The sequence below is a fragment of the Salinibacterium sp. GXW1014 genome (assembly GCF_044769865.1).
In the GTDB taxonomy this organism is placed as follows: Bacteria; Actinomycetota; Actinomycetes; order Actinomycetales; family Microbacteriaceae; genus Homoserinimonas.
On the sequence record NZ_JBIZWA010000001.1, the window covers coordinates 54,992 to 111,877 of the forward strand.

At 69.0% G+C, this 56,886-nt stretch carries 51 protein-coding genes (1 of these 51 running past the window's edge); 14 read left to right on the plus strand and 37 right to left on the minus strand.

All coding sequences use genetic code 11. From position 1 onward, the window contains the following. Positions 1–200 precede the first annotated feature (200 nt). Positions 201–872 carry a TetR/AcrR family transcriptional regulator gene (locus ACIQK7_RS00295; protein WP_403020053.1) on the plus strand — a complete coding sequence of 224 codons (672 nt, stop codon included), beginning with the start codon at positions 201–203 and terminating at the stop codon, positions 870–872. Between the two features lie 9 nt (positions 873–881). Here the strand turns inward: ACIQK7_RS00295 and ACIQK7_RS00300 are convergent, their stop codons facing one another. After that, a complete protein-coding gene (locus ACIQK7_RS00300; protein ID WP_403020055.1) occupies positions 882–1,793 on the minus strand; it encodes an aldo/keto reductase in 912 nt (303 codons plus the stop codon). 121 nt (positions 1,794–1,914) lie between these two features. Here ACIQK7_RS00300 and ACIQK7_RS00305 point away from each other — a divergent pair, with 121 nt between their 5' ends. After that, entirely contained in the window at positions 1,915–2,220 is a 306-nt protein-coding gene (locus ACIQK7_RS00305) for a hypothetical protein (protein ID WP_403020057.1), read from the plus strand. 68 nt (positions 2,221–2,288) lie between these two features. On the opposite strand, the gene ACIQK7_RS00310 is transcribed toward ACIQK7_RS00305, so the two are convergent. Beyond that, positions 2,289–4,544 (minus strand): polyribonucleotide nucleotidyltransferase, encoded by a 2,256-nt coding sequence (locus ACIQK7_RS00310; RefSeq protein ID WP_403020060.1) that lies wholly within the window; start codon positions 4,542–4,544, stop codon positions 2,289–2,291. A gap of 334 nt (positions 4,545–4,878) precedes the next feature. Between ACIQK7_RS00310 and ACIQK7_RS00315 the strand changes: the two genes are divergently transcribed. Then, a complete protein-coding gene (locus ACIQK7_RS00315; RefSeq protein ID WP_403020062.1) occupies positions 4,879–6,000 on the plus strand; it encodes a hypothetical protein in 1,122 nt (373 codons plus the stop codon). Between the two features lie 15 nt (positions 6,001–6,015). Here ACIQK7_RS00315 and ACIQK7_RS00320 read toward each other — a convergent pair whose 3' ends face one another. Continuing rightward, positions 6,016–6,639 carry an FMN reductase gene (locus ACIQK7_RS00320; protein WP_403020063.1) on the minus strand — a complete coding sequence of 208 codons (624 nt, stop codon included), beginning with the start codon at positions 6,637–6,639 and terminating at the stop codon, positions 6,016–6,018. Further along, entirely contained in the window at positions 6,636–7,745 is a 1,110-nt protein-coding gene (locus tag ACIQK7_RS00325; protein ID WP_403023885.1) for an LLM class flavin-dependent oxidoreductase, read from the minus strand. Before ACIQK7_RS00325 ends, ACIQK7_RS00320 begins: the two co-directional genes overlap by 4 nt. 123 nt (positions 7,746–7,868) lie before the next feature. Between ACIQK7_RS00325 and ACIQK7_RS00330 the strand changes: the two genes are divergently transcribed. Next, entirely contained in the window at positions 7,869–9,077 is a 1,209-nt protein-coding gene (locus ACIQK7_RS00330; RefSeq protein WP_403020065.1) for a M4 family metallopeptidase, read from the plus strand. Continuing rightward, on the plus strand, positions 8,995–9,246 hold the full coding sequence (locus ACIQK7_RS00335) for a hypothetical protein (RefSeq protein ID WP_403023888.1): 252 nt from the start codon (positions 8,995–8,997) through the stop codon (positions 9,244–9,246). The genes ACIQK7_RS00330 and ACIQK7_RS00335 overlap by 83 nt, the downstream gene beginning before the upstream one ends. 69 nt (positions 9,247–9,315) lie before the next feature. Here the strand turns inward: ACIQK7_RS00335 and rpsO are convergent, their stop codons facing one another. Next, complete coding sequence (gene rpsO / locus ACIQK7_RS00340; RefSeq protein ID WP_403020067.1) at positions 9,316–9,585, minus strand: 30S ribosomal protein S15; 270 nt, start codon at positions 9,583–9,585, stop codon at positions 9,316–9,318. A 158-nt stretch (positions 9,586–9,743) separates the two neighbouring features. Here rpsO and ACIQK7_RS00345 point away from each other — a divergent pair, with 158 nt between their 5' ends. Further along, the gene (locus ACIQK7_RS00345; RefSeq protein ID WP_403020068.1) at positions 9,744–10,517 is read left to right on the plus strand and encodes a lysophospholipid acyltransferase family protein; all 774 of its coding nucleotides are present in this window, start codon (positions 9,744–9,746) and stop codon (positions 10,515–10,517) included. 12 nt (positions 10,518–10,529) lie between these two features. Here ACIQK7_RS00345 and ACIQK7_RS00350 read toward each other — a convergent pair whose 3' ends face one another. Beyond that, entirely contained in the window at positions 10,530–11,264 is a 735-nt protein-coding gene (locus tag ACIQK7_RS00350) for a lysoplasmalogenase (RefSeq protein ID WP_403020070.1), read from the minus strand. A 78-nt stretch (positions 11,265–11,342) separates the two neighbouring features. On the opposite strand from ACIQK7_RS00350, the gene ACIQK7_RS00355 reads away from it, so the two are divergent. Further along, positions 11,343–12,134, plus strand: a complete 792-nt coding sequence (locus ACIQK7_RS00355; protein WP_403020071.1) for an SDR family NAD(P)-dependent oxidoreductase — start codon at positions 11,343–11,345, stop codon at positions 12,132–12,134. Positions 12,135–12,149: 15 nt separating this feature from the next. On the opposite strand, the gene ACIQK7_RS00360 is transcribed toward ACIQK7_RS00355, so the two are convergent. The 6 genes from ACIQK7_RS00360 to ACIQK7_RS00385 form a co-directional block, all read right to left on the minus strand. Then, the gene (locus ACIQK7_RS00360) at positions 12,150–12,947 is read right to left on the minus strand and encodes a nuclease-related domain-containing protein (protein WP_403020072.1); all 798 of its coding nucleotides are present in this window, start codon (positions 12,945–12,947) and stop codon (positions 12,150–12,152) included. A gap of 254 nt (positions 12,948–13,201) precedes the next feature. Continuing rightward, positions 13,202–13,861, minus strand: coding sequence for an alpha/beta hydrolase (locus tag ACIQK7_RS00365; RefSeq protein WP_403020074.1), 660 nt, complete (start codon positions 13,859–13,861; stop codon positions 13,202–13,204). Continuing rightward, positions 13,861–15,024 (minus strand): acyl-CoA dehydrogenase family protein, encoded by a 1,164-nt coding sequence (locus ACIQK7_RS00370; RefSeq protein WP_325210166.1) that lies wholly within the window; start codon positions 15,022–15,024, stop codon positions 13,861–13,863. The genes ACIQK7_RS00365 and ACIQK7_RS00370 overlap by 1 nt, the downstream gene beginning before the upstream one ends. A gap of 43 nt (positions 15,025–15,067) precedes the next feature. Next, positions 15,068–17,290, minus strand: a complete 2,223-nt coding sequence (locus ACIQK7_RS00375; protein ID WP_403020076.1) for a HelD family protein — start codon at positions 17,288–17,290, stop codon at positions 15,068–15,070. Between the two features lie 55 nt (positions 17,291–17,345). After that, positions 17,346–18,536, minus strand: a complete 1,191-nt coding sequence (locus tag ACIQK7_RS00380; protein ID WP_403020078.1) for a PrsW family intramembrane metalloprotease — start codon at positions 18,534–18,536, stop codon at positions 17,346–17,348. Beyond that, positions 18,533–19,348 carry a hypothetical protein gene (locus ACIQK7_RS00385; protein WP_403020080.1) on the minus strand — a complete coding sequence of 272 codons (816 nt, stop codon included), beginning with the start codon at positions 19,346–19,348 and terminating at the stop codon, positions 18,533–18,535. Before ACIQK7_RS00385 ends, ACIQK7_RS00380 begins: the two co-directional genes overlap by 4 nt. Positions 19,349–19,449: 101 nt before the next feature. Here ACIQK7_RS00385 and ACIQK7_RS00390 point away from each other — a divergent pair, with 101 nt between their 5' ends. Continuing rightward, positions 19,450–19,914: a DUF6328 family protein gene (locus ACIQK7_RS00390; protein ID WP_403020082.1), complete on the plus strand. Its 465-nt coding sequence runs from the start codon at positions 19,450–19,452 to the stop codon at positions 19,912–19,914. On the opposite strand, the gene ACIQK7_RS00395 is transcribed toward ACIQK7_RS00390, so the two are convergent. Continuing rightward, positions 19,865–21,331 carry an aspartate ammonia-lyase gene (locus ACIQK7_RS00395; RefSeq protein ID WP_403023891.1) on the minus strand — a complete coding sequence of 489 codons (1,467 nt, stop codon included), beginning with the start codon at positions 21,329–21,331 and terminating at the stop codon, positions 19,865–19,867. The two genes, ACIQK7_RS00390 and ACIQK7_RS00395, sit on opposite strands and share 50 nt — an antisense overlap. A 461-nt stretch (positions 21,332–21,792) precedes the next feature. Between ACIQK7_RS00395 and ACIQK7_RS00400 the strand changes: the two genes are divergently transcribed. Beyond that, entirely contained in the window at positions 21,793–23,262 is a 1,470-nt protein-coding gene (locus tag ACIQK7_RS00400) for a DUF2510 domain-containing protein (RefSeq protein ID WP_403020083.1), read from the plus strand. A gap of 470 nt (positions 23,263–23,732) precedes the next feature. Here ACIQK7_RS00400 and ACIQK7_RS00405 read toward each other — a convergent pair whose 3' ends face one another. Both ACIQK7_RS00405 and ACIQK7_RS00410 read right to left on the minus strand, forming a co-directional pair. Beyond that, positions 23,733–25,892, minus strand: coding sequence for a DEAD/DEAH box helicase (locus ACIQK7_RS00405; protein ID WP_403020084.1), 2,160 nt, complete (start codon positions 25,890–25,892; stop codon positions 23,733–23,735). Positions 25,893–26,086: 194 nt separating this feature from the next. Continuing rightward, the gene (locus ACIQK7_RS00410) at positions 26,087–27,574 is read right to left on the minus strand and encodes an FAD-dependent oxidoreductase (protein ID WP_403020085.1); all 1,488 of its coding nucleotides are present in this window, start codon (positions 27,572–27,574) and stop codon (positions 26,087–26,089) included. A gap of 95 nt (positions 27,575–27,669) precedes the next feature. Here ACIQK7_RS00410 and ACIQK7_RS00415 point away from each other — a divergent pair, with 95 nt between their 5' ends. Further along, a complete protein-coding gene (locus tag ACIQK7_RS00415; protein ID WP_403020088.1) occupies positions 27,670–29,019 on the plus strand; it encodes a M20/M25/M40 family metallo-hydrolase in 1,350 nt (449 codons plus the stop codon). A 21-nt stretch (positions 29,020–29,040) separates the two neighbouring features. Here the strand turns inward: ACIQK7_RS00415 and ACIQK7_RS00420 are convergent, their stop codons facing one another. The 7 genes from ACIQK7_RS00420 to ACIQK7_RS00450 form a co-directional block, all read right to left on the minus strand. Continuing rightward, positions 29,041–29,631 carry a GDSL-type esterase/lipase family protein gene (locus ACIQK7_RS00420; RefSeq protein ID WP_403020090.1) on the minus strand — a complete coding sequence of 197 codons (591 nt, stop codon included), beginning with the start codon at positions 29,629–29,631 and terminating at the stop codon, positions 29,041–29,043. Between the two features lie 80 nt (positions 29,632–29,711). Beyond that, positions 29,712–30,599: a glycerophosphodiester phosphodiesterase gene (locus ACIQK7_RS00425; protein ID WP_403020092.1), complete on the minus strand. Its 888-nt coding sequence runs from the start codon at positions 30,597–30,599 to the stop codon at positions 29,712–29,714. Between the two features lie 77 nt (positions 30,600–30,676). After that, the gene (locus ACIQK7_RS00430) at positions 30,677–31,546 is read right to left on the minus strand and encodes a CAP domain-containing protein (protein ID WP_403020094.1); all 870 of its coding nucleotides are present in this window, start codon (positions 31,544–31,546) and stop codon (positions 30,677–30,679) included. 98 nt (positions 31,547–31,644) lie between these two features. Then, entirely contained in the window at positions 31,645–32,499 is an 855-nt protein-coding gene (locus ACIQK7_RS00435) for an aldehyde dehydrogenase family protein (RefSeq protein WP_403020096.1), read from the minus strand. Next, the gene (locus ACIQK7_RS00440; RefSeq protein ID WP_403020099.1) at positions 32,499–34,004 is read right to left on the minus strand and encodes an aldehyde dehydrogenase family protein; all 1,506 of its coding nucleotides are present in this window, start codon (positions 34,002–34,004) and stop codon (positions 32,499–32,501) included. The genes ACIQK7_RS00435 and ACIQK7_RS00440 overlap by 1 nt, the downstream gene beginning before the upstream one ends. A gap of 9 nt (positions 34,005–34,013) precedes the next feature. Then, complete coding sequence (gene deoC, locus ACIQK7_RS00445) at positions 34,014–35,030, minus strand: deoxyribose-phosphate aldolase (protein WP_403020102.1); 1,017 nt, start codon at positions 35,028–35,030, stop codon at positions 34,014–34,016. Continuing rightward, positions 35,020–36,012: a sugar-binding transcriptional regulator gene (locus ACIQK7_RS00450; RefSeq protein ID WP_403020103.1), complete on the minus strand. Its 993-nt coding sequence runs from the start codon at positions 36,010–36,012 to the stop codon at positions 35,020–35,022. Before ACIQK7_RS00450 ends, deoC begins: the two co-directional genes overlap by 11 nt. Before the next feature lie 131 nt (positions 36,013–36,143). On the opposite strand from ACIQK7_RS00450, the gene ACIQK7_RS00455 reads away from it, so the two are divergent. Further along, the gene (locus tag ACIQK7_RS00455; protein WP_403020106.1) at positions 36,144–37,055 is read left to right on the plus strand and encodes an ROK family protein; all 912 of its coding nucleotides are present in this window, start codon (positions 36,144–36,146) and stop codon (positions 37,053–37,055) included. Here ACIQK7_RS00455 and ACIQK7_RS00460 read toward each other — a convergent pair. From ACIQK7_RS00460 to truB, 5 genes are read right to left on the minus strand one after another with little or no spacing between them, the layout of a single operon-like run. Next, positions 37,005–38,297 carry an MFS transporter gene (locus ACIQK7_RS00460; RefSeq protein WP_403020109.1) on the minus strand — a complete coding sequence of 431 codons (1,293 nt, stop codon included), beginning with the start codon at positions 38,295–38,297 and terminating at the stop codon, positions 37,005–37,007. The genes ACIQK7_RS00455 and ACIQK7_RS00460 overlap by 51 nt on opposite strands. Further along, on the minus strand, positions 38,294–39,235 hold the full coding sequence (locus ACIQK7_RS00465) for a bifunctional riboflavin kinase/FAD synthetase (RefSeq protein WP_403020111.1): 942 nt from the start codon (positions 39,233–39,235) through the stop codon (positions 38,294–38,296). Before ACIQK7_RS00465 ends, ACIQK7_RS00460 begins: the two co-directional genes overlap by 4 nt. Before the next feature lie 2 nt (positions 39,236–39,237). Continuing rightward, complete coding sequence (locus tag ACIQK7_RS00470) at positions 39,238–39,687, minus strand: hypothetical protein (RefSeq protein WP_403020113.1); 450 nt, start codon at positions 39,685–39,687, stop codon at positions 39,238–39,240. Positions 39,688–39,710: 23 nt separating this feature from the next. After that, complete coding sequence (locus ACIQK7_RS00475; RefSeq protein ID WP_403020115.1) at positions 39,711–40,079, minus strand: hypothetical protein; 369 nt, start codon at positions 40,077–40,079, stop codon at positions 39,711–39,713. A gap of 38 nt (positions 40,080–40,117) precedes the next feature. Further along, positions 40,118–41,035 carry a tRNA pseudouridine(55) synthase TruB gene (gene truB / locus ACIQK7_RS00480; RefSeq protein ID WP_403020117.1) on the minus strand — a complete coding sequence of 306 codons (918 nt, stop codon included), beginning with the start codon at positions 41,033–41,035 and terminating at the stop codon, positions 40,118–40,120. Between the two features lie 57 nt (positions 41,036–41,092). Between truB and ACIQK7_RS00485 the strand changes: the two genes are divergently transcribed. Next, positions 41,093–42,085, plus strand: a complete 993-nt coding sequence (locus ACIQK7_RS00485) for a ketopantoate reductase family protein (protein ID WP_403020119.1) — start codon at positions 41,093–41,095, stop codon at positions 42,083–42,085. Here ACIQK7_RS00485 and glsA read toward each other — a convergent pair whose 3' ends face one another. Further along, complete coding sequence (glsA, locus tag ACIQK7_RS00490; RefSeq protein WP_403020121.1) at positions 42,086–43,036, minus strand: glutaminase A; 951 nt, start codon at positions 43,034–43,036, stop codon at positions 42,086–42,088. It abuts the gene before it with no gap. Positions 43,037–43,082: 46 nt separating this feature from the next. Here glsA and ACIQK7_RS00495 point away from each other — a divergent pair, with 46 nt between their 5' ends. Continuing rightward, entirely contained in the window at positions 43,083–43,946 is an 864-nt protein-coding gene (locus ACIQK7_RS00495) for an A/G-specific adenine glycosylase (protein WP_403020122.1), read from the plus strand. Between the two features lie 3 nt (positions 43,947–43,949). Here the strand turns inward: ACIQK7_RS00495 and rbfA are convergent, their stop codons facing one another. The 4 genes from rbfA to nusA all read right to left on the minus strand — a co-directional run bounded on the left by rbfA (position 43,950) and on the right by nusA (position 48,595). Continuing rightward, on the minus strand, positions 43,950–44,399 hold the full coding sequence (rbfA, locus tag ACIQK7_RS00500; protein ID WP_403020124.1) for a 30S ribosome-binding factor RbfA: 450 nt from the start codon (positions 44,397–44,399) through the stop codon (positions 43,950–43,952). 69 nt (positions 44,400–44,468) lie between these two features. Beyond that, entirely contained in the window at positions 44,469–47,168 is a 2,700-nt protein-coding gene (infB, locus tag ACIQK7_RS00505; RefSeq protein WP_403020125.1) for a translation initiation factor IF-2, read from the minus strand. A 120-nt stretch (positions 47,169–47,288) separates the two neighbouring features. Further along, the gene (locus ACIQK7_RS00510; protein WP_403020127.1) at positions 47,289–47,567 is read right to left on the minus strand and encodes a YlxR family protein; all 279 of its coding nucleotides are present in this window, start codon (positions 47,565–47,567) and stop codon (positions 47,289–47,291) included. Positions 47,568–47,599: 32 nt separating this feature from the next. Next, entirely contained in the window at positions 47,600–48,595 is a 996-nt protein-coding gene (gene nusA, locus ACIQK7_RS00515; RefSeq protein ID WP_403020129.1) for a transcription termination factor NusA, read from the minus strand. Between the two features lie 130 nt (positions 48,596–48,725). On the opposite strand from nusA, the gene ACIQK7_RS00520 reads away from it, so the two are divergent. After that, on the plus strand, positions 48,726–50,192 hold the full coding sequence (locus ACIQK7_RS00520; RefSeq protein WP_403020130.1) for an alanine/glycine:cation symporter family protein: 1,467 nt from the start codon (positions 48,726–48,728) through the stop codon (positions 50,190–50,192). Between the two features lie 139 nt (positions 50,193–50,331). On the opposite strand, the gene ACIQK7_RS00525 is transcribed toward ACIQK7_RS00520, so the two are convergent. The 5 genes from ACIQK7_RS00525 to ACIQK7_RS00545 form a co-directional block, all read right to left on the minus strand. Next, positions 50,332–50,820 carry a hypothetical protein gene (locus ACIQK7_RS00525; RefSeq protein ID WP_403020132.1) on the minus strand — a complete coding sequence of 163 codons (489 nt, stop codon included), beginning with the start codon at positions 50,818–50,820 and terminating at the stop codon, positions 50,332–50,334. Positions 50,821–50,981: 161 nt separating this feature from the next. Continuing rightward, complete coding sequence (locus ACIQK7_RS00530; protein WP_403020134.1) at positions 50,982–52,751, minus strand: proline--tRNA ligase; 1,770 nt, start codon at positions 52,749–52,751, stop codon at positions 50,982–50,984. A 130-nt stretch (positions 52,752–52,881) separates the two neighbouring features. Next, the gene (locus tag ACIQK7_RS00535; protein ID WP_403020136.1) at positions 52,882–53,850 is read right to left on the minus strand and encodes an NAD-dependent epimerase/dehydratase family protein; all 969 of its coding nucleotides are present in this window, start codon (positions 53,848–53,850) and stop codon (positions 52,882–52,884) included. After that, positions 53,847–56,516 (minus strand): alpha/beta fold hydrolase, encoded by a 2,670-nt coding sequence (locus tag ACIQK7_RS00540; protein WP_403020139.1) that lies wholly within the window; start codon positions 56,514–56,516, stop codon positions 53,847–53,849. The genes ACIQK7_RS00535 and ACIQK7_RS00540 overlap by 4 nt, the downstream gene beginning before the upstream one ends. Further along, positions 56,513–56,886: the end of a 3-oxoacyl-ACP synthase III gene (locus ACIQK7_RS00545; RefSeq protein ID WP_403023894.1), read on the minus strand. Its footprint extends 649 nt past the window's final position; the window shows 374 of its 1,023 coding nt (coding positions 650–1,023); its start codon lies off the right edge, out of view — the gene reads right to left on this strand; it ends in the stop codon at positions 56,513–56,515. The genes ACIQK7_RS00540 and ACIQK7_RS00545 overlap by 4 nt, the downstream gene beginning before the upstream one ends.

Sequence of the window (56,886 nt, forward strand, 5' to 3'; positions counted from 1 at the left end):
CTCATCAGGAACACGGGGCACGCCCCGGGAACCGGCTCCACCAAACCCGAGGTGGGGGGGGCCTGCACCAAGGCCTGCAATAGTCGAGAATCACACCCGCGAACCCGAATCGCGACGTGCTCCGGCGGAAGACCCGAGATTCCGCCGGAGCCCGCTCTCGCACCAGTGATCATCTAGCCAAACCCCGAGGGAGTCAGGTCGTGGCTGTAGACGAAGCGGGCGGCGCAATGCAGCGCGGCTCCTCGAGTGCCCTTTCGACCGACCCTCCACGCACGGGGCTGAGCATTCCCTCCGACGCGACCGCGCCGGTCTTCGCCTCCGGCCCAGGAGCCAGGGGACGCATCCTCGCGACAGCCATGCGCCTCTTCTACTACGAGGGCATCCGCTCGGTCGGGATCGATCGGCTCATCGCCGAATCCAGCGTGACGAAGGCGACCTTCTACAAGCACTTCGGCTCCAAGGACGCCCTCATTCTCACCTACATGCAGTGTGTGCACGAGGAGGCCGTCGCGACCGTCAATGCGCTCGCCGCCGACGCCGGAGATGGCGCCTCGACGCTGCACGCACTGGTTGCACACCTGCAGCGCGACGCGCAGCGCGACGACTTCCGCGGCTGCCCCTTCATCAACGCGGCTGGTGAGTTCCCCGACGCCTCGCATCCCGTGCGCACGATCGTCACGACCCATCGTGACTGGTACACGGCCTTCATCTCAGAGCAGTTCCGCCTCGCGAGGCATCCGCTGCCCGGCGACGCAGCGGACGAGTTCATCCTCGTGCGCGACGGAGCGATGGTTGGTGGCTATGTCGGCGACTCCGTCGCCACGACCGCCGCCCTCTCCCGGCTCGGCGATCACTGCCTCGCCGGCCTCTGACGACGAGGATCAATCCGAGGCTGCGTCGAGCGCTGCCATTTGCTGTCGAGTCAGCGCCATCTGCCGCGACTGCATGACGTCGAGGAGCTCCTCGGTCGAATGTGCCGCGACGACAGCGGCAGTCACGCCCGGCTTCGAGATCGCCCAGGCAGCCGCGACACGGGCTGGAGAGGCGTCATGTTCCTTCGCGATGATCTCGAGCCTGTCAAGCACACGGAGGCCCCTTCGGTCGATGTGAGCGAGCGCCTTCGACCAGATCGGTGAATCCACCGCGGCGCTCTTGTCGCGGTACAGCCCCGTGAGGAACCCGTGCGCGAGCGGACGACGAGCGAAGAACGCCGTGCCGGTCGTCGCGACATACGGCGCCAGCTCCCGCTCGAACGCGCCCCTCGTGACGAGTGAGTACTCGTTGAAGATCGCCGCGACCCGCGGGTACCTCGCCTCCTCGGAGCGCGTATCAATCGCCCGGATGCGGGCGGCCGCATGGTCAAGCACCGCGACGTGCCCCACCTTGCCAGCGCGGCAGAGCATGTCGAGCGCCTCGAGGGTGTCGTCCAGCGGCACGGTCGGGTCGTCCCCGTCGAGCGTGAGGAGGTCGATACGGTCGACGCCGAGGCGCCGCAGGGAGGCCTCGGTCGCCCGGGCGACGATGCGGGGCGCGAGGCCGCGGGCATCCGGATGTCGCCCGATCGTTGTCGCCACGACCATGCCTGCCGAGCCGCGCGAGCGCAGCCACGAGCCGATCATGACCTCGCTGCGCCCACCCGCGAAATGGTCGGCGGTGTAGATGAGATTGCCGCCCGCGTCACGGAAGGCGTCGAGCATCGACGCGGTCTCCTTCTGCCCCGAGACCCAACCGAATACTCCGCCATCGACGCCGACGGGAGCGACCGACAGACCTGTGCCGGTGATCGCTCGCATGAGACCAAACCTATTGGCGATATACGGTTCCATACACCCCCGGCCGGGCGCGAATGGCGCATGGGTCGAACGCCCGGGCACCCAACAGGCTTCGGTGGCAAGCTGGGATGAGGAGGTCACCATGTCTGAATCACAGAAGGTCACCCGACAGGAGGCGCTGACAAGCGACTCGGGGCGCACCTGGCTCATCGTCGCCGGCGTGATCGCCGCACTCTGCCTCGTGATGCTCTGGTTCATGCGCGAATTACCGCCGCTCGGCGCCGCGACAACAGGCATGGTCTCGATCGTCATCGCCTACCTCGCGATGGTCGCCATCCGATTCGGCGTGGCCCGCAGCCGTCTCAAGCTCGGGCTGCTCGCGGTGCTGACCATCGCCATCGTGCTCATCTTCATGACGGTCGGCTGGATCACGGTCTTCGCCGCTTAAGACGACGGATGCCCGCCGCGCGTTCCTGGGGAACGCGAGACGGGCATCCGCTGGGCTGTGCCGGAGGACTAGCCCTCCTGCGACTCGCCCTCTGCAGCCTCTGCAGTCTCGGCCTCGTCGATGACGGGGGCGAGGGAGAGCTTTCCGCGGTCGTCGATCTTGGTGATCTCGACCTGGATCTTCTGGCCGACGCCGAGCACGTCTTCGACGTTCTCGACACGCTTGCCACCGGCGAGCTTGCGCACCTCCGAGATGTGGAGGAGGCCGTCGCGGCCCGGCATGAGCGAGACAAAGGCGCCGAAGGTCGCGATCTTCACGACCGTGCCCAGGAAGCGCTCGCCGACCTCAGGGTTGAGGGGGTTCGCGATGGCGTTGACCGCCATGCGGGCCGCCTCGGCCGAGGGGCCGTCGACCGCACCGATGTAGACCGTGCCGTCGTCTTCGATTGAGATGTCGGCGCCCGTGTCGTCCTGGATCTGGTTGATCGTCTTGCCCTTCGGGCCGATCAGCTCACCGATCTTGTCGACGGGGATCTGCACCGAGATGACGCGAGGCGCGGTGGGCGCCATCTCGTCGGGGGTGTCGATCGCCGAGTTCAGCACGTTGAGGATGGCCGTGCGGGCCTCCTTCGCCTGCTTGAGCGCACCATCGAGCACCGACGACGGGATGCCGTCGAGCTTGGTGTCGAGCTGGATGGCCGTGATGAACTCGCTCGTGCCGGCGACCTTGAAGTCCATGTCGCCGAGCGCGTCTTCAGCACCCAGGATGTCGGTCAGCGCCGCATAGCGCGTCTCGCCATCGACCTCGTCGGAGACGAGGCCCATCGCGATGCCCGCGACGGGAGCGCGCAGCGGCACACCCGCGTTGAGCAGCGACAGGGTCGATGCACACACGGAACCCATCGAGGTCGAACCGTTGGAGCCGAGAGCCTCGGACACCTGGCGGATCGCGTAGGGGAACTCCTCGCGGCTCGGCAGCACCGGCACGAGGGCGCGCTCGGCGAGGAAGCCGTGCCCGATCTCGCGACGCTTCGGCGAACCAACGCGGCCGGTCTCACCGGTCGAGTAGGGCGGGAAGTTGTAGTGGTGCATGTAGCGCTTCTTGGTGACCGGGCTCAGCGAATCGATCTGCTGCTCCATCTTCAGCATGTTGAGCGTCGTGACGCCCATGATCTGCGTCTCGCCGCGCTGGAAGATCGCGGAGCCGTGCACGCGCGGGATGACCTGCACCTCGGCGTCGAGCGGACGGATGTCAGCGAGGCCGCGGCCGTCCATGCGCACGCCCTCGGTGAGGATGCGGTCGCGCACGATCTTCTTGGTGACCGACTTGTAGGCGGCAGACACCTGGCCGTTGGCCTCGGCGGGAAGCTCCCCTGCCTCAACCTTGGCGGCGATGGCCTGCTTGACCTCGGCCTTGAGCGCGTCATCCGCGTCCTGGCGCTCGACCTTGCCGGCGATCTGGTAGATCGAGGCGAGGCGCTCCTGCGCGAGCTCGGCGACCGCGTCGTAGGTGCCCTGGTCGTAGGCGGTGAAGACCGGGTAGTCCTGGATCTCCTTGGCCGACTGCGCGGCCAGCTCAGACTGTGCCTTGACGAGCTGCATGAGGAACGGCTTGGCCGCCTCGAGGCCCTGTGCCACAACGGTCTCGTCGGGCTTGATGGCGCCGCCCTGGATGAGGTTCCACGAACCCTCCGTGGCTTCGGCCTCGACCATCATGATGGCGATGTCTTCGTTGCCCTGCGCGTCGACGACGCGACGGCCGGCGACCGTGAGGTCGAAGACGGCACCCTCGAGCTGCTCGACGGTTGGGAATGCAACCCACTGGCCGTCGATGAGCGCGAGACGGATGCCACCGATCGGGCCGCTGAAGGGCAGGCCCGAGATCTGCGTCGACGCCGAAGCGGCGTTGATCGCGAGGGCGTCGTAGAACTCGCCCGGAGCGATGCTCAGGACGGTGATGACGATCTGCACCTCGTTGCGGAGGCCGTCGACGAAGGACGGGCGCAGCGGCCGGTCGATCAGGCGGCAGACGAGGATGGCCTCGGTCGAGGGGCGACCCTCGCGGCGGAAGAACGAGCCGGGAATCTTGCCCGCGGCGTAGGAACGCTCTTCGACGTCGACCGTGAGCGGGAAGAAGTCAAAGCCTTCGCGCGGCTGCTTGCCGGCGCTCGTCGCGCTCAGCAGCATGGTGTCTTCATCGAGGTATGCAGCAACGGCACCCTGTGCCTGCTGCGCGAGACGACCGGTCTCGAAGCGGATGGTGCGCTTGCCGAACTTGCCGTTGTCGAGAACGGCCTCGGCGAACTTGATCTCTGGACCCTCCATTAAGGGCTTCTCCTTTGTTTACCGTCGCCCCCCGTGTGGGCGCGACTCATACATCGGAGCAGGAGCGGGCAGTCAGGGGCACACGCGTTTGCGCGGGCGCCGGGCTCTGGCCAACAGTAGAAAACCACCGTGCCCCTGTGCGGGAAACGGGAACTCACCACCGGTGACCAGCCTCGTGCCGGCCTGCTCCGTTTTGTTTTCTTGCTCTGGTCGCATGACTGCAACCTCGGGGAGTCTATCAGCGACTCCCCGGGCGGGACAGGGGCGCGCGGCATCCCTCTTAATCACATGAGCATCACAGGACGGGCAGGCGAGCCGCGCCTACCGTGGAGGCATGATGGCCACACCGACACTTGAAGACATCACCGAACTGGCCGACCGCCGCTCGATTGCGAGCGTCATGATCTCGATGCCGACGTCTCCTGTCGCCTCGGAGGTCGAGCGGTTGCGCCTCGACTACAAGAACTCGGTCCGCGAGGCCGAGCGGCAACTAGAGGCCGCAGGGGTGGGCACGGATGCCCGCGCCGCCGTGCGCCGCAACCTCGACGACCTCGTCGAGGGCGACTTCTGGACCCATCTCGCCCAGGGCGCCGTCGTCTTCGCGTCGCCGGACTTCGCCCGCGAGTACAGGGTGCGAACGGCCGTCCCCGCACGAGTCGCGGTCGCCGACCGCTTCGACGTCGGCCCCGTACTGCGCTCCATCGCGCTCGCGCGCACCGGCTACGTGCTCGCGATCACGGAGGGCTCAGTGCGACTCGCCTCCATCGCTGCAGACACCGGCCCGACCGAGGTGCCACTCGAACTGCCCGCTGACCTCGGCAGCGTGCTCGAGCACGCCGAGAACGATGGGGGCGCCGACCGGCAGAGGGCCAAGGGGGCGATGGGCGACAAGATCGAGCTCCGCAAGTACTGCCGCATCGTGCAGGACGCCGTGACACGCGCGATCGATGGGCGCGAGCCCCGCCTCGTGCTCGCCGCGAGCAACGAGCTCGCGACCGCATATCGGGAAGCCAACACGTACCCACGCCTGCTCGCTGAGGGCATCGACTCGAACCCGTCATCCCTCAGCCTGCAGGACCTCGACACGGCGGCACGAGAGGTGCTCGTGAACGACTACGAGCGCTCACTCGCCACCTGGCGCGAGACCTTCGGCACGCGACTGAACCACGGCCGCGCGAGCGTCGACCTGCAGGAGATCGCGCGGGCCGCCACCGTCGGCGCTGTCGAGGAACTGCTCTTCGACATGGCCGACGACACCCAGGGCCTCATCGCCGAGGACGGCAAGGTCAGCGACCCTCCCCTCACGGAGGCCTCGACCTTCGGCATCTTCGATGAGATCGCCATGCGCGTCATCCGCACGGGCGGCACGGTGCACGCGGTGCGCCGAAGCGACCTGCCGGGGTCGACGGGAATCGCCGCCATGCTGCGTTTCGAGCAGGAGGGCGCGAACGCCTGAGCGCCGATGCGCCCGTCAGCTGGGCTGGAATCCACCCAGCCCGGCTGCCGCGTTCGCGAAGCCCCATGGGTCGTCATTCGCACCCGCGCGGTCGCTCGCCTCGACCCTGCTCGCGAGCTGACGTGCGGCCCGCTCGATGCGGGCCGCGAGTTCGCCGCCGGCCTCCGAGCCCCAGTCGTCCGTCGCCGCGAACACACCGGTCGCGACCGGTTCGGCGCGCAGGTAGGCGAAGAGCGGACGCAGGGCGTGCTCGATCACGAGCGAGTGGCGCGGGGTGCCGGCCGTGGCCCCCAGCAGCACGGGCATCTGCTCCAGGGAGGCAGGGTCGATCACGTCGAAGAACGACTTGAAGAGCCCGCTATAGGAGGCGCTGAAGACGGGGCTGACGACGATGAGTCCGTCGGCACCCGTGACGGCGTCGATCGTGGCCTCGAGTGCCGGCGATGCGAAGCCCGTGAGCATCATGCTCGTGAGGTCCCGCGCGTGGTCGCGCAGCTCGACGGTCGTGACATCGACCTCGATGCTGCGCTCCCCCAGCGCTTCGACGGTCGCCTTGGCGAGCCGGTCCGCGAGCATGCGCGTCGACGAGGGCTGACTGAGCCCGCCGGAGACGACGGCGAGACGGCGTGTGGCGGTCATGAGGCGACCTCCGCCTTCTCTGCGGCGGCCTGAACCGCGGCCTCTGCCTTGCGAGCATCGTGAGTCGGGGCATCCGGAACCTCGGCGGGACGGTTCTTGGCGAACTCCTCGCGCAGCACCGGCACGACCTCGCCGCCCAGGATGTCGAGCTGCTCGAGCACGGTCTTGAGAGGAAGGCCAGCGTGGTCCATGAGCCAGAGCTGGCGCTGGTAGTCGCCCACGTAGTCGCGGAAGCCCAGCGTGCGGTCGATGACCTCCTGGGGGCTGCCGACCGTGAGCGGGGTCTGCGAGGTGAACTCCTCGAGGCTCGGGCCGTGGCCATAGACGGGCGCGTTGTCGAAGTAGGGGCGGAACTCCGTGACGGCGTCCTGCGAGTTCTTGCGCATGAAGACCTGCCCGCCGAGGCCGACGATCGCCTGCGCGGCCGTGCCGTGGCCGTGGTGCTCGAAGCGCTGGCGGTAGAAGTTCACCATCTTCGCCGTGTGCGAGCCTGGCCAGAAGATGTGGTTGGCGAAGAAGCCATCACCGTAATACGCCGCCTGCTCGGCGATCTCAGGGCTGCGGATGCTGCCGTGCCAGACAAAGGGGGCGACCCCGTCGAGCGGCCGCGGCGTGGACTGGAAGCCCTGCAACGGGGTGCGGAACTGGCCGCTCCAGTCGACGAAGTCCTCCCGCCAGAGCCGACGCAGGAGGGCGTACTTCTCGAGTGCGAGCGGGATGCCCTGGCGGATGTCCTCGCCGAACCACGGGTAGACCGGGCCGGTATTGCCGCGGCCGAGCGTGAGGTCCATGCGACCGTCGGAGAGGTGCTGGAGCATCGCGTAGTCCTCCGCGAGCCGCACGGGGTCGTTCGTCGTGATGAGCGTCGTGGCGGTCGAGAGGATGAGCTTCTCGGTCTTCGCGGCGAGCCAGCTATTGATCGCGACGGGGCTCGACGGGAAGAACGGCGGGTTGTGGTGCTCCCCCATCGCGAAGACGTCGAGGCCCACGGCTTCGGCGTGCTGCGCGATGGTCACGATGTCCTTGATGCGCGAGGCATCCGTGGGCGTGTGGCCCGTCGTCGGGTCGGTGGTGATGTCGCCGACGCTGAAGATGCCGAACTGCATCTGCCCCATGTCCTTCTCCTTGCTTCGATACGTTTGCATGTATCAAGACAAACGCACGGATGCCCCGGATATTCCCACCTTGCGAACCTTCTCAATGACGGGGGCGGGTGCGAGTATCGGGGCATGCGCTGCTCCGTCGTGCCCCCGTACCTCCTCGCCCGAATCGCGAAGAGCGATGACCCGCGCTACGCGGCCGCCTCGGAATCCGCACGCCGTTCACTCCTGGTCGATGAACCCATGCGCCGCCAGCGCTGCGAAGTGCCCGCCTCGGCCGACGCGCTGGCACCCGCTCCCGGGATGCACGGCGTCGCGGCAGCGCGTCGCACCATCTACGACGCCGAGCGCACCACGACGCTGCCGGGCCGCATCGTGCGGGAGGAAGGCGACCCGGCGAGCGGAGATGCCGCCGTCGACGAGGCGCACGACGGCCTCGGACACACGCACCGGATGTTCCTTGACGCCTTCGGGCGCGCATCCATCGACGGCCACAACATGCGACTCGACGCCGTCGTGCACTACGGCGATCGCTATGACAACGCCTTCTGGGACGGCAGTCGCATGGTCTTCGGCGATGGCGACGGGCAGGTCTTCGAGAGCTTCACGCGCTCGCTGACCGTGATCGGCCACGAGCTCGCGCACGGGGTCACACAGCACGCGGCGGGGCTCGAGTACCAGGGCCAGAGCGGAGCGCTCGCCGAGTCGATCTCCGACGTCTTCGGCACGCTCGTCGAGCAGTATGCGCTCAGCCAGCGCAGCGACGAGGCCAGCTGGCTCATCGGCGAGGGACTCTTCACCCCGCTCGTGCAAGGGCGCGCCCTGCGATCCATGCTTGAGCCTGGAACCGCCTTCGACGACGACGTCATCGGCCGCGACCCGCAACCTGCGCACATGCGGGACTACATCGTCACGAACGAAGACAACGGCGGGGTGCACCTCGACTCGGGGATCCCCAACCGCGCATTCGCGCTTGCCGCCATCGCAATCGGCGGCAACGCCTGGGAGCGCGCCGGCCAGGTCTGGTACGACACCCTCACCTCGGGGCGCCTCAGCCGCACCGTCACGTTCACGGTGTTCGCGGCTGCGACCGTGGAGGCCGCGGGCGCGCGCTACGGAGCGGACTCCCCCGAGACCCGAGCAGTGCGGGAGGGCTGGGATGCCGTGGGGTGCCACAGTGAACGACCACGAGGTCAAGCTCACCATTGTGCGGAGCGGGGGCTTCGCCGGACTCAGCCGACAATGGAGCGCCGTCATCGACCCGCAGGAACCGGAATGGGAGGAACTGCTCACCCGCATCCCGCGCGACGATGTCGCAAACGACACCGGCCAGCGTGATCGCTTCGTCTACCTGGTGACCTGCGAACCGCCCACGGCCGAGCGCCCCTACTGGCAGTGCGAGGTGCCAGAGGGCCAGTTCACAGGGCCGTGGCAGGACCTGCTCGAGCGAGTGCGGGCCGCGGGGGACAGCGACGGAGACGAGAAACGGGCCGCCACCCGAAGGTGACGGCCCGTCCAAGAAGATCGCGGTGTCATCGGAGACTCCCGAAGGGAGACCGACTCACGACTCCAGAGGTTATCGACGCAGACCGAGGCGCTCGATGAGCGAGCGGTAACGGTTGATGTCGACGTCCTGCAGGTAGCCGAGGAGTCGACGACGCTGACCGACCAGGAGGAGCAGGCCACGACGCGAGTGGTGGTCGTGCTTGTGCTCCTTGAGGTGCTCCGTGAGGTCCTTGATGCGCTGCGTCAGCATTGCAACCTGGACCTCGGGGGAACCCGTGTCGCCCGGGTGGGTCGCGTACTCTTCGATGATCGCCTTCTTGACGTCTGATTCAAGAGCCATAGATGGGATCCCCTTCCTCTCGTTGCGCGGTGCCGGTCACAGGATGTGCCAGCTCTCTTTCTCCGCGGCCGTTCTAACGGCAACTGCGCAAGTCTACCACCGGTCCCTGCCGTCCGCGCCACAGCGTGCACGGATCGTGCTCGCATAGCGTTGGCCGGGTGAGCAGCAGAGAACCCATCTACACGACGGCCATCACGGCGGGGCGCGCCCTGTTCTCCGCCCTTCGACTGAGGCCGCTCGTGACGGGTGCACAGAACCTCCCGGATACAGGCGGCGCGGTCATCGCCATGACCCACTTCGGCTACCTCGACTTCGCCCTCGTGGAGTGGGCAACCTGGCGCCACAACAGGCGGCGCATCCGGTTCATGGCCAAGAAGTCCGTGTTCTCGAAGCCCGTCGTCGGCTGGCTCATGCGCGGGATGCGACACATCCCCGTCGACATGGAGGCGGGCGCCGAAGCCTACGCCGACGCCATCGCGGCGCTGCGTCGGGGCGAACTCATCGGCGTGTTCCCCGAGGCCGGGGTCAGCGCATCGTTCACGGTGCGGGAGCTCAAGACGGGCGCCGTGCGCCTCGCGGCCGAGGCCGGGGTGCCCCTCGTGCCCGTTGCCGTCTGGGGCGGCCATCGCCTGCTGACGAAGAACCGCCGCATCCGCACGAGGGAGCGCTTCGGCGTTCCCGTGTCGTTCGCCATCGGGCGGGCGATGCATCCCACGACGACGGATGACCCGAAGACCGGCACCGAGGCGCTGCGGGAGGAGCTGCGGTGGCTCGTCACCCAGGCGCAGGACGGCTACCCCGACTCGGGCGCGGGGCAGTGGTGGCAGCCGCGTGAAGGCGGTGGCACGGCACCCACGCCGGACGAGGCCGCCCGCGCAGATGCTGAACGCGACCGGCGGCGCCGTCTCGAACGCCAGTCGCGAGAGGGGTGACCTTGGCTGCGCTCAGCCGAGGCTGTCGACGCGGATGACCGGCGAGACGGCCGACACGGGCTCGCGAGCGGGTCCGCGCTCGGCGCGCAGGTGCCGCACCGCGCCGGCGATGATGAGCCCCTGCCCCGCGATGTAGGTGAGCATGACGATGAAGCCCGGCTGCCACAGCTCGACGCTCGGCATGAAGCGGGCGACCGCGAGCACGGTGTCGGAGAAGAGGAACAGGAAGCCGCCGAGCCCCACCGGCACGATTGCGCGCGTCGCCGACACCGCCATGAGCCCGAGGACGATTCCATACGCGGCGAGCGGCCAGACGAGCCAGCCCACGTGGGGTGCGAGAAGCGCGACGAGCGCGATCCACCAGCCCACATAGGCGAGCGAGACGAGCGGGAGCCGCCGGACGGTCAGGTGGCGCACGATGAGGAGCACATAGAAGACGTGGGCCGCCAGGAACCCGCAGAGCCCAGCGAGGAACCACTCCTCGCCGGGAAGCATGAGGGCGATATCGCCCACCCACGACAGTGCGATCGCCGCCGCACCCAGCAGGATGACGGACCGCCGCGCTCCGGCAGCGTTGAGGAGGAACGCGAGGAGCAGGAGCGGCATGAGCAGCGGCTTGGTCAGGGCGACGAGCGCCGCGGCATCCGCACCCCCAGCGACAGCGGCGAGCGCCACCAGGTGCACGGCACCGACGATGGCATAGGGCGCGAAAGCGAGCAGAACGCGGTTCCGCGGGGCGATCTTCATGTCCGAAGCGTAGCGCCGTCGGGGCGAGTGGCGCGCCCCTGGCTCGGGGTGGCGCATCCGCAGTAGCGTGAACGCATCATGACCCAGCGAAGCCGCGACGCATCGACCCCGGCGGGCCGTGCCCTCATCACGGGCGCGACCGCCGGGCTGGGCCTCGAGTTCGCCCGGCAGCTGGCCGCGAGCGGTCACGACCTCGTGCTCGTCGCGCGCGACGCGGCTCGGCTTGACGAGACGGCCGACGCGCTCGCCCGCGCGCACGGCGTGCACGTCGAGGTGCTGCCCGCCGACCTCTCCGTGCGCGAGCAGGTGGACCGCGTCGCGGAGCGCCTCGCAGACGAGGCCTCCCCCATCTCGATGCTCGTCAACAACGCGGGATTCGGACTCACGCGACCGTTCCACGCCAACGACATCGAGGAGGAGCAGAAGCATCTCGACGTGCTCGTGACCGCCCCGCTTCGACTCGCCCACGCGGCCCTTCGGAGCATGCGGGCGCGGCATGAGGGCACCATCATCACGGTCGCCAGCGTCGCCGCGTACTCGCCGCGGGGAAGCTACGGGGCCGCCAAGTCGTGGGTGCTGAGCTTCACCCGCTGGGCCAACCTCGAATACCGCCGCGACGGCGTCACCGTCTCGGCCGTCGCCCCCGGGTTCGTGCGCACCGAGTTCCATGAACGGATGCGCGTGCGCACCGACACCATCCCCTCGCCCCTGTGGCTGCACCCGCCCCGCGTCGTGCGGGCAGCTCTCGCCGGGGCGCGCCGAGGCCGCGCCGTCGTCGTGCCGAGCACGCGCTACAAGCTGATCGTGGCCGCGTCCCGCCTTCTTCCCGATCGTGTCGTGGCGGCAGGCGCACTCAAGCCTCGTCGCTGAAGCCCCCGGCCTCGCTCACGCACCGGAGAGGATCCGAGCCAGGACGATTGCGACGATCGCGAACGCCACAGACGCAGCACCCAGGAGGATCCACAGCTGCCGGGTCAGGCGCGCAGCAAAGACCTCGGCGCGCGCCCGCGTGAAGGCCGCCGTGTCTGCCGCGTCGACGCATCCGGGAGTCACCTCCCGCGCCCACGTCGCGGGCCTCGATGCGGCCTGCACGAGCTCGGCGAGGCGCTCGTCTGTGAGCGTTCGCGGCTGCCGCTGGATCCACCGTGTGAGTGCCCGGGCGTCCACGACCGCCACATCGAGCGGGCGCTCCGTCATCGTGACGGCGCCCGCATCGATTACGGCCAGCACGCCCGTCACGCGCACCTCGCCCCCAGCCTCCTCCATGAGGCAGCGCTCGACGGCCCCAACGGAGTGCCGAGCACGGCGCAGCTCAGGCAGGGGATGCCCCGCAACACGGAGGCCGAGCGCCGACACCACGACCTCCTCCCCCGCCGCATACAGTGCGTGCACCGCGAAGACGCCAGCGGGGCCAACGACGACGTGGTCGATCAGCTTTCCCTCGAAGCTGGCCGACACGGAATGCAGCACAAGGTTGGAGGAATGCAGTCCCGAGAGGCTGCGGCACACCTCGAACTCGCCGGCCGCGGCCCAGAACCACGAGCGGCTCTCGACGCTCAGGGGGCTCCGCCCCAGCAGACGCGCGAGCCAGCCGCGAGGCGCGACCGCCGACTGTGCCTGGAGAAAACTCCGGATGGCAGTGGGGTCGGCACGCACGGCGGCCGCTGTGTCGTCGTCAGTCATGGACCCGTCTCAAACCGATGGTGGAGTGCTCGCCCCGCGCGTCGGGTCGCCCGGCACGGGACCACAGGGGACCCGTGCCAACAGCATCGCCCGAGCCGGGGGTTTGCGGTATCCCCTTGACGGGGGCCGCGGATGAGTGAGGAAAGTTATTGCGGAAGGGGCTTGATTCCCCGCGCGGGGAGGCGCAAGCTTGATGTAGAACAACTCATCGCCCGGAAGAGCCGCACCAAGTGCCGCACCGGGCGATGAGTCCGTTACGGGGTGTTTTCTGCGGCGGAAAAGAGCACCGGCGTCAGGAACTCCCGCACGTCCTCGACCTCCTCCATCGAGATGCCGTGACCGATGCCGTCGTAGCGGCGCCGTGTCAGGGAGCAGTGTGCGGGCAACCAGCGCTCCGTGGCATCCGTCGCCTCCGTCGGGATGACCGGGTCAGCCACATCGCGCCCCCAGAAGAGCGGGGGACGAAGCTCGGCGAGACGGTCATCGGCGGGGCACTCCCCCGGCACGACGAAGCCGGAGAGATTGACGAAGGCGGCGAAACGCTCGGGCGCGAAGCGCATGAGGTGGGTCGCGAGGGCGCCGCCCTGGCTGAAGCCGAGCACGGCGACCGGGCCTGTCGGCGCAACACGGTCGAGCCAGGCGAGGATGCCGCGCGTCGCCGCCGCGACGCCCTCGGCGGAGGGCAGGCCAGGCTGCGCGGGCGGGAACCACGTGAAGCCGCCGCCGAAGAACGGCAGGGGTGCACGCAGGGCCGCGTACACGACACCAGGCAGGAGCACGGGGGCGAGCTGCATCAGGTCATGCTCGTGGGAGCCGCGCCCGTGCAGCAACACCACGAGGGGGCGCTCGCCCAGCGTCTCCCTCGGCTCCGACCACACGACGAGCGAATCGTCGACCTCAAGTGCTTCTGACATCAGTCATCCTCTCCTGTCGGGTGCTGCTCGAGCGGCCCCAGCAGTGCCGTGGCCACGGTCGAGTGCACCGAATCCTCATTGCTCGGGTGGAAGGCACCCGCGAGCACATCGCGCATCAGTCGGCCCAGTTCGTCGCCATTGCGGTACGACCGCCCCCCCGCCACACGCACGGCCTGCTCGACGACGAACTTGGCCGTCTCCGTCGCGCGCAGCCTGACCCCCGTGAGGGCGCGGAACCACTGGTCGCCGCGGTCGACCCCCTCGTCGACATCGCGGGCGACCGCCTCGAGCTGCGGCATGAAGCCGTCGAGCGCGAGCGCGGCATCCGCGAGCTTCCAGCGCGTGTCGGGGTTCTGGTCGGCCGTCAGTCCCGTGCGCTGCGAGCGACGTGCCTTCGCCGCCTCGACCCCGAGCTCGAGTGCGCGTTGACCGACGCCCGCGTAGACGGAGGAGAGCAGCAGCAGGAAGTTGGCAAAGATCGCAAAGACGAGCGGATGCGCGGAGGGCCCCAGCGGGCGCTGGCCGAACACGCGGTCAGCCGGCGCGTAGGCACCCACGAGCCGGGTCGTGTTGCTCTGGCTCGCGCGCATGCCGATCGTGTTCCAGTCGTCGAGGATCTCGACGCCCTCGCATCCGCGCTCCACGAAGGCGTGCACGAGCTGGGGTTCCGCGCCGGAATCGTCCCTGCCGAAGATGCCGAGCCTGGTCCACACGGGAGACAGGCTCGTGAACACCTTCGTGCCCGTGAAGCGGTAGCCGCCGTCGGCGGACGGTTCCGCAGTGGTCGTGCTGCCGAACAGCACGAGGTCGTTGCCCGGTTCGCTGATTCCGAACCCGAAGACCTCACCCTCAGCAGCCTCGCGCAGCACGAAGTCGAGCGTCGAGTCGCCCCGCTCGTGCAGGAGCTTCGCAACCCCGGTCCACACGAGGTGCATGTTGACGGCGAGCGCGGTCGCCGGCGCCGCGCCGGCGAGCCGGGCCTGCTCGCGCGTCGCCTCCAGGAGGGACATCCCCAGGCCGCCGAAGCTCGCAGGCACCAGCATGCGCAGGTACCCGAGCTCCGCGAGATCGCGCAGGTCATCGTGCGGGAAGGAGTTCTCGCGGTCGTGCCGGTCGGCCCGCGAACGGATGGTCTCGAGCAGCTTCGGAGGCAGGATACTCACCCACTCAGCATCCCACGCTGGGGCGAGGCGATACAGGATGCCGCTAGTCCGCCGCCGGGGCGGGCAACTCCCCCACGATCGTGAGCCGCTGCGTCGCCCGCGTCATCGCCACGTAGAGCGCGTTGACGCCCCGGGGAGCCGCCGCGATGCCCGAAGGGTCGACGACGACGACCGAGTCGAACTCGAGGCCCTTCGAATCCTGCGGCGAGATCACGACGATCGGGGTCAGGAGGCTCTCGGAGCCACGCGAGACGAGGTCACCGAAGCGCTCGCTGAGGGCCGCCAGCACCGATTCGAGCGCGCCCTCCATGACGACGACCGCCATGGTGCCCGCCGTCGAACCCGAACGCATCGCCTCGACCGCCGTCACGACATCATCCGCGAACTCGACGGGCCACGGCGTGCTGCGCACGGCCTTCGACGGGGTCACGGGTAGGCCGTGGGCGATCGCGAACTGTTCCGCGACCGAGGCAATCTGGCTCGGGGTGCGGTAGTTGACCGTGAGCTCCTCGAGGCGCCAGCGCGCCGCCTCCGCGCTACGGCCCACGAGCGGGCGGAGCGCCTGTCGCCAGGTCGGCGCGGCACTCGCGGCTGAGCCCTGCGCGATATCCCCCACGATCGTGAAGGAGCGCAGCGGGCAGCGCCGCAGCAGCACGCGCCACTGCATGGGCGAGAGCTCCTGGGCCTCGTCGACGACGATGTGCCCGTAGGTCCACGAGCGGTCGCTCCCGGCCCGCTCCGAGGTGGTCACGCGGATGCCCGTCTCGGCGAAGTTCGCGGCGAGCGACTTCGCGTCGATCATCCCGTCGACCTGCATGTTCTCGATGGCCTGCTCGGCGTTCTCGATGTCGCGCTTGCGCTGCTGCTTCTCCTCCCGCTTGCGGGCGGCGTCCACAGCGTCGAACTCGCCCAGGAGCTCGGCGGCCTCGTCGAGGAGCGGCACGTCCTCGACCGTGAAGGGGGCATCCCGGGGCCTGCGCAGGAGGGCGCGCTGGGCATCCGACCAGGTGGGGGTCAGCTCGGCGAGCCACTGCGGCCGCGCGTAGAGGTCCTGGAGCAGCTTCTGTGGCGTCAGCGGCAACCACGCCGTGTTGAGGGCGACGCGCACGTCGTGGGCCGTGCGCAGGTCTTCCTGCAGCATCGGCAGGTCGGCACCGTCGATCGTGTTGCCCTGCGCCCGCAGCTGCGCCGCCCACTGCTTCGTGAGCTCGCCGAGAGCGGTCTTCACGAAGGTGACCCTGGCCTCGTTGTATGGCTTGCGTGTGTCCCGTGCTCGAGCGATCGCGCGCTCGACCGTCGACGGGTCGAGCATGACGGTGTCGCCATTCACGAGCATGGGCACGGGCGCGGCCGGCACCCGCTGGCGCGAGCGCACGGCACGGGCAATGAGTTCCGCCATCCCGCCGCGCCCCTTGAGCGCGGCGACAGCGGGCTCATCGTTCGCCGTCGCCTGGAGGCCCGGCACGAGGCCGCCCAGGCTTGCCAGCACGACGCCCGTCTCGCCGAGCGAGGGCAGCACCGACTCGATGTAGTGGAGGAACGACGCCGAGGGCCCGACGATGAGCACACCCGAATTGCCGAGGCGCTTGCGGTGCGTATAGAGGAGGTAGGCGGCCCGATGCAGGGCCACGGCCGTCTTTCCCGTGCCGGGGCCGCCCTGCACGACCAGCACACCCGCGAGGTCGGAGCGGATGATGCGATCCTGCTCCGCCTGGATGGTCGCGACGATGTCGTTCATGCGACCGGTGCGTTCGGCCCCGAGCGCCGCGAGCAGGGCGCCCTCCCCCTGGTGTCCGCCGCCCTCCGTGAGGAGTTCGGAGTCGAATATCTCGTCCTCGATGCGCACGACCTCGCGGCCGCGGGAGATGAGGTGGCGTCGCGCCCGCGCCCCCAGGGGCGTCGCCGCAGTCGCCTGGTAGAACGCGCTCGCCTGCGGCACACGCCAGTCGAGCAGGATGGGGCGCTGCTCCTCATCGCGCAGGCCGATACGGCCGATGTAACGGCTCGCCGGGTCATCCGCATCGCCGGATGCTTCGAGCTGCAGTCGGCCGAAGGCGAGGCGCTCAGTCACATCGCGCAGCTGCGCGATGCGGTCCTCGTAGAGCCGCGCGAAGGTGTCACGCTCCGTGCGCCCCTGGTGGGTGCCTCCCCCGCCCTGTGCACGCACGGCCACGAGCTGGCGCTCCGCGTCAGCCCTCAGTTCGTCGAGGCGCGCATAGAGCCCCGACACGTAGTCGCGCTCGTGGTCCAGCCCGTCTTCGATCACTCCGCAGCCCCTCAGAAATTTCCGGCCCTCAAGTCTACGGCACCGGCTGGCAGGCTCAGACGCTCGCGGATCCATCCATTCGTCGCCTCGCGTCGACGATGCGGTCGAGCATGACCGACTCGTCATAGTGCGCGGCGGCGCGGTCCCTGCCGAGCACGATCCGGTGCCGGGCGAAGGCAAGCCGGGTGGCGCTGCGCGCGAACTGCTCGAAGGCGTCGCCGATGCCGTGACTGCGCGCCCACGCAGCCGCGGCCCGACGGCCCTGGCCGGTCGAGAGAATCCCGACCTCCTGTGCGGTGAACCACCCTGCGGCCGCATACTCCTGGAGGTGCCGCATCGTGAGATCGCGCTCCTGCCTCCGCAGGAAGTACACGATCACGAAACCGATGACGAAGAGCGGCACCTGCACCGTGAAGTAGTAGGCGTAGAAGTCGGTGACGAAGAGCGCCGAACCGTTCCAGAAGGCGTGCAGGAGGATCGCCGGCACGAGCCCAAGCGCCGCCCAGCCGACCATGCCGAATGGCGTGGCCCTGCGCGAGGCGAAGCCCATGATCACGCCCGTGCACGCCGTGAACATGACGTGCGCGAAGGGCGACATGAGCCCGCGCATGACGAAGATCTCCCCCACCTCGCCGAAGCCCTGGGCCTCGCCGAGCGCGAGGCCGAAGTACTGGATGTTCTCGGTGAAGGCGAAGCCGACCGCGATCATCGCACCGTAGACGATGCCGTCGACGGGGCCGTCGAACTGGCGACGGACGACCCAGAAGAGGATCAGCAGGCCGAGCGCCTTGCCGAGCTCCTCAACGATGGGCGCCTGCACGACGAGGCTCAGGAACAGCGACCAGAAGCCATCACCGATGCCCACGACGGCCGCCACGAGCTGCACGCCCAGGTCAAAGAGGAGCGCGATGGCCACCGAGGCTGCCGCACCCCACAGGAAGGCGAAGGCGAGTGCACCGCGCGGCTCGGGCTCCCAGCGGTCGATCCACGAGATGCCGAGCAGCACGATCGCGAGGGGAACGAGGGCCAGGATGCCTGCCACGACGAATGCGGTTGCCCCCAGGAACGCGAGCAGGTAGACCGTGACCATGAGCGCGATGAGCGAGAGCACCGCGTAGCCGACGATCGCCCAGACGAGCACGGTGTTGTCGCCGCGCGGGCGCCCGGCCAGCACTGGCTGCGTCGAGTGCAGCACCGGCTGCGGGTTGGCGGCAGGGTGCTCGCTCGCCTGCGAGCCGAAGGTCACAGCTGTTGCTCGCGCAGGATGCTGAGGGCCCGGTTCACGCGATCGCTGAGCCCAGTGACGCCGCGGTTGGCGCGACGCTCAAGCACCTCGATGGCCTGCACGAGCTGTTCGCGCTGCCGCCCGTTCACAACGCCCCAGGCCGCGCGGGCCCTGAGCGAGAGGCGCGCACCGCGTGCCGCGAGCACGGCACTCGCGGCCGGCGGGATGAGCGCAGCAAGGCCCAGGAGGGGCCATGCCGTGACGGAGCTGCCGTCGGCCCGCAGGTCCTGCCCGATCGCGACCCACGCGGCAGCGAGCGCCAGCACGCCGAAGACGATGGGGATGAGCCGGAGCCACCTGGCGATGTCTTCGTGACGCACCGATTCGCGGGCGTCGATCACCTCGAGCTCGGCACGCCAGCGCGCGATGTCATCCTTCGTGACCTTGCGCGCCTTCGCATCCTTGACCCGCATGCGCAGCACGCCGTAGCCCTGCACATCGCGGGTGAGCAACCGCACGAGGCCGACGACTAGCCCGACGGCTACGACGAGGATGACAGCGAGCGCAAGGAGCACTCCCCCCGCCAGCTGCCATTCCTGGTCGAGTACGAGGCCGGCACCGACCGCGATGCCGAAGGCCGGGATGAGCGCCGAGAGCGCGGCAGCGGGAACGACCCAGAAGACCTCATGGGCTCGGCGCCGGGCGAACTGCACATTGCGCGTGCGCGCGGAACGCACGTCGTACCAGGCAGTGCCGACATCAGCGACCTGGAACACGAGGGCGCTGAGCCACAGCACGAGCAGCCAGAGCGTGGCATCCCACCAGAAGTTCATTTCGTCGAAGCTACCCGCTGCGCGCGGGCAAGTCGAGCGGGCACACCGGCCCGGCCGATTGTCAGCACCGCACATGCGACTGCGCGCATATGATGCGTCGCATGGAGTACAGCCGTCACGAGTCGAAGAGCGAGCGGCTCGACCGCAACTGGTCTGAGTTGCTGCAGGAACTGCGCGTGACGCAGACCGGTTCCCAGATTTTGACGGGCTTCCTGCTCACGATCGCGTTCCAGCCCCGCTTCAGTGACCTCGACGCCTACCAGGTCACCCTCTATATGTCGCTCGTCTTCGTCGCGATCGGCACCACAGCCGTGGGCCTCGCTCCCGTCAGCCTGCACCGCCGCCTGTTCCGCAGCGGCGAGAAGGACAGGGTCGTGGAGTGGGCAGACCGCCTCGTCAAGGCGACCCTCGTGGGCGTCGCCGTCGTGCTGGCCGGCACGCTCTCCCTCGTCGTCGACATCGTGCTGGGCCGGACGGCGGGCATCATCGCGGCGATCGCCTGCGTCGCCGTCGTCGTCATTCTCTGGTTTGCCCTGCCTGGCCATCGAGGTCAGCGCGGGGAATGATCGGGATCGCCGAGGTGGTCGGCACGATGCCGCTGAGCCGCTCCGGGCTCAGCACGCGCCGCACCTCCTCCTCCGACATGTAGCCGTTCTCCACCACGAGGTCCGCGATCGACGCAGTGGTCGTCAGCGCCGCGTGCGCCAGCGTCGCAGACGCCACGTAGCCGATGTACGGGGTGAGGGCCGTCACGACGCTGACCGAGGTCTCCACCTCGGAGGCGAGGCGCTGCACATTGGGTGTGATGCCATCGATGCAGTTGATGCGGAGGGTGCGGCATCCGTTGGTCAGCCAGGCAAGCGACTGCAGGATGCTGTGGGCGATGACGGGCTCGAAGGCATTGAGCTGCAACTGGCCGGCCTCGGCCGCCGCCGTCACGGTCGCGTCGGCGCCGATGATGCTGAAGGCGATTTGGTTGACGACCTCGGGGATGACGGGGTTGACCTTGCCCGGCATGATCGACGAGCCCGCCTGCTTGGCGGGGAGGAAGATCTCGCCAAGCCCGGACTGCGGGCCCGAGCTGAGGAGCCGCAGGTCGTTGCAGATCTTGGAGAGCTTGACCGCCGCACGCTTGAGCGTGCCGCTGACCGTCATGAAGACACCCGTGTCGCTCGTGGCCTCGATGAGGTCCATCGCCGTCACGGTGTCGATGCCCGAGACCTCGGCCAGGTGGCGGCAGACCGCCTCCGTGTAGTGGGGCGGCGAGGTGATGCCCGTGCCGATCGCCGTCGCGCCCATGTTGATCTCGCTCAGCAGCGGGATCGTCTCGCGCAGGCGGTCGTGGTCCTCCACGAGCGTGTTCGAGAAGCCCGTGAACTCCTGGCCGAGGGTCATGGGAACGGCGTCCTGCAGCTGCGTGCGGCCGACCTTGACGATGCCCGCGAACTCTGCACCCTTGCGCGCGAAGGAGTCGGCGAGCATCCGGTGCTCCTCGAGGAGCCTGCGGATGCCGAAGACGAGCGAGAGCTTGACGGCGGTCGGGTAGACGTCGTTGGTGCTCTGGCTGCGGTTGACGTCGTCGATCGGGTGCAGGTGCTGGTAGTCACCGCGCTCGTAACCCATGAGCTCGAGACCGCGGTTGGCGATGACCTCGTTCGCGTTCATGTTCGTCGAGGTCCCCGCGCCACCCTGGATCACGCCCACGACGAACTGGTCGTGCAGCGCTCCCCCAACGATCTCCTCGCAGACGCGCTCGATGATGTCGGCCTTCTCGGGCTCGAGGGCGCCGATCTCCCGGTTTGCACGCGCCGCCGCCTGCTTGACGCGCGCAAGGGCAGTGACCAGATCGGGGTACACGTAGATGGGGCGCCGCGTGATGGGGAAGTTCTCAAGCGCGCGGGCGGTGTGGATGCCCCAGTAGACATCTGCCGGGATGTCACGCTCGCCGAGCGAATCCCGATCAATGCGTGTGGGGCCCGCCATCTCGTCGTCGACGTCGCCCCCAATAATGGTGACAGGTGCTGTCACCGCGGGCTTGTCGGTGTCGTCTGAAGGAATCGTCATCGTCTTCTCTCTCACGCCCGGTAGGGATCACCAGATGGCGCTTGAAAGCCTAGCAATCCGGGCCGTGAAGGCGGCGTGACCGTCGGTACCGCGCCCAGGTCGCGGGCACGCCTCCCTGGCTCGCGCAGCCGCACTGGCCCCGTCCGGGGGCCACGGATGCCCGGAACGACGGGGAAGTAGCCCGAAATTGGCCATGTCGCAGGTGGCCCTCTTGCCGCTACTATTCTCGGAACGCACCAATTGATTAGTCTTTCTCACTCTCTGGCGTGCCTGGGGAGCGGGGATCCAATGCACGACAGCAGTTTTCCTGGGGGACAGGGCCCGCTCCATTCGGAGCGAGCTGCATAGAGAGGGTTAACGCCTTGCTAGATGATGACGTTGTGACCGTACCCGCCGGGTGGTACCCGGACCCGATGGGACTCCCACAACTTCGTTGGTGGGACAACCACTCGTGGACCGAGTTCACGTCTGCCGCGCGCACGCCACTGATCGTGCAGGACGAACCGCGGCTGGCCTATGCCGACGATGACCTTCCCTCGCGGCGTTCCCAGCGCGAGCAGCGCACGGCCGCGGACGGCGCCCGGCAGCAGCCGATGTCCAAGGCGGAGCTCATGTCGACGCTCAAGGAGCTCGAGCCGCCCAAGCCGCAGCAGATCGAACGCAACCAGCCGGCCCCCGATTTCTCCGCCGACGAGGCGGCTGCTGATGCTGCACGCCGCGAGGCGGAACAGCGCGAAGCGCAGCAGCGCGCCGCCGAGCAGGAGGCCGCCCAGCGTCGGGCCGCCGAGCAGCATGCGGCACAGCAGCGCGCGGCACAGCAGCAGGCACAGCAGCAGGCACAGCAGCAGGCACAGCAGCAGGCCTACGAGCAGCAGGGCTACCCGCAGCCCGGCTTCGGCCAGCAGCAGCCCGGCTTCGGCCAGCAGCAGCCCGGATTCCAGCAGCAGCAGGGCTACCCGCAGCAACCAGGGTTCCCACAGGGCTACCCGCAGCAGCCGGGCTTCGGCCAGCAGGCGTACCAGTCGGCACCCGTCGGCGATCCCTTCGCCGACTTCGTGCAGGCGCCGGAGGAACCACGGTCCGCGCGCTCCTCGGTCAACTACAGCGATGCGCCGAGCTTCCCGCAGCCGCACGGCCCGGGTCAGTCCTACGGCGACCCGGCAGCGCAGGCGCAGTATGCGCGGCCAGAAGAGCCGTACGCCTACTCCCGTTCAGCACAGCGACGCCTCGACCGCTCGCAGGTCATCTACACGCCCTCCGTGTGGGCCCTCGCGATGCTGCCGCTCATGGTCATGGTCGTGATCCTGCTCGTGGTGTCGTCGGGTGCCCAGGCGGTGCCGCCCGTCGTGACGCTCGCGATCTACGGCGCGGCCTACGCCGCGGCGGTCGTGCTGGCGTTCTTCGATCGCCGCTCGCTCCTCACGGCAGGCCACCGGGCACCCGCCCACTGGGCTCTCGCCTTCCTGACCGCGCCCGTCTACCTGGTGGCTCGCTCCGTCGCGACCAACAGAGAGTTCGGCAAGGGCATGACGCCGATCGTTGTCTGGAGCTCGCTCCTCGTCATTCAGATGCTCTCCGTGCTTGCGGTTCCCGGCATCGTCATCTCGGCCCTGCCCGAGGTCTTCAAGGCCGAGGTCGAGCAGTCCATCGCAAACGATGCGGCGATCGTCGGCACGACCCTCGACGTCGAATGCCCGAACCCCGCCGTGCAGATCGGTGTGCAGTTCACCTGCGTCGGCACGACCGAGACCGGAAACCAGGTCGAGATCGCGGTCAGCCTCCAGCGCAGCAACGGCTGGATCGACTGGCGCGTCGACTCGCAGATCTGGAAGTCGGGCGCACTCGGCTAGTCCGTCATCCACACGCCAGAAGGGGCCGCATCCACGTGGATGCGGCCCCTTCTGTGTGCCGGCAGGCCAGGCAGGCGCAAAGAAACGCACGTCTCGCTGAGCGAAAGGGCGCGGACATGCCCGTGGGCGGTGAGCGCGCAGTGTAAACACCACGCGGTCACCGCTCGACGAATGCGCAATCCCCCGTGCAGAATCCCTGAGAGATTTCGGGCCTCTTTCCCAACTGCACTGCTCACGAGGGCCGGGTAGGGGGCCTTGTCGGTGTCGGCCTGACAGTCGCGGTCAATACCCCCGTATTCCGCGACGGGCCGACACCGGCCCCGCTACCCGGGTTGCCCCGTGTTGCGTTGCTGCAAGACTAGAAGAATCCGACCGTGTGGTATGCCCCCACTTCGGGGTGTCCCCCGACGGGTGTCCGCATTAAGGAGGACACGCTGACCAGGGGTTTCGCATGCACGATCGCCCCAGCGTCACTCCCCGATCGCCGCCCGGAGGAGCGCCACGAGTGCCTCGACCTGGATCTCCGAGGCGTCGACGATCTCCTCGTCACTGCCATCGAGGGCACGTGCCGCGAGGCCCGCCTTGCTGTCGATCAGCTCGGCAATCTTGGAGTCGATCGTCTGGGCTGCGATGACTCGCCACGCCGTGACGGGCTCCTCCTGGCCAATGCGGTGCACCCGGTCGATGGCCTGGGTCTGCTCCGCCGAGGTCCAGCTGAGTTCCGCGAGCACAACGTTGGACGCGGCCTGCAGGTTGAGCCCCACGCCAGCCGCAGTGAGCGACGCGACGACGACCGAAACCTCGGGATCGTCGTTGAAGGCGTCCACCTCCGCCTGCCGCTGCGTGGCCGTCTGGTCGCCACGGATCGACACCGTCTTGAGCCCGCGACGCGCGAGGGTCTCCTCGGCCGCGTCCATGACGTCAATGTGCTTGGCGAAGAACACGACCTTGCCGACGGAGCGCGCGAGCTGTGCCGTGTAGTCGGCAGCGAGCACCGCTTTCGCCTGGCCGATGCGACGAACCATGCTGAAGACGTTCTCGCCCGTCGTGGACGACTTCGACTCCTCGAGTTCGGCACGGGCGACCATGCGCATGAGTTCGTGGCTCGGGGTGTCGCTGCCCTCGCGCGAGGAAACGAGCGAGAGGTAGCGGTTCTTGAGCCGCTGGCCGAGCTCGCGCTCCGCCTCCTTGATGCCCCGGCCGAGGTCATCGTCCAGCTCGACCGGGAGGTCGGCGATGCGCTTCGACGGCAGGTTGGAAGCGACGTCGAGCTTCTTGCGCCGCACAATGCCCATGTCGATGACAGCCTGCCGCGCCTGGGCGAAGAAGCCGAAGTCCGCCGGCGTGAGCCCGGTCTCCTCAAGCTTGGCCATGAGCTCGAGCGTGGGCTTCTCGCCGTCGATCCAGCCGAGGAACTGCCAGATTGCCCTGAAGTCCTCGATCGTGTTGATGAGCGGGGTGCCCGTGAGGGCGATCATGAGGGCGCGCGGCCGTAGCGAACGGATGCTCTCGGCGAGCGAGAGCACGTGGCGCGAGCGCTGTGACTCCCTGTTCTTGATGAAGTGCGCCTCATCGACGACCATGCCCTGGAAGCCGAGCGTGCGAAGCCATCCGACGTGCCGGTCGAGCACGTCATAGTTGACGATCACGACATCGGCGTAGGCATCCAGGTCGTCGCCGTCGCCGTGGATGACGGTCGCCGTGCGGTTGGGGGTCCAGCGCTCGACCTCGCGCGCCCAGTTCATCTTGACGACATTGGGCACGACGACGAGCAGCGGGTAGGAGTTGGTGGCGGATGCCGCGAGCAGCGCCTGCGCCGTCTTGCCGAGGCCCGGCTCATCGGCGAGCAGGTAGGTGCGGTGACCTTCCCTCGCGCTCGCGACGAACTCGGCCTGGTGGTGAAAGAGCTCGAGCCCGCCGGGAACGCGCCGGTCGCCCTGCGTGGGCTCGGGAAGCTCCATGCTGGCCACGTTGCCGCCGGAACCGTACTCGAACGCCCTGAAGAGGGGGTCGAGGAGTTCCCAGTTGGCGAGGCGCCGCGTCTGCGGCACGGCCTTCGGCACGACCGAGAAGTCGGGGGCGAGGAAGGGGTTGCTCAGCTGGCGGGAGATGACCGAGCGCGGCACTACCTTCTTCTCCGCCTCAGGGGTGGGTGCGGGCGTTTCGGCCGCAATGATCAACTCATCAGGGCTGAGCTCGGCGCCGGATGCCATGAGCATGTCGCGACGCAGTTTGCGCGCGGCATCCGAGACAGGCGCGTCCTCCGCGAGAAGGGCGATGAGCGAGGTGTCGCGTGCCGCCGCCTTGGCGAGGATCGTCGCGACACCGTCGAGACGCTTGAGGAGCTCGGCGCGGTCGGCATCCGAGACCTCGGTGTCGCTCTTGGCCCGCGCACGTTCCTCGCGCATCAGGAGGGCGATCACCTGGAACTTGGTGCGGTTGGCGGGCGAGACCCTGCCCCGCTCCGCCGCATTCTCGATCTCGCGTACGGCGCGCGCCAGCACAGGGATGATGCCGGCGTCGTCGCCAGGGCGCACGCGACGCTGGGTCGAGCGGCGGCCAGATCCCTTGGATGGGGTGCGTGACTTTCCGTTGATGGTGTTGCCTTCCGAACGGCCGGAGCGGGCCATGTTCCTCCTGAATCGGCGGATGCCGAGGTATTCACGCCGAGAAAGGTCGAACCCGGCTGCACCGCACCGTGTGGTGCGCCCTTCGAGTCGCTGCGAAGCGGGATCAGCGTCGCCCTCGGGGCAGCGATTCCAGACTCAAGCAACGTGAGAACACGGTCGAGACGGTGAACGGAATCGTCAGCGCACTTTCCAGTTTAGTGCACGGGACGCAGATCGCGCACCGCTGGACCTTCAAGTCGGGTGCCATCGGCGGCAAATCGTGAGCCGTGGAGGGGACAGTCCCAGCTCAGCTCGGCATCGTTCCACTTGAGCACGCCACCCATGTGCGGGCAGACCGCGCCCACCCGCATGAGCTCTCCCGCGACGCGACAAGTGCCGACGGGCGCGAGCTTCGGTCCGCGCCCCACCACACCCTGGCCTTCCGTTGGATCAGTGGGGCCCTGCAGGAGCGCCTGCGCCCAGCCCTTGACGGCGTAGACGCCCTCGGCTGCTCCCGCACCGATGACAGCGCCGACATCCGCGAGGCTGACCCCGTGACGGTAGAGCTGCTGTGCCCACGGCATGTTGCCGCCCAGCAGCAGGTCGGAGAGCGCGAGGGCCGCGCCGACAGCATTCGTCATGCCCCACTTGTCATACCCCGTCGCGACGAAGACGCGACCGCGACCGCCCGGCATGGGGCCCACGTAGGGAACGCCGCTCACCGGTTCGTAGTCCTGCGCCGCCCACGTGTGGGTGCGCTCAGCCCCCGGGAAGTAGCGCTGCGTCCACTCCTCGAGCCCGTCGACCGCCGCCTGCTCCGAGCGAGTGCGGCCCACCGTGTGGCCGTTGCCGCCCACGAGGAGGCGCTCCTCTCCCCCGACCGGGGTCGTTCGCAGCGAGCGGGTCGAGCTGTCGAGCGAGAGGTACATGGCCTTGGGGATGTCACCGGGCACACGGTAGGCGAGGGCATAGGAGCGTTGCGGCTTGAGCTTGGCGAAGTAGAGGCCGCGGTCGAAGATCGGGAATCCCGTCGCGACGACGATGCGTCCCGCCGTGACCTCCCCCGCCGAAGTACTCAAGCGCACAGAGGGGCCCGCCGACATCGAGGTCACACGCACTCCCTCATGGATGACGCCGCCGTGGGCGACCGTGTCTGCTGCGAGTTCGTCGAGCACGTTCATGGGGTCGAACTGCACTTGGTCGGCGAGCCGCATGACGGCGGTCGTGTCGAACGGCAGCTCCTCTCCCCCGTCCGCCGTCACCGGCAGGCCGAGGCTGAGCGCAGCCCTGAACTCCTCGCGCACCTTCCGTGCGCCCTTCGCGGTCGTCGCATAGGTCACGGCATCCCGCACCTGCACCGGCACATCGTGCGCCTCGCAGTAGCGCAGGAGCCACTCGCGGCCCTCGCGGTTCCCCGCGACGTAGGCCTCCGCCTGCTCCCTCGTGCGGTGCTTCAGCACGGTCGAGAGCCGACTGCCCTGCAGGAGGGAGAGCTTGGCCGTCGTGTTTCCCGTCGTCACGGCGCCGATATGGCGCGCCTCGAGCACGCCGACCGCGAGGCCGGCGCGGGCAAGCAGCAGTGCGGTCGTGAGCCCCGTGAGGCCCGCCCCGATGACAGCGACGTCATAGTGTGCCCCCTCGGGGAGCGGCGTCGCGTGGGGTGAGACGGTCGGCCGGGTCTCATCCATCCAGATCGATCGCATGCTGCCTCCTTGAACCGTGCGGGTCTGCCCTGCAGGCTTAGCACGACACGCTTCGCCTTCACTGGGACTGCTGGCAGCCCCAATAGAGTCGGCTCGTGAGCACCTACACCGCACCGGATGCCGCAGCCGCTGTCTCTCGCCTGCAGTCACTCATCCGCATTCCCACCGTGTCGCACCTCGATGAGGCGGAGGTCGACTGGGAGCAGTTCCGCCGCCTGATCGATGTCCTTCCCGGGCTGTACCCGCTCACGCACGAGCATCTCGACCGCGAGCTGGTCGCGGGCCACTCGATGCTGTATCGCTGGGCCGGGCGCGAGGAAGGCGCTCCATCCGTGCTCATGGCCCACTACGACGTCGTCGCCGCGAGCGACGAGGGGTGGCGACATCCGCCCTTCTCGGGAGAGATCGTCGAGGAGGGCGGCCAGCGGCTCATCTGGGGCCGGGGAACCCTCGATGACAAGGGCAGCATGGTCGCCATCCTGGAGGCGGTCGAGGGGGCGCTCGCGGAGGGATTCCGTCCGCTCCACGACATCTACCTGTGCTTCGGGCATAACGAGGAGACTGCGGGTGATGGGGCCGCGCGCGTCGTGGACCTCTTGGAGTCCCGCGGTGTGCGCCCGCGGCTCGTGAGCGACGAAGGCGGCGCTGTCGTCGAGGGGATCTTTCCCGGAGTGGACGACCCCATCGCGGTCGTGGGCGTCGCTGAGAAGGGCATCATGTCGCTCGTGCTGACAGTGGAGCAGCAGGGGGGCCACGCCTCCACTCCCCCGCGGCTCGCGGCGACGGCTCGCCTGGCGCGCGCCATCGTCGCCCTCAACAAGCGCCCCTTCCGCGCTGGCTTCACTCCCACGAACCTCGAGATGATCCGAACCCTCGGGGCCCACGCGCGCAACCCGCTCCGCTTCGCCTTCACCAAGCTCTGGCTCACGAAGCCCCTGCTCCTGCTGCTCTTCAAGCGGCTTGGTGACGAGACGGCCGCGATCGTGCGCACGACGCAGGTCGTGACGCAGCTTGATGGCGCGATGGCGGCCAATGCGCTCGCGGAACGCGCCACGGCGACCGTCAACATCCGCATCGCGATCGGCTCCTCGGTGGCTGAGGCCGTGGAGCACGTGCGGCGCGCCATCGATGACCCGCTCGTGCGCCTCGAGGCGCACGGCCCATCCGAGCCGTCGCCCGTCTCGCCGACGAACGGTGCCGCCTGGCAGGCGGTCAAGGACTCAATCGAGGAGACCTACCCCGGCACGATCGTGACGCCCTACGTCATGCTCGGCGCGAGCGACAGCAGGCACTTCACGCGCATCAGCGACCATGTCTACCGCTTCAGCCCCTTCGAGATGTCAAAGGAGGAGCGGGGCACCCTGCACGCCAAGAACGAGCGGATGCGCGTCGACACCTTCCTGCGCGGAATCGAGTTCTACGGGCGCCTCATCGGCCGTCTCTGACGTGCCAGGAGGGGCCGCTTGCTATGAGGGCTCGCTGAGCCTGATCGCCTGGATCGGCCGGCTCATGGGCGGCAGGTCGCGGAGACGCTCGACCGCTGGGAGAAGCTCATCGAGCCACACCTCGTAGCCCGTCGGGCTGAGATGCAGGCCGTCATCCGTGAGTTCCGAGCGCAGGGCACCTTCCTCTGTGGCCATGCTCGGCCAGAGGTCGAGGTAGTGGGCGCGCACCGTGGAACAGAACTGTCGGAGATGGATGTTCGCGCCCTGGATCGCAGGCGCGAACTCCGCCGTCCTCGGCATGATCGACTGGAGAAGCAGCCGCACGCCGGGCAATTCCCGCCGCAGGTGCACGAGAGCAACCTCAATATTGCGCACGAGATGCTCCACCGAACGGCGCATGCCAAGGTCGTTCGTGCCGACCAGCATCAGGATCTCTTCGGGCTGCGCGGCCACGATGTCATCGATCTGGGCGAGCACGTCATCGCTCGTGTACCCGGGAACCGCGAAGTTGGTCGACTCGGCGTCAGGGAACCACGCATCCCAATCGCCGTTCGCGGTGATGCTGTCGCCGACGAAGGCGATCTTCCGTTTCGGGTCGTGCTGTTCGCCCATCAATCTGTCCTCTCACCGCTGCCGAACATCCTGCAACCACTCGCTGGGAGAACGCCAGACGCCCGCGGCGCTGTGATCCCCTAGGTTCCCGGTGCAGTGTCAGCGAGCCAGCCGTCGAGCGAGGAGGGCGTATCGGTGATGATGCCGTCGACCCCCATCGCGAGCGCCTCGGCCCAGCTCTCCTGCTCGTTGAGCGTGTAGAGCAGGATGCCGAGCCCTGCGTCATGCAGCAGGTGCACTGTCTCGGGGGCGACGGCAAGCGCCTTGGGGTTGGTCACGAGAGCGATCGCGTGGTGGGCGTGCACCTCAGCCACGGCATCCTTCGGGAGTTCCCTCGCGAGGACGAGCCTCGGGATGTCCGGCGCGCCCGCGAGGAGCTGCTGGAGCGTCTCGGGTTCGAAGCTCGCGGCAACCGTTCGGTTGCCGACGCCGTGCTCGGAGACGAGCGCGGCAACCGCCGCGATACCCTCGGCAGGCCACACCCCCTTGAGCTCGATCATCGCCTTGGTGCGGGATGTCGCGAGCAACGCGAGGAACTCGTCGAGCGTCGGAATCGTGACGCCCGTGTACTCACTCGAGTACCAGGAGCCTGCATCCAGCCGACGCAGTTCCGCCAGGGTGAGCGAGTCGACGCGCCCCGTGCCATTCGTCGTGCGGTCGACCGTCTCATCGTGGATGAGCACTGGCACGCCGTCGGCGCTGAGTCGCACGTCGACCTCGACGAAGACCATGTTGCCCTCAAAGGCGCGCTGCACCGCGGGGAGTGTGTTCTCAGGTGCCTCAGCGCGGTCGCCGCGGTGACCGGCGATGAAAGCGGGATCCCCTGGCGCCCGCAGGGTGCCGAACATGCTCGCCGCCTGGGTCTTGGTGGCCGCCGGGCCTAGCACGAGCACCAGCACGAGGGCCAGCGTGATGCCGGATGCGGTGAGTGCGCGCCTGCTCCGGGCGAGCAGGAGGACTGTCGCCATTGACGATCTCCTGAGGTCGGGTGACCCCACGGTGTGTGGGGTGTGCCCCCACCATATACGGCCCCGTTACCGTTTTGTTACTTTTTGACCTGGCCCCACTTCGGGGGACGAACACGCGCCCAGGCGACGGCACCCGCTGCAAGGGCGGCGAGCAGCACGCCGCCAGTGACCAGGAGCGGGTAGGCGCCCGACGCGCCGTCCTCACTGGTCGAGCGGCGGTCCGCGCGATCGTCGCTCCTCGTGCGCGGCTCATCCTTGCCCGCCGTGCTCGCGGCTTCTTCCTCCGTCTCGGCGTCCGCATCTGCGGCGGGCCCGTCTTCGGCAGGCGCCTTCTCGGCAGGCGCCTCCTCGACAGGGGCCTCTTCCACGGGAGCAGGGGCAGGCTCGACCGGGGCGGGAGCCGGCGCTGGAGCGGGTGCTGGAGCGGGAGCCGGTACTGGGGCCGGCGCAGGAGCGGGGGCAGGCGCGGCCGCGGCGGCTCCCTGATACTTCGCGAACACCTGCACCGACCAGGTGGTGCCGCCGGCGGCGATGTGGGCGATGCCGATATCCGTGTAGTCACCGAGGATATTGGCCCGGTGCCCGGGAGAGTTCATCCACCCGGAGTGCACGGCGGACGCATTGGGATAGCCCTGCGCCACGTTCTCGCCAGCAGCCTGCCAGCCGGGCGGGATCTGCGAGGCGTAGGACGGGTTGTGGGCGAGGGTGCCTGTGGCCGCCATGTGCTGCGCCCACCCGAGGGCCACCTGGCTGAGCGAGCCGTTGAGCGTGAGGGGGCCGAGGCCAGCGGACGCGCGACTCTGGTTCGCGAGCGCGTGGATGGTGCCCTCTTCCGCTGCCGAAGCGGGGCTCGAACCGCCGAGCACCGCGACCATCGTGAAGAGCGCAGCAACCACCGCCGCCCAGAGCGAGCGCTGCGCAGTGTCTTTGCGCGCGCGAATATCCATGAGACCCACCTGCTTGTACCCCCGAGACCAAAACAAGGGGACAACGCTACGTGGGGCTTATGCAAGCGCCCTGTGTGGCACCCGTAAGGAGGCTGAACTCAGATGAGCGATTTGGTATGCCAGACCGTCTTCGTCTCGGTGAAGAACACGACGCGCTCGAGCGACGGGGCAGGCACGCCGACCTCGGGGCGACGCACGCGCATGAGCGTCTCCGCCGCCGCGATCTCGAGGTCCACCCAGTCGAGGTTGCCCGCACCCGCGAGGTCGATCGCGTTGACGTCGGCGTGGCCCGCCAACCAGGGGGCGACCTCGCTCGCGGAGCCCGTGAGCACGTTGACGACACCACCGGGCACGTCACTCGTCGCGAGCACCTCCGAGAGCGTGATGGCGCTGAGCGGATGCTGCTCGCTCGCGACCACGACGACCGTGTTGCCCGCCACGAGCGCTGGGGCGACCACGCTCGCGAGGCCCAGGAGCGAGGACTCCTGCGGTGCGATGATCGCGACGACGCCGGTCGGCTCGGGGGTCGAGAGGTTGAAGTAGGGGCCGCTGACGGGGTTGCCGTTGCCGGCGACCTGCACGTACTTGTCGGCCCAGCCCGCGTACCAGACCCAGGTATCGATCGCGGCGTCGACCTGGCGGCCCGCCTCCCGCTCCGACACGCCCTCGGAGCGGCGAACCTCGTCGATGAACTGTGCGCGACGCCCCTCGAGGAGCTCGGCGATGCGGTAGAGCACCTGGCCACGGTTGTAGCCCGTTGCGCCGGCCCAGCCGTCGAGCGCCTTGCGCGCGGCGACCACCGCGTCACGGGCATCCTTGCGCGAGGCCTTGGCGGCATTCGCGAGGAACTCGCCCTTCGCCGTCGCGACCTCGTAGGTGCGACCCGACTCGCTGCGGGGGAACTTGCCGCCGATGTAGAGCTTGTAGGTCTTGGGGATCGTGAGGTGCGACATCACTTGGCGCCCTTCTTGGTCGTGGTGGCGGGCAGGGCCTGCTCGGGCGACGCGACGGAGGCATCCCATCCCGAGGACTCGAGGTATGCGGCGAGGCCGTGGCGGCCACCCTCGCGGCCGTAGCCGGACTCCTTGTAGCCGCCGAAGGGGCTCGCGGGGTCGAAGCGGTTGAAGGTGTTCGCCCAGACGACGCCCGCGCGCAGCTTGTCGGCAACCGCGAGGATGCGGCTGCCCTTCTCGCTCCAGATGCCGGCGGAGAGGCCGTAGGGCGTGTTGTTGGCCTTCGCGATCGCCTCCGCGGGCGTGCGGAAGGTCAACACCGAGAGCACCGGGCCGAAGATCTCGTCGCGGGCGATGCGGTGGCTCTGCGAGACGCCCGTGAAGATGGTCGGCGCGAACCAGAAACCCTTCTGCGGCAGCTCGCACGCGGGCGACCAGCGCTCGGCACCCTCCTGCTCGCCGATCGCGCTGAGCTCGCGGATGCGTTCGAGCTGCTCGCGGGAGTTGATGGCGCCGACATCCGTGTTCTTGTCGAGCGGGTCGCCCACCCGAAGGGTTGAGAGGCGCTGCTTGAGACGCTCGATGACGTCGTCGTGGATGTTCTCCTGCACCAGCAGGCGGGAGCCCGCGCAGCACACGTGGCCCTGGTTGAAGAAGATGCCGTTGACGATGCCCTCGATCGCGGCGTCGATGGGGGCGTCGTCGAAGACGATGTTCGCCGCCTTGCCGCCCAGCTCGAGCGTGAGCTTCTTGCCGGTGCCGGCGGTCGACCGGGCGATTGCCCTGCCCACGGCGGTCGACCCCGTGAACGCCACCTTGTTGACGTCGGGGTGGTTGACGAGGGCCGCGCCCGTGTCTCCCGCGCCGGTGATGATGTTGACGACACCCTTCGGCAGGTCTGCCTGCTGGAGAATCTCGGCGAAGATGAGCGCCGAGAGCGGCGTGGTCTCGGCCGGCTTGATCACGACCGTGTTGCCCGCCGCGAGTGCGGGGGCGATCTTCCACGCGAGCATGAGCAGCGGGAAGTTCCACGGGATGACCTGGGCCGCGACGCCGAGCGAGCGCGGGTTCGGGCCCATGCCCGCGTGGTCGAGCTTGTCGGTCCAGCCCGCGTAGTAGAAGAACCAGGCGGCGACGAGGGGCACGTCGACGTCACGGCTCTCCTTGATCGGCTTGCCGTTGTCGAGGCTCTCGGCGACCGCGAGTTCGCGCGAGCGCTCCTGCACGAGCCGCGCGATGCGGAAGAGGTACTTGCCGCGGTCGGAGCCGCTCAGGCGCGACCAGGTTGTCTCGTAGGCGCGACGTGCCGCCGCGACCGCGAGGTCGACATCCGCGGCGTTGGCGTTGGAGATGGCGGCGATGTGCTCCTCCGTCGCGGGAGAGATCGTCGCGAAGCCGTCGCCACGTCCGTCGACAAACTCGCCGTCGATGAAGAGCCCGTAGGACTCGCGCAGGTTGAGGATCGCCTTCGACTCGGGAGCCGGTGCGTATTCGAGGAATGACATGGTGCGCTCCTAAGCGACGGTGACGTAGTCGGGGCCCGAGTAGCGGCCGGTGGAAAGCTTCTGGCGCTGCAGGAGCACGTCGTTGAGCAGACTGGACGCCCCGAAGCGGAACAGGTGCGGCTGCAGCCACTCCTCCCCCACGACCTCGGCGACAGCCACGAGGTACTTGATGGCGTCCTTCGTGGTGCTGATGCCGCCGGCCGGCTTGACGCCGACCTTCTCGCCCGTGAGGCGGTGCCAGTCGCGCACGACCTCGAGCATGCTGACGGTGATGGGCAGCGTGGCCGCCGGCTGCACCTTGCCCGTGCTGGTCTTGATGAAGTCACCGCCCGCGAGGATCGAGAGCCAGGATGCCCGGCGCACGTTGTCGTAGGTGTTGAGCTCGCCCGTCTCGAGGATCACCTTGAGCGAGGCGTAGCTGCCGTCGGGCTTGCGGCAGGCCTCCTTGACGGCGACGATCTGGTCGAAGACGAGACCGTAGCGCCCGGAGAGGAACGCCCCGCGGTCGATGACCATGTCGATCTCGTCGGCCCCCGCCGCGACCGCATCGGCCGTGTCGGCGAGCTTGATCGCGAGCGAGGAGCGACCGCTGGGGAACGCCGTCGCAACGGCGGCGACCGCGATGCCACCGTCGTCGGGGTCGCCGTGGTGCGCGCCGAGCGCGGAGACCGCATCCGCCACCATGTCGCCGTAGACGCAGACGGCGGCGACACGTGGTGTGCTCGGCTCGGCGGGGTCTGGCGTGATCGCCTTCGCGACGAGGGAGCTCACCTTGCCGGGGGTGTCGGCCCCCTCGAGGGTCGTCAGGTCGATGAGGGAGATGATCTTGTCGATCGCCCAGGCCTTCGACGTGGTCTTGATCGAGCGCGAACCGAGCGAGGCAGCCCTCGCCTCGAGGCCCACTGCGTCGATGCCCGGGATGCCGTCGAGATAGCGCGTGAGGCTCGACTCCGTGAGGTCTGAGCCGATGAGACGCAGGGCCCGCTCGGCGGGCGCGAGTGCGACCGAGGTGTTGTCAGGCGACATGGGATGCTCCTTGTTCTGTGCCGTGAGCGGCGCCGTGCGCCGAATCCTGCGTGAGTGCCCTGGCCGTCTCCTCGTCGGTGACGATGACGGAGCACAGGCCGCTTGAGACAACGGCCCTGGCCACGGGATGCTTCGACCTGCCCGCGATCACGAGCACCGAGGTCGACGCCTCGCGGAGCACATCGTGCCCCACACCGACCGTGCGGGCGTCGAGGGCCGGGTCGACGATCTCGCCGTCGGCGTTGATGAACCTGCCCACGACATCGCCGACGGCGCCCTGCTGCACGAGCTCGTCGACATCCGCTGCGCTCAGGTAGCCGCTCTCGACGAGCACGCTACTGCCGTCTGCCACGCCCGCGCTGAAGAGGAACGCCGTGGCGGTCTTCGCGAGCTCGAGCACGTTTGCAACGGTGCGGTCGGACTCGATGGCGGCCTTCGTGGCGGCGTGCTCGAGGATGGCGGGGCTCGGGAGGAGGATCGCCTGACCTCCGGCCTTGTGCGCGATGAGGGCGGCGGTCGAGGCAGCACTGCCCGCTCCCGCCCCGGGGGCGCTGCTGAGGGAGATGCCGCCGTTGATCTGCACGACGCGCACCTCGTTCGCCCAGCCGGGCGCCAGCCGGTCAGCGACAGCGCTGAGGGTGCGACCCCAGCTGATGCCGAGCACGCGCGGAATGGGTCGGAGGGCAGCCAGATAGTCGGCCGCGGCGCGGGCAACACTCGCCTGCACATCGGCGTCATCGGCAGCAGGCACGACGATCGCATCGGAGAGACCGTATCGCTCCTGCAGGAGACGCTCGAGGCTAAGGCGGCGAGCCCGCGGGTGCACGATCTCGATCCGCACGATGCCGCGATCGCGCGCCTTGGCGAGCAGGCGGCCGACCTTCCAGCGGGTCGTGCGCAGGAGCGCCCCGATCTCGTCCTGGGTCTTGCCGTCTTCGTAGTAGAGCTCGGCGGCGCGCACCATGAGGAGTTCGTCTGACACGCGGGCACCGCCTCTCTCGACCTGGGGTGCTACTAAGGCTAGGTGCGGCTGCGGCGCTTGGCAACATCCGTAGCCAGCGCTGCTCATATGAGCAGAGTCGCCTCGCGGCACTCCGCCACTAGCCTTGGCACATGCCCCTCGCGCTCGCTGTCGACTTCGGAGGAACCAAGGTCGAGGCTGCACTCGTCGATGAGCGCGGCACAGTGCTGGCGGGCAGCCGGCACCGGGCCGCGACCGGTCGGGACGCGACATCCGCCGCCCTCGTCGATGCGGTCGAATCTGTCAGCATGCGGGCACTCGCCAGCGCCGCCGACGCCGAGATCGTCGGCGTGGGAATCGGCAGCGCCGGCCCGATCGACGCGGATGCCGGCCGTGTCAGCCCGCTCAATGTGCCCGCGTGGCGCGACCACCCCCTCCGCGCACAGCTCGAGGCCCTCGTGCCTGATGCCCCCGTGCGACTCGCGATCGACGGCCTCTGCATCGCTCTAGCCGAGCACTGGGTCGGTGCCACCCGCGGCACCCGCACCAGCATGGGCATGATCGTCTCGACGGGCGTCGGCGGCGGACTCATCGTCGACGGCACCCCCTTCCAGGGCCCCACCGGCAATGCAGGCCACATCGGGCACCTCGAGGTCGGCGGCTTCGACGACCCCTGCGCCTGTGGCGGCACCGGATGCCTCGAGGCCATCGCATCAGGACCGCGCACGGTCGAGTGGGCCCAGCGCCAGGGCTGGACGGGGGCCACGGGAGAAGACCTCGCGGCCGCCCATGCGGCCGGGGACCCTGTTGCCCGTGCCGCCGTCGAGCGGGCCGGCACGGCGCTCGGTCGCGCGATCGCCTCAGCGACCGCCCTCTGCGACCTCGAGGCCGTCGCGATCGGCGGCGGCTTCAGTCACGTGGCCCCAGAGCTCTTCACCCACATCAGGGCTGCGATGCTGCCGCGAACCGGATGGAGCTTCGTCGAGAAGGTGCGCGTGACGCCCTCCGCGCTCTCAGGCGAGGGGCCCCTCATCGGCGCCGCGGCGCTCATCCACCGCGCCTGAGGCGGGCGCTGCCAGCGCACGCGCCTCGAGTTCATCCTCGAGCATGGTCGGGCGCCCCAGTTGGCGACCGACAACCGCCGTGAGCACCGCCGTCGCCATGAGGTAGTACAGCGGCAGGTCCCATCCGCCGCTCACATCATGAAGCAGGGCGAACAGGAAGGGCCCGAGCGCCGCGACCGTGTAGCCGACGCCCTGCGCGAAGCCACTCAGCGCGACGGAGCCGGCCTGCGTGCGCGTGCGCAGGTTCACGAGGGTGAGCGACAAGGGGAACGTGATGGACCCGGCACCCGCGACGACAACCCACAGCCATGGTGCGGCGACCGGGAAGAACACCAGCCCTGCGTAGCCGATCAGGAAGAACACGATTCCGGCGTACAGCAGCACGCCAACATTGCGCAGGCGGCTCGCGAGCGGCGGGATCACGAGGGCCGCCGGAAGCCCGATGAGCGCATACACGCCCAGCATGGCCCCTGCCTCCGCCTCGCCCACTCCCGTCTTCTCGACAAGGAGGAGCGGAAGCCATGCAAACGCCGAGTACACGTGTGCCGACGACAACGAGAAGGTCAGGGCGACGGCCCAGGCGACCCGGGAACGCCAGATTCCCGCCGGGATCCGCGGAGCTGGCGGCGCCGGCGCGTCAGACTGGGCAGCGCATGCGCGACGGTGACGGAGCAGGATCACGAGCCACGGCAGCAGGCACACGAGCGCCGAGACAGCCCAGACGGCGAGCGAGGTGCGCCAGCCCGCGGCATCCGTCACCGGCGCAGCAATCGACGACGGCACGGCCGCGCTGACCGACACGATGCCGACGTACACCGCCGTCACCAACCCGATGCGGTCGGGAAAGTAGCGCTTGACGAGGGGCGGCAGCAGCACGTTGCCGACGCCGGCGCCTGCGAGCGCGACGATCGTGCCGAGCAGCAACACCCAGAATGACGGCGCCACCGCACGGAACACGTGGCCGAGCACCATCGCGATGATCGCCACCGCGAGCAGCCGCTCCACCCCGAAGCGCCGAGCGATCGCCGCCCCGAAGAGGGCCGAGGCAGCGAAGGCGATGGGTGGGACGGTGCCGATAATGCCCAGCTGGATTGAGCCGAGCGTCACATCCTGGGCGATGTCGAGCGCAACGGGAGCGATCGCCGAGACCGCCGTGCGCACGTTGAACGCGACGAGCAGGATGCCGATGAGTGCCGCCGTGCGCCCGGCCCAGAGCGGCAGCGGTGTGGCCGGATGCGTCACGAGTGCGGGAGGCCCAGCACCCGTCGCGTGTCAGCCACGTCATCGCGTAGCTGGTCGATGAGCGCCTCGACCGTCGTGTACTTCACCATGCCGCGCAGGCGTTCGGTGAAGGTGACCTCGACCGTGCGCCCATAGAGATCGATGTCCTGGTCGAGCACGTAGGCCTCGACCTGCCGCTCCGGCACACCCTCGAAGGTCGGATTGTTGCCGATCGAGATCGCCGCAGGGTAGGTTGTGCCGTCAACCGTGAGCCAGCCCGCATAGACACCGTCGGCGGGAATGAAGCCCTCGGGCCGCGGCCGCAGGTTTGCCGTGGGAAAGCCGAGCTCACGCCCGCGCTTCTCGCCCGGGACGACAACTGAGCGCACCGTGGGCTGCATGCCGAGCACCTCGGTCGCCTCTCGCACGTTGCCTGCCGCGAGCGCCTCCCGGATCCATGTGGACGACGCCCGGCGACCCTCGGCGGCGCGCACGTCATCGACCAGGCGAACCTCAAAGCCGTGCACGCGGCCTGCGTGCTTCAGGGTCTCGACAGTGCCCACACCACGGTGACCGTAGCGGAAATCACTGCCAACGAAGACAAGACGCGCGCCAAGCGCACCCACGAGGATGTTCTCGACAAACTCCTCGGGTGTCTGCGCCGCGAAGGACTCATCGAAGGCAACGATCAGCGTCGCCTGCACGCCGGCGCCCTCGAGTCGTTCGAGCTTCTGCTCCGTGCTGATGAGGGCCTCAGGAGCCCGAGCCGGGTCGAGATGGGCGAGCGGATGCCGGTCGAAGGTCACGACCGTCGGCACGAGCCCCTGCGCCTCCGCCATCGTCAGCAACTCCCCGATGACGGCACGGTGACCCGCGTGCACACCATCGAACTTGCCGATCGTGACGGCACTGGGGCCGAAGCCGGCCGGCACCTCATCGAGGGAACGGAAGCGCTCCATGGTCAGCGACCTCCCACAGCGTCGCCCACCGCAACCGCGTCGGATGTCTCGATGTCACCGCGGCGCTTCGCCAGCCAGATCAGACCGAGGATCGGCAGCACGAGCGGGATGAACACGTAGCCGGCGCCGAACCACGACCAGACCGAGGGGTGTGCGAAGAGCTCCGGCATCGTGAGGCTCAGCGTGCCGACCGCGAGCACGCCAACGAGCTCGAAGATGATCGCGACGAGGGCCACGAGATACCAGGTGCGCCCGCGCCCGAGGAGTGCGGCGGTTGCCGCGATGTATACGACAGCGGAGACGGCGGAGAGCACGTAGGCGAGCGGCGCCTCGTCGAAGCGCTCGATGATCTGCACCACCGAACGCGCCGTCGCCGCAAGGGCGAGGATGCCGTAGACAGCGATGAGCACGCGGCCGACGCCGACCGCGCGCGAAGAGGAGTGAGGAGGCATCCCTCCAACTTTAGGCGATGGAATCAGGCAACCTGCACGAACCAGATCTCGTTCATACGCCACACCATGACCGCGACGGCCAGGCACACGACACCGAGGATCACGTTGCTCCACCGATTGCGCTCGATGAGGGCCCAAAAGCCCGCGAGCGGCGGCAGCAGCACGGCGGAGACGAGGTAGGTCCAGAACTCCAGCAGGCTGCCGGACGCCACATTGCCCACGACGGGCGCGATGAGCGCGACAACGACCTGGCCGAGCAGGAACACGAACACGACGGCGGTTGCGCCGAGGGTGAGGTCGTTGGGCAGCCGGCCCATGAGGCCCGCGACGAGGCAGAAGAGCCCGGCGGCGACCGCAACCGCCACCTGCACGACCGTGAACCACTCAACCATGCGTCAATCCTTGCAGATGCGAGCGCGCTCGCCCGGCGTCAGGCACCGGTCGGAAAGTTCACGAGCACGCGTGCCCGGCCCGCCTTGATCGTCACGAGGCCGACGAGATGGCCGTCAGGCGCGATGACCGCGACGGGATCAGCGGATGTCTCGGCCCCTGGCAGCTCGACCCGCTGCCCGTTCTCGAGCGCGCGCACGGTGTCGGCGTCGGCGTCAATCGTCGGGAAGAGGGTGGCCGCGACATCCGCTGCCTCGCGCAGGAGGGGCGCGATGTCGAGTTCGACGCCGCGCTCGGGCAGCACGAGGGCATCGGCGACCGAGAAGGGCCCCACCCGCGTGCGGCGCAGGGCCGTGAGGTGCCCGCCGACGCCGAGGTCGCCGCCGAGGTCGCGGGCGAGGGCGCGGATGTAGGTGCCCGAGGAACACACGACGCGCACGTCGAGGTCGAGCGCCTGGCCCGCTGGGCGGGGTTCGCCGAGCACTTCGAAGGCGAAGATCGTGACGCCCCTCGCCTTGAGCTCAACCTCCTCGCCAGCCCGCGCCAGCGCGTAGGCGCGCTTGCCGTTCACCTTGATCGCGCTGACCGTGCTCGGCACCTGCTCGATGGGGCCCGTGAGCCTGGCGATGCCCTCCGCGATGCGGGCCGGGTCGAGGCCCGTGGCATCCGTCGTCGCGATCGTCTCGCCCTCGGCGTCGTCCGTCGTCGTCGAGGCGCCCAGCCGGATGGTCGCGGTGTACTCCTTGTCGAGGCCCACGAGGAAGGTCAAGAGGCGCGTCGAGCTGCCGATGCCGAGCATGAGCAGGCCCGTCGCCATGGGGTCGAGCGTGCCCGCGTGGCCCACCTTCTTGGTGCCGGCGAGGCGCCGGGTGCGCGAGACCGCGTCGTGACTCGTGATGCCCTGGGGCTTGTCGACGAGGAGGATGCCGGAGCGCGGAGTATCGGGGGCGTTGCTCATCACGGGAGACCACGCTACCCGGCGGCACCGCGGCCCGGGCGGCAATAGGGTTGGGGCATGCAGATCGCGGTGCTCGGGGCAGGCGCCATGGGGGGAACCATCGCCGCCCTGCTCGACCGCGCAGGGCACGACGTCGAGGTGACCGCCCGCGGGGCTGGGCTCGAGGCGATCCGCGAGCACGGCATCCGGCTCAGCGGCGGCTGGGGCGAACACACGGCCCGAGTCGGGGCGGGCGAAGCGCTGACGCGCGTTCCCGAGCTGGCGATCGTGGCCACCAAGGCGATGGATGCCGCGGCCGCCGTCGCCGCCAATGCAGAGCTCCTGGGCGGGGTACCCGTCGTGGTGTGGCAGAACGGGCTCGGCGGCATCGAAGCCGTGCAACAGCTGCTGCCCGACTCCCCCGTGATCGGTGCCCTCTCCCTCATCGCCGCGACCTACCGCTCCCCTGGCGACGTCGTCGTCACGGCACCGGCCGGCACCTGGCTCGGGATGCTCGAGGGCGACCCCGCGCCGGCCCACGCCGCGGCGGCCGTGCTCGGCGATGCGCTGCCCGTGACGGTCGTCGAAGGGTTCGCGGGCGCACGCTGGACCAAGCTCGTGATCAACCAGGTCAACGCGCTGCCCGCCATCACGAACCTCAGCGTGCAGGAGGTCGTCGCGCACGACGGGCTGCGCCGCATCATGGCGCTCAGCATGCGGGAGGCCGTGCGCATCGCCCTCGCCGACGGCGTGCGCTTCGAGGAGGTCAACGGGGTCACGCACGAGATGCTCGAGGGCATCGCGGATGCCGAGCCCGCGGCATCCGAGGCACTCCCCCGCTTCATCGCCGACTACCTGGGCGAGGTGCCGAACCCGGGCTCGACGCTGCAGAGCATCCGCCGCGGGCAGTTGAGCGAGATCGACTACCTCAACGGGGCCGTCGTTGCCGAGGCGCATCGCATCGGGAGGCAAGCACCCATCAACGCACGACTGGCCGAGCTCGTGCACGAGGTCGAGGGGAGCGGGCACTTCCTCACGGCGGAGGAAACACTCAGCGCGGTCGCCGTCTGATCAGGACGGGTCGAGCTCCCGGTCGAAGACGTGGAGGCCGAGGTCAGCCGAGAGGCGCTCGCACACACGCACGCCCCGCACACTGTTGCCGACGGGGTCGAGCGGCGGGCTGTAGACGCCGATACCCGCGACGCCCTGCACCGACGCCACGAGGCCACCCGCGACGCCCGACTTGGCGGGGAGGCCCACCCTGCGCAGCCAACGACCCGAGCCGTCATACATGCCGCAGGTAGCCATGACGCTCAGCACATCCGTCACGACCCGCCGGGAGACGACCTGCTCCCCCGTGCGCGGATTGCGCCCGCCGAACGCGAGCGTTGCCCCCATGACGGCAAGCACCTCGGTATCGACCAAGACTGCACAGGCTGCCGCGTACACCTCGAGTGCCTCATCCACCCCGGGGTCGAGCGTGCCCATCGAGCGCATCAGGTACGCGAGCGCCCGGTTGCGATCGCCTTTCTCCTGCTCCGCCTCAGCGACGCCCTCGTCGACGCGGAGCTCGCGACCCGCGAACGCCGAGAGACCCACCAAGATGCGCTCGCGCTTGGCACGGGCATCCGAACCCTCGACAAGGTTCGCCGTGTAGATCGCGCCCGCGTTCACCATGGGGTTCGGGGGCCGACCGGTGTCCTCCTCCAGCAGCACGGCATCGAAGGACTCCCCCGTCGGCTCCGTGCCCACCTCCTCGTGCACCGCGTCGTAGTTGTCGCGCAGCGCGAGCGCGTAAACGAAGGGCTTGACCGCCGACTGCATCGAGAACTCGTCGCGGGCGTTGCCGACCGAGCGCACGTCGCCGTCAGGAAGAGCAAGGGCGATGCCAAAGGCATTCGGATCGGCCTCAGCCAGCTGCGGCACGCTGTCGTCGACCTCGCCCCCGTGCTCCTCCACGAGTTCGCGGTGTAGCGCCCCCAGGTCGTAGCGGGCGGCGGCACGAGCGAGGGTGTTGGTCATGCGCCCAGTCAAGCACCGGATGTCGCGAGCAGCCTAGGCTTGGGCGGTGACGATCAGCCGGGCCGTGAACGAATGGTTCGAGGAGCACGGCCGCGACCTCCCGTGGCGCGAACCAGGGTTCACAGCGTGGGGAACGCTCGTGAGCGAGATCATGCTGCAACAGACCCAGGTTGCGCGGGTCATCCCCCGACTGGCCCAGTGGCTCGAGCGCTGGCCGACGCCCGCCGACCTCGCCGCGTCCCCGCCCGGAGACGCCGTGCGGGCCTGGGACCGCCTCGGCTACCCGCGCCGCGCGCTCGCCCTCCACGCCGCCGCGACGGCAATCAGCGAACGGCACGGCGGTGTCGTGCCCGAGGACGTCGATGAGCTCCTCGCCCTCCCGGGCGTCGGCGACTACACGGCGCGGGCAGTCGCCGTCTTCGCCTATGGCCACCGGCATCCGGTCGTCGACACCAACGTGCGAAGGGTCATCGCGCGCGCCGTCGATGGCAAGGCGCAGGCAGGCCCGCCCTCGACGCGCAGGGACCTCGCCGCCATGGATGCGCTCCTGCCGGCGGATGACGCGGCCGCCCGCATCACCAACGCGGCCGTGATGGAGCTCGGCGCGATCGTCTGCACGGCGCGAAGCCCGCTCTGCGAGGCGTGTCCGATCGCGGCGCAGTGCGCGTGGCGTGCCGCGGGCTATCCCGAATACGACGGCCCCAAGGTGCGAACGCAGGCTCGATTCGAGGGCAGCGACCGGCAGGTGCGCGGCCTCATCATGCGCGAGGTGCGCGCGGCAGACGTCCCCGTCACGCCCGCAGAGATCGCAGGACTGTGGGCGGATGCCGGGCAACGTGAGCGGGCGCTCGCGGGGCTCCTGCGTGACGGCCTGCTCGTGCAGGTCGACGGCGGCTACGAGCTGCCGTGAGCGCTAGCGCTCCTCGTCGTCGTCCTCGTCGATGACGCGGGGCTTGACGTAGGGATCCTCGTCACCCGCATACTTCGCCGTCGCCTTCTGGCGCTCAATCTCCTCGTCGCGCCGGCGAGCCTCCGCGAGGAGCTCATCGAGGTGCTTGGCGTTCTCGGGGAGGGCATCCGCGATGAACTCGATCGTCGGGGTGAGGCGCGACGTGAGGTTCTTGCCGACCTCACTCCGCAGCATCCCCGTCGCCGACTTGAGGGCCGCAGCCGAATCGGCCCGCTCCTCGTCGGAGCCATAGACCGTGTAGAAGATGCTCGCGTGCTGCAGGTCGCCCGTCACCCGCACATCCGTGATCGTCACGAAGCCGAGCCGCGGGTCGCGGAGGCCACGCTCGAGACGTCGAGCCACGATCTGCTTGATGTGGTCCGCCATGCGGGCGGCCCGTGTCGGGTCAGCCATTGCCTTCTCCTAAGACTGTGAGTGGGTGCCGCCGACCTTCGTCGACGGCACCCACCGTGCCGCTGGGCCCTATGCCCGCGGCTTCTCCTTCATCTCGATCGTCTCGATCTCGTCACCGATCTGGATGTCGTTGAACTTGCCGAGACCGATACCGGCCTCGAAGTCCGTCTTGACCTCGGTGACGTCGTCCTTGAAACGACGCAGCGACTCGATCGCCAGGTTGTCGCCCACGACGACACCCTCGCGGATGACGCGTGCCTTGGCGTTTCGCGTGATCGTTCCCGACCGCACGATGACACCGGCGATGTTGCCGAACTTCGAGGAGCGGAAGATCTCGCGGATCTCGGCGACACCCGACTGAACTTCTTCGTACTCCGGCTTGAGCATGCCCTTGAGCGAGCTCTCGACATCCTCCAGTGCGCTGTAGATGACGTTGTAGAACCGCACATCGACACCCTCGCGAGTGGCACGCTCGCGTGCCTTCGGGTCGGGGCGCACGTTGAAGCCGATGATGATCGCGTTGTCGATCGTCGCCAGGTTGACGTCGCTCTCCGTGACAGCACCCACACCACGGTGGATGATGCGCAGCTGCACCGAGTCGTCGACCTCGATATCCATGAGCGACTCCTCGAGGGCCTCAACGGCACCCGAGACATCACCCTTGATGATGAGGTTGAGCGACTCGACCTTGCCATCTTCGAGGGCCTTCGTGAAGTCCTCAAGGCTGAGGCGCTTGCGGCTGCGAGCCAGCGTCGCGTTGCGCTCGACCGCCTCACGCTTCTCAGCGATCTGACGGGCCGTGCGGTCATCGTCCGTGACAAGGAACGTGTCACCGGCGCGAGGTACCGAGGTGAGACCGAGCACCGCAACAGGGCGGGCCGGGGTGGCCTCAGTCACGTTCTCGCCGTTCTCATCGAACATCGCACGAACGCGGCCATAGGCCGTGCCCGCCACGATGGGGTCACCAACGCGGAGCGTTCCCGACTGGATGAGCACGGTCGCGACCGCACCACGGCCCTTGTCAAGCTTGGCCTCGATCGCAACACCGCGGGCATCCTTCGACGGGTTGGCACGCAGGTCGAGGCCCGCGTCTGCCGTCAGGAGCACCGCGTCGAGCAACGTGTCGATGCCCTTGCGCTGGAGCGCCGAGACGTCGACGAACATCGTGTCGCCGCCATACTCCTCGGCAACCAGACCGAACTCGGTGAGCTGCTGGCGCACCTTGGCGGGGTTTGCCCCCTCCTTGTCGACCTTGTTGACCGCGACGACGATCGGCACATTGGCCGATTGCGCGTGGTTCAGGGCCTCAACCGTCTGCGGCATGATGCCGTCGTCGGCCGCGACCACGAGGATCGCGATGTCGGTGACCTGCGCACCACGGGCACGCATGGCGGTGAAGGCCTCGTGACCGGGTGTGTCGATGAAGGTGATCTTGCGGTCGACACCCTCGTGCTCGGCCTGCACCTGGTAGGCACCGATGTGCTGCGTGATGCCACCGGCCTCACCAGCGCCGACGCTCGTGTTGCGGATCGCGTCGAGCAGCTTCGTCTTACCGTGGTCGACGTGACCCATGACCGTGACCACGGGGGGTCGCGCCATGAGGTCTTCGTCGCTCTCGTCTTCAAGCTCCTGGTCGAGATCGATCGAGAAACCCTCGAGCAGCTCGCGGTCTTCGTCCTCAGGCGAGACGATCTGAATCTTGTAGCCGAGCTCCTCGCCGAGCACCTCGAAGGTGGCCTCGTCGAGCGACTCCGTCGCGGTCGCCATCTCACCGAGGTGGAACAGCACCGTCACGAGGTTGCCGGGGCTCGCATCGATCTTGTCGGCGAAGTCCGTGATCGAGGCGCCGCGGCGCAGGCGGATGACCGTGTTGCCGTCACCGCGGGGAACACTCACGCCGCCGAGCGACGGAGCCTCCCGCATCTCGAACTCTGCCCGCTTCGTACGCTTCGACTTGCGAGCCTTGCTCTTGCCGCCACCGCGGCCGAAGGCACCAGCCGTGCCACCACCGGGACCACGACCGCGGCCGCCGCCACCCGGGCGGGGCGGGCCGAAGCCACCAGCGGGAGCTCCACCGGGAGCGCCGGGACGGAAGCCACCGGCACCGCCGGGCCGACCGGGGCCGCCGGGACGGAAGCCACCGGCACCGCCGGGACGACCAGCGCCAGCCGGGCGCGGCGCGCCGGGACGCGGGCTGCCGGGACGGGGAGCCGCGGGACGAGGGATGTTCGCCGGCGTCGGCCGGGTGTTCATACCCTGCGTGCTCGCGTAGGGGTTGTTGCCGGGACGCGGCGTGCCCGGGCGCGGAGCGCCGGGGCGCTGCATGCCCTGCGTGCTCGCGAAGGGGTTATTGCCTGGGCGGGCACCACCGGGGCGCGGGGCACCCGGGGTGGGCGCACCACCCGCAGGCGGAGTCGCACCCGAGTCGGGCTTCTCCGCAGCGGGCTTGGCCGGGGCCTGTGCTGCCTGGGCCTCTGGCGCCGGGGTCTCAGCCGCCGGGGCGGCTGGCTTCTCCGGAGCCGGAGCAGGCGCAGGGGCGGGCTTGCTCGCAGCCGGCTTGGCCGAGGAGTCAGCCTTCGGCGCGGCGTCCTTGGCCGGGGGCTTGACGCCCTCCGCCTCGAATGCCTGCCGAAGCTTACGGGCCACTGGGGGTTCGATGCTCGAGGATGGGCCCTTGACGAACTCGCCAAGTTCCTTCAGCTTCTCGAGTGCTTGCTTGCTTTCTATGCCGAGTTCTGCCGCGATCTCGTGCACGCGTGGTTTCGCCACAATTCTCCTGTCTCGGGCCTACTCCGGACAGGAGCAGGCCATCACTTGAGTACGGGTCTCATTTCGAGCCGCTCATTAGTTGTCACGCATTGTGTGTCACTGTTTCGTTCAGCCGTTTCGTTAGGGAGCCCCATGGGGAGGCTCCGACTGGTGAAGTGCAAGGACGGACTGCTTGACCCCGGATGTATCGAGTGCCCCGCCAGCCCTCAGCGCCCGCCCGAAGGCCCTGCGCTTGAGGGAACTGTCGACGCATTCCACAGTGGGATGCAACCAGGCACCACGGCCGGGAAGCGAAGCCGAAGCATCCGCCACCACGATGCCATCGCGCGCCACGAACCTCACAAGGGAGGAAGCAGGAGCACGCCCACGGCAGCCGAGGCACGTTCTTACGGGTTCCATACTACCCCCTTGAGGCTGTGGCTCCCCCGGCTTCAGTCTTCGAGGATGCTGTCCGGCTGGATGTCGATGCGCGCGCCAGTCAGCTTCGCGGCGAGGCGGGCGTTCTGGCCCTCCTTGCCGATCGCCAGCGAGAGCTGGTAGTCGGGAACGAGCGCCCGCACCGCCTTCGTCGCCTGGTCGATCACGAAGGCGGAACTGACCTTGGCGGGCGAGAGCGCATTCGACACGAAGGTCGCGAGGTCTTCCGAGAAGTCGACGATGTCGATCTTCTCGTTGTTGAGTTCCGCCGTGACGGCGCGGACGCGCTGCCCCAACTCGCCGATGCAGGCACCCTTCGCGTTGATGCCCGGCTCATTGGCCTTCACCGCGATCTTCGTGCGGTGCCCCGCCTCGCGGGCGAGGGAGACGATCTCGACGATGCCGCTCGCAATCTCGGGGACCTCAAGCGCGAAGAGCTTGCGCACGAGCGAGGGGTGCGTGCGCGAGACCGTGATCTGCGGCCCCTTGAGCCCCTTGCTGACGCTCGTCACATAGACGCGGAGGCGCGAACCGTGGGCGTAGTCCTCGCCCGGCACCTGCTCCTCGGGCGGCAGGATCGCCTCGATCGTGCCGAGGTCGACGTGGATCATGCGGGGGTTCGGCCCCTGCTGCACGACACCGGCGATGATGTCGCCCTCGCGGGCCTTGAACTCACCGAGCACCGCATCATCCGCAATGTCCCGAAGCCGCTGGTTGATGACCTGCTTGGCCGCGAAGGCGGCGATGCGGCCGAAGTCGCTCGGGCTGTCCTCCGCCTCGCCGATCACATTGCCGTCGTTGTCGAACTCGGGAACGAAGACACTCACGTGGCCCGTCTTGCGGTTCAGCTCGACGCGAGCGCGGCCCGGGTCGTCGGTCTTGGCATCCGCTGGTGCCGTGTGCTTGAGGTAGGCCGTGAGGATCGCCTGCTCGATGATCTGGACAAGCTCCTCGAAGGGGATCTCGCGCTCGCGCTCCATCAGTCGCAACACGCTCAGGTCAATGTCCACCGAGGACCTCCACTATTCAGCTCTCCGCCCGCGCAACCACCACGCAGGTCCTCGACTACGGTACCGGAGACTCGCGTGAATATCCGCCGAGACCTCCCGGTGAGGGTGCTGCGTGACTAGCGTTTGCCGCATGGACACACTCGAGGAGATCATCGGGGCCGCTGGCGGCCAACTGTGGACGTGGATCGTGCTGCCAGTCGTCGTCGGCCTGGGGCTCTACTTCACCATCCGCACGGGCGTCGTGCAGTTCCGCATGATCCCCGACATGATCCGCACCCTCACCAACAAGACGCCGACGGATGCCTCGGGCAAGGCGCAGTCGATCAGCGCGTTCCAGGCGTTCACGGTCTCGGCAGCATCCCGCGTCGGCGTCGGCAACATCGCGGGCGTCGGCACGGCCATCGCGGTCGGCGGGCCGGGGGCGGTGTTCTGGATGTGGCTGATGGCCTTCATCGGCGGCGCATCGAGCTTCGTCGAGTCGACCCTGGGGCAGCTCTACAAGGTCAAGGACCGCGACGCATTCCGCGGCGGACCGGCGTACTACATCGAGCGCGGCCTCGGCGCCCGCTGGGCCGGCATCCTCTTCGCCGTCGTGCTCATCATCTGCTTCCCCTTCGCATTCAGCTCCCTGCAGGCCAACACCATCAGCGCGAGCTTCTCCTCAACCTTCGGCGGCGACACGACGGCCGTCGCCTGGGTCGTCGGCGTCGCCCTCGCAGTGTTGACGGGGCTCGTCGTGTTCGGCGGCATCCGTCGCATCGCATCCGTCACCCAGTCGGTCGTGCCGGCGATGGCGCTCATCTACCTCGCCGTCGGCATCGTCATCGTCGCCCTCAACGTCGGCGAGGTGCCGCGCGTGTTCGGACAGATCTTCGCGGGTGCCTTCGGATTCCAGGAAGTCGCGGGCGGACTCATCGGCACGATCATCCTGACCGGGGTGCAGCGCGGCATGTTCTCCAACGAGGCCGGCCTCGGATCGGCGCCCAACGCGGGAGCATCCGCCGCCGTGACCCACCCCGTCAAGCAGGGCCTCGTGCAGACCCTCGGCGTCTACTTCGACACCTTCCTCGTCTGCTCCATCACGGCGTTCATCATCCTCGTGTCGAACCCCGACCTCGGCTCGCTCGAAGAAGGCATCAGCACGACGCAGGACGCCATGGTCGCGAACCTCGGCTCGTGGGCATCCGTGCTGCTGAGCGTCATCATCTTCCTGCTCGCCTTCAGCTCCATCCTCGGCAACTACTACTACGGCGAGGCGAACATCGAGTTCATCACGACAAACGCCAAGGTGCTCACGGGCTACCGCGCGCTCGCTGTCGTCGCCGTGCTCGGCGGCTCCGTGGCATCCACCTCGCTCATCTGGACCATGGCCGACGGGATGATGGGCGTCATGGCCCTCGTCAACCTCGTTGCGATCGGGCTGCTCTCCGGCATCGTGCTCAAACTGCTTCGCAACTACAGCGAACAGCGTCGCGCCGGCAAGGACCCCGTCTTCACGCAGGACCAGGTGCCGGGGCTGAAGAACGTCGAGTTCTGGCAGGACGCCGACACGGTCACGGGGCCGGTCGCGGTGCCGCGTGCGCCGCGGCGGCGCTGACTGGTCGCGCGGGCGCGCTCCTTTGCGACGAATGACTGGGTTTCGGACAGATGATCGTGCCGCGGCGCAGTCATTTGTCCGAAACCCAGTCATCCGTGGATGATGTCGCGTCGGGGCCGGATGGTTCTGGTGCTGGCGGTCACGGAGTGGGCGTGGCAGCCGCATCCTCAGCCGTCGCGTCATGGTCGACGTCTGCACTGTCGGCGCCCGGGAACTCCACGAAGGACGCCATGAAGCCCGCGCACGCAGCGGCAACGACCGCGCAGAACACGCTCACCGAGAGGTAGAGGCCAGAGGGGTCACCGAAGGTGACGGCGTCAACAAGGCTGAGGATCGTGGCCAGGACAGCCACCCCGAGGCCCGCACCCAAGACCGACAGCGCGACCCGACGACCGGGACTCTGCTCGATGCGCCGGTCACCGAGCCAGACGGCGGCGAAAGCACCGAGCAGCGCCGCGACAGCAACCAGACTGCAGAGGACGATGAACAGGACGGTGATCCCGAGGAACCCGGCGGGGTTCGTGGCGAGCATCCCTCCCCCGAAACCGAAGCCCAACACCACGCCCGAGGCAAGTGCGACCTGGAACGCGCGCACGAGCATCCGCCGGTAGCGCCTGAAGACGAGCATGGCGCGAGCCTAGCGGGGACCGCCACGGGGGCGACAGGGTCGCCAGCGCTACTGTTTCCGTCTCGCGCTACAGCGATTGCTGTAGCGCGGGACGGGAACCGTAGCGGTGCGGTGTCGATGCGGCCCTGGCGGGCCTACTCAACCCACGGTGGAACAGAGGGTCAGTCGAGGGACTTGTAGGCCTCGACGAGCTCCGCGATCGGGGTGGGGGTCTTGACGCCCGTGCGACGGTCCCAGAGCTCGACCGTGCCATCCGCAGCGCCCTTGCCGACCACGACGATGATCGGCACGCCGATGAGCTCCGCGTCGCCGAACTTGACGCCAGGTGAGACCTTGAGGCGGTCGTCGAAGAGCACGTCGGCCCCCGTCGCCTCGAGGTCGGCGACGAGCTGCTCGGCGACGCCGTAGACGGTCTCGTCCTTCGTCGCCGCGACGACATGCACGTCGAAGGGGGCGACCGAGCGTGGCCAGATGAGGCCGCGGCCGTCGTTGTTGAGCTCCGCGATCGCGGCGAGGGCGCGCGTGACGCCGATGCCGTAGGAGCCCATCGTGACCGTCACGAGCTTGCCGTTCTCGTCGAGCACCTTGAGACCAAGCGCCTCCGCATACTTGCGGCCGAGCTGGAACACGTGGCCGAGCTCCATGCCGCGGGCGAGCTCGACGGGCCCCGAGCCATCCGGAGCTCCGTCACCCTCGCGCACCTCGGCGATGTCGACGATCTCGTCGGAGATGAAGTCGCGGCCAGCTGTGAGACCCAGCACGTGCTTCTCGGACTCGTTCGCGCCCGTGACCCACTGGGTGCCCTCGACAACGCGGGGGTCGAGAAGATAGCGGATGCCCGTGAACGAGGCCTCGCCCAGCACGGGTCCCTCGGCCGACCAGGGGCCGATGTAGCCGCGCACGAGGAGGGGGTTCTTGGCAAAGTCGGCGTCGGTCGCCGCCTCCACCTCGGCCGGCGCGAACGCCGCCTCGGCGCGCTTCAGGTCGACCTCGCGGTCGCCGGGGAGGCCCACGACAACGAGCTCGCGCGCACCCTCGGGCGACACGAGCGCCAGCACGACGTTCTTCAGGGTGTCGGCGGCCGTCCAGGGGCGGTCCTCGCGCGGGTGCTGCTCGTTGACGAGCGCGACCAGCGTCTCAATCGTGGGCGTGTTGGGCGAATCGAAGACGGTCGGGGTGCCGTGCTCATCGAAGGGCAGCGGCTCGGGCGGCGTCGTCGCAAAGGCCTCGACGTTGGCCGCGTAACCGCCGGCCGAACGCACGAAGGTGTCCTCACCGATGGGCGTCGGGTGAAGGAACTCCTCGCTTCGCGAGCCACCCATGGCGCCAGCATCCGCCTTCACGATGACGACCTCGAGGCCCAGGCGCGCGAAGATGCGCTCGTAGGCATCGCGCTGGGCCTGGTACGAGACATCCAGCCCCTCGTCGGTGTAGTCGAAGGAGTACGCGTCCTTCATCGAGAACTCGCGTCCGCGCAGAATGCCCGCGCGGGGGCGCGCCTCATCGCGGTACTTGTCCTGGATCTGGAAGATCGTGAGCGGCAGGTCCTTGTAACTCGAGTAGAGGTCCTTGACCGCGAGGGTGAAGACCTCCTCGTGCGTGGGCGCGAGCAGGTAGTCGGCGCCCTTGCGGTCCTTGAGACGGAAGAGGTTGTCGCCGTACTCGGTCCAGCGACCGGTCGCCTCGTAGGGCTCGCGCGGCAGGAGTGCGGGGAAGAGCACCTCCTGGGCGCCCGCCGCCTCCATCTCCTCGCGCACGACCTGCTCGACCTTGCGGCGCACCTTGAGGCCCAGCGGCAGCCAGGAGAAGACCCCCGGGGCCTGGCGTCGGATGTAGCCAGCGCGGACGAGGAGCCTGTGGCTCGTCACCTCCGCGTCGACGGGGTCCTCGCGGAGGGTGCGGACAAAGAGTTGGGAGAGGCGTGTAGACACGACTACAAACTTACCGCCGCCCTCTCACGATTCGGGACGGTGGGCCCAGCATCCTGAATTGTGAAAGCCAAGTCCTGAATTGTGAAAGCCAAGTCCTGAATTGTGAAAGCCAGATCCTGAATTGGGAACGTCAGGCGCGGTAGGAGGCGGCGAGGCGGTCGAGGCCCTCGTCGAGTGAGATGTGGGGCGTCCAGCCGAGGGCGGCGCGGGTCTCGCGCTGGTCGAACCAGTGCGCGGTCGAGAGTTGCTCGGCGAGGAAGCGCGTCATGGGCGGCTCGTCCTCCCCCGGGCGCACCCGCCACACGCCCTCGACAAGGCCGCCGGCCGCGCGGGCCAGCCTCGGCGGCACGCTCCACCGGGGAGGCTCAACGCCCGCGGCGCGGCAGATGCGGTCGAAGAGCTCCGCGATCGTGCGCGGTTCCCCGTTCGTCACGACGAAGGAGCGCCCGTGGGCCTCCTCCGCCCGCTCGAGCGCCGCCAGGAGAGCGGATGTCGCGTTGTCGCGGTAGGTCGTGTCGATGAGTGCGGCACCCGAGCCCAGCAGCGGGAGCCTGCCCTGGCGCGCCCGCTCGACGATGCGACCGATGAGTTGCTCGTCGCCCGGACCCCACACGAGGTGGGGGCGCACGACGATGACTGCGAAGCCCGGGGCATCGGCGGCGAGCGCGATCAGCTCACCCCGTGCCTTGGTGCGGGCGTAGTCGCCGTGCGCGCGCTCGGGATCGGCTGGTTCGGCACCCTCGCCCATGATGGCGTCGCCAGCGTGCGCAACCGAGGGCGAGGAGACGTGCACGAAGCGTGAGACGCCCGCGCGCCGGGCCGAGTCGAGGAGCCCGCGCGTGCCCTCGACGTTGACGGTCACGAACTCGGCGGGGTCGCCCGCCATCGAGACCTTCGCGGCGAGGTGCACGACGGCATCCATTCCCTCGGTCGCGCGGTCGCGTGACGCGGCATCCGTGACGCTGCCGAGCACGTCCTCGACACCGTCGATGCCCGGGTGTCGGCGCTGGAAGGTGCGCACGTCATGGCCCGCCGTCAGGAGCGCCTTGGCGACGTCACCGCCGAGGGCGCCGCTCGCCCCCGTGACGAGCACCCTCATGCGGGCCGTCGCATCCGCTTGCCCGCCAGAACCTCGCCCGCCCATTCGGCGAGCGCCGCGCGGTCGATCTTGGAGTTGTGGCGGATGTCGGTGGGCAGGTGCGGCACGAGCAGCACGGCCGCGAGGGGTCGCCCGACCGCCTCGCGCACCGCGCGTGTGAGGTCGGCGCTCGCGACCCGGGGGCGGTAGCATGGCGGATCGGTCTCGGCGACGACGACGAGCTGCTGGGTTCCGCGCGGTCCGACGCCGACGGCGGCGGCGCGTGAGAGCTGCTCGACGCGTTCCGCCCGCTGTTCGATGCCGACGGGCGTGACGACGCCCTCCACCGTGACGATGACGTGGGGCAGGCGCCCCTCGACCCAGAGCCGGCCCTCCGCGTCGAGGTGGCCGATATCGCCCGTGCGGTGCCAGCGGCCGGGCTCCGTGGCATCCGGCGCCTCGCTCGCCGACTGGGTGGCCCACAGCCGGTCGTAGTGGTCGCGCAGGTGCGGCGCCGAGACGACGATCTCGCCCGTCACACCCGGGACGTCGACGGGGGCGCCGGTCGCGCGGCCCTCAGCATCGAGCGGACTGATGAGCACGCGAGCGGATGCCGCGGGCACCCCGACGCACACTCCGCCCTGTTCCGCAGCATCGAGCTCGGACACCTCGCGAATGCCCTCGAGCGTGATGTCGGTGAGCAGGAGTCCCTCCGTCATGCCGTAGGGGGTGTGGATGCTCGCGGCCGGCACGAGCTGCTGCACGCGTTCCAGGAGGCTCGCGGAGAGCGGGGCGCCCGCCGAGAGGAGGGTCGTGACCCCGCCGAGTGCCTCACGGTGGCGGGACTCCAGTCGCTCGGCCGTCTGCAGCACGTTCGCGAGCGCCGCTGGCGAAGCGAAGACGATGCGCGCATCCACGGCCGCGACGGCGTCGGCGATCGCGGTCGCGGTGAGGGTCGAGGGCGCCGTGACATCCATGTCGGGCGTGACCGAGGTCGCTCCCAGGGCCGGGCCAAGCAGCGCAAAGGGGGCGAAGCCCGCGACGAGGCCCGTGCCTGGCGTCACCCGGTACTGCTCCCGCAACACCGCCGTGAGCGCCGAGAGCTGGCGGTGCGTGTAGGCGACGCCCTTGGGCGGGCCCGTCGACCCCGAGGTGAAGAGGATCGCGGCCGGGTCGTCAGGGCTGGGCGGCTCCGGCAGCTGGAGGTCGCGACGCCCCACATCCGCGAGTTCGGTGAGCGAGGCGGTGACGCCGAGTGCGCGTGCGACGGGAGCGTCGAGCCTGCGCGTCGAGAACTTCTGTCCCGGCCAGCCGAGACCACGCGCCGCGACGAGCGCCTTCTGGATGCCGATGACGTGGTCGGGCCACGAACCCCGCACCGCCCTGCTGAGTGCCGCAACCCCGAGGCCCGCGTCGGCCACGACGACGATCGCACCGATACGCAGGCACGCGTAGAGCACGGCGGTCAGGTCGGCGCCCGCGGGCACGAGCACCGAGACACGATCGCCCTTTCGCACGCCGTGCGCCAGGAGGCCGGCGGCGAGCTCGTTCACCCGGCGGGCGAGCATCCGCCAGCTGATGGCGCGCGGGGTGCGGCGGCCGCGCGGTGCCATCTCGACGAGGGCGGTGCCGTCGCTGTCGCGGAGGTAGTCGAGGCGGGACCAGAGCGGCGGATGCTCGTGCTCCGGCTCCTGCTGCTTTGGCTGCTCCTGCGGTGTCGGCGCCGGAGCCACCTTCTCCTCGAGCCAGCGCAGCACGGCCGACACATAGTCGGCGTCCTCCGCCACGAGATGGCCCGTGCCCTCGAAACGGTGCACGTCGGCGTGTGGCATCCGGTCGACGAGGTCGGCGAGGTACCGGTCGCTGAAGATCGGGTCGCGCGGGCCCCACAGCAGCAGGGCGGGAACATCGAGCGTCCGAAGCCCTTCGGCGATGCGCTCGAGCGCGGGGAAACTCGGATGATTCGCGTCGACGGGGATGTCGGCGACGAAGTCCCCGATTCCGCGGCGCCGTTCCGCACTGTCGTAGGGCGCGGCAAAGGCAGCACGGACGGGCCGCGAGAGAGGCGGACGGGCGAGGCCGAGCGCGACCTCGAGGAAGGCGGGCGCCTGCACCGTCCCGGCGTGCCGCACGGGACGCTGGAGGGCGAAGCGCAGGGGCGCCGGGATGGGGGCGTTCTCCGGCTGATGGACGGCCGTATTGAGCGACATGACGGCCGCGAGCTGCTCGGGGTGCTCGACCGCCCAGCCGAGCGACACCGTGCCGCCCCAGTCATGCCCGAGCGTGACGACGGGGCCCTCGAGGCCGAGGGCGTCGGTGAGGTCGCCAAGATCCTCGACGCGATCGGCGAGGCGTCGCACCGTGCCCGTGCGCTCGGAGAACCCCATCTCCAACTGGTCGACCGCGACGACACGCCATGGGGTGGCACCCGACTCCGCGGCATCCGTCGTCGCCGTCACCAGGTCACGCCACAGGTATGACCAGGTGGGGTTGCCGTGCACGCACAGGATCGTGCCAACGGGCATCTTGCCCAGCGCCTCAAGGTGGGCACCGTTGTCGAGCACGTGCCACGTGTGGCTGCCGCCCGTGTGCGAGGGCACCTCGACGAGCCGCGAGAAGGAGGCGCCGAGGCCCGGCAGGCCGGCGGGAGGGAGCGTCGCGGGCGACGCCACCGCTGAGCCGCTCACCAGGCGATCTCGGTCATGGCGGTGTTGAGGCCGGAACCGACCCCCATGCACAGCACACGGTCGCCACGTTTGAGCTTGGGGGCCTCCATCGCGAGCGTAATTGGCAGCGACGCCGGACCCACATTGCCGAGCGTGGGATAGGTGACGGGCACGCGGGAACGGTCGAGCCCCGCCGCCTTGATGATGCCGCCCGTGTGCACGGCCGAGACCTGATGCGTGATGTAGCGGTCCATGCGGCCCCAGTCCCAGTCGCGCTTGGCCTCGTTCCAGGCGTCCATGACGAGTTCCATTCCGCTCGCGAGCAGGCGCTTGGCATCCGTGAACATGCCCTTGACGTCGCCGACGCAGAGGTTGTGGTGCTGGGTCGCGG

Bases quoted from the DNA above. Each gene is read 5' to 3' on its own strand.
- ACIQK7_RS00300 (WP_403020055.1), bottom strand. From the start codon at position 1,793: ATGCGAGCGATCACCGGCACAGGTCTGTCGGTCGCTCCCGTCGGCGTC.
- ACIQK7_RS00305 (WP_403020057.1), top strand. From the start codon at position 1,915: ATGTCTGAATCACAGAAGGTCACCCGACAGGAGGCGCTGACAAGCGAC.
- ACIQK7_RS00310 (WP_403020060.1), bottom strand. From the start codon at position 4,544: ATGGAGGGTCCAGAGATCAAGTTCGCCGAGGCCGTTCTCGACAACGGC.
- ACIQK7_RS00315 (WP_403020062.1), top strand. From the start codon at position 4,879: ATGATGGCCACACCGACACTTGAAGACATCACCGAACTGGCCGACCGC.
- ACIQK7_RS00320 (WP_403020063.1), bottom strand. From the start codon at position 6,639: ATGACCGCCACACGCCGTCTCGCCGTCGTCTCCGGCGGGCTCAGTCAG.
- ACIQK7_RS00325 (WP_403023885.1), bottom strand. From the start codon at position 7,745: ATGCAGTTCGGCATCTTCAGCGTCGGCGACATCACCACCGACCCGACG.
- ACIQK7_RS00330 (WP_403020065.1), top strand. From the start codon at position 7,869: ATGCGCTGCTCCGTCGTGCCCCCGTACCTCCTCGCCCGAATCGCGAAG.
- rpsO (WP_403020067.1), bottom strand. From the start codon at position 9,585: ATGGCTCTTGAATCAGACGTCAAGAAGGCGATCATCGAAGAGTACGCG.
- ACIQK7_RS00350 (WP_403020070.1), bottom strand. From the start codon at position 11,264: ATGAAGATCGCCCCGCGGAACCGCGTTCTGCTCGCTTTCGCGCCCTAT.
- ACIQK7_RS00355 (WP_403020071.1), top strand. From the start codon at position 11,343: ATGACCCAGCGAAGCCGCGACGCATCGACCCCGGCGGGCCGTGCCCTC.
- ACIQK7_RS00360 (WP_403020072.1), bottom strand. From the start codon at position 12,947: ATGACTGACGACGACACAGCGGCCGCCGTGCGTGCCGACCCCACTGCC.
- ACIQK7_RS00365 (WP_403020074.1), bottom strand. From the start codon at position 13,861: ATGTCAGAAGCACTTGAGGTCGACGATTCGCTCGTCGTGTGGTCGGAG.
- ACIQK7_RS00385 (WP_403020080.1), bottom strand. From the start codon at position 19,348: ATGAACTTCTGGTGGGATGCCACGCTCTGGCTGCTCGTGCTGTGGCTC.
- ACIQK7_RS00390 (WP_403020082.1), top strand. From the start codon at position 19,450: ATGGAGTACAGCCGTCACGAGTCGAAGAGCGAGCGGCTCGACCGCAAC.
- ACIQK7_RS00395 (WP_403023891.1), bottom strand. From the start codon at position 21,331: ATGGCGGGCCCCACACGCATTGATCGGGATTCGCTCGGCGAGCGTGAC.
- ACIQK7_RS00405 (WP_403020084.1), bottom strand. From the start codon at position 25,892: ATGGCCCGCTCCGGCCGTTCGGAAGGCAACACCATCAACGGAAAGTCA.
- ACIQK7_RS00410 (WP_403020085.1), bottom strand. From the start codon at position 27,574: ATGCGATCGATCTGGATGGATGAGACCCGGCCGACCGTCTCACCCCAC.
- ACIQK7_RS00420 (WP_403020090.1), bottom strand. From the start codon at position 29,631: ATGGGCGAACAGCACGACCCGAAACGGAAGATCGCCTTCGTCGGCGAC.
- ACIQK7_RS00425 (WP_403020092.1), bottom strand. From the start codon at position 30,599: ATGGCGACAGTCCTCCTGCTCGCCCGGAGCAGGCGCGCACTCACCGCA.
- ACIQK7_RS00430 (WP_403020094.1), bottom strand. From the start codon at position 31,546: ATGGATATTCGCGCGCGCAAAGACACTGCGCAGCGCTCGCTCTGGGCG.
- ACIQK7_RS00435 (WP_403020096.1), bottom strand. From the start codon at position 32,499: ATGTCGCACCTCACGATCCCCAAGACCTACAAGCTCTACATCGGCGGC.
- ACIQK7_RS00440 (WP_403020099.1), bottom strand. From the start codon at position 34,004: ATGTCATTCCTCGAATACGCACCGGCTCCCGAGTCGAAGGCGATCCTC.
- deoC (WP_403020102.1), bottom strand. From the start codon at position 35,030: ATGTCGCCTGACAACACCTCGGTCGCACTCGCGCCCGCCGAGCGGGCC.
- ACIQK7_RS00455 (WP_403020106.1), top strand. From the start codon at position 36,144: ATGCCCCTCGCGCTCGCTGTCGACTTCGGAGGAACCAAGGTCGAGGCT.
- ACIQK7_RS00465 (WP_403020111.1), bottom strand. From the start codon at position 39,235: ATGGAGCGCTTCCGTTCCCTCGATGAGGTGCCGGCCGGCTTCGGCCCC.
- ACIQK7_RS00470 (WP_403020113.1), bottom strand. From the start codon at position 39,687: ATGCCTCCTCACTCCTCTTCGCGCGCGGTCGGCGTCGGCCGCGTGCTC.
- ACIQK7_RS00475 (WP_403020115.1), bottom strand. From the start codon at position 40,079: ATGGTTGAGTGGTTCACGGTCGTGCAGGTGGCGGTTGCGGTCGCCGCC.
- truB (WP_403020117.1), bottom strand. From the start codon at position 41,035: ATGAGCAACGCCCCCGATACTCCGCGCTCCGGCATCCTCCTCGTCGAC.
- ACIQK7_RS00485 (WP_403020119.1), top strand. From the start codon at position 41,093: ATGCAGATCGCGGTGCTCGGGGCAGGCGCCATGGGGGGAACCATCGCC.
- glsA (WP_403020121.1), bottom strand. From the start codon at position 43,036: ATGACCAACACCCTCGCTCGTGCCGCCGCCCGCTACGACCTGGGGGCG.
- rbfA (WP_403020124.1), bottom strand. From the start codon at position 44,399: ATGGCTGACCCGACACGGGCCGCCCGCATGGCGGACCACATCAAGCAG.
- ACIQK7_RS00510 (WP_403020127.1), bottom strand. From the start codon at position 47,567: ATGGAACCCGTAAGAACGTGCCTCGGCTGCCGTGGGCGTGCTCCTGCT.
- ACIQK7_RS00520 (WP_403020130.1), top strand. From the start codon at position 48,726: ATGGACACACTCGAGGAGATCATCGGGGCCGCTGGCGGCCAACTGTGG.
- ACIQK7_RS00525 (WP_403020132.1), bottom strand. From the start codon at position 50,820: ATGCTCGTCTTCAGGCGCTACCGGCGGATGCTCGTGCGCGCGTTCCAG.
- ACIQK7_RS00535 (WP_403020136.1), bottom strand. From the start codon at position 53,850: ATGAGGGTGCTCGTCACGGGGGCGAGCGGCGCCCTCGGCGGTGACGTC.